Source organism: Kribbella endophytica, from assembly GCF_054781295.1.
On record NZ_BAAGUR010000005.1, the window covers coordinates 114,501 to 169,244 of the forward strand.

Below are 54,744 nucleotides of genomic sequence, written 5' to 3' on the forward strand. Positions count from 1 at the left end.
TGCCTCGGCTAACAGCTCGACCGGGAGCAGCCCGTACGACGCTCCGGCCGCCAGCCCGTTCGCGGCGGAGGCCGGCTCGTCCGACGACGCTTCCTCCAACTCGTACGACGCCTCGGCGAACTCGGCCGACTCGTTCGGCGCGAGCACCTCGTCGGCACGGCCCTTCGCGGCGGACAAGTCGGACTCGGCCGCAAGCCCGTTCGGCGCCGACAAGACTGACTCCCCGGCCAGCTCCTTCGGCGCGGATAAGTCGGAATCCTCGGCGAGCTCCTTCGGCACGGACAAGTCGGACTCCCCCGCCAGCTCCTTCGGCACGGACAAGTCAGACTCCCCGGCGAACCCCTTCGCGGCGGACAAGTCGGCGAGCCCGTTCGCGCCCGACGACTCGGCCGACGCGGCGAACCCGTTCGCCGCGGATGCGAAGAGCAACCCGTTCGCGGTCCCGGCCGGCGACGCGGCGTACCCGGTGGAGTCGTCGTACAAGGCCCCGGGCGACAAGGCCTACCCGATCGACGCGAAGGACGACGCGCCGGAGACGTCGTTCACCGGGCGGAGCCCGTTCGCCGGGCCGGACGCCGGTACGGCGCGGGTCGACGAGACCCGGATCGACACCGCTCTGCGGGTCGACCCGGCGCTGCTCGACGACGCGAAGGACAGCAAGCCGGCCGACGACGAGCCGAAGGACTCGACCAAGATCGACGAGTTCCGGCTCGACGACCTGACGGCCGAGGAGACGCGGATCACCGGCGACAGCCCGTTCGCGCCGAAGGACCGGAAGAACGCCGCCGACAAGGATGAGAAGTGACGCCAGCCGGCGACGACAACTCCACAGAAGACAGCAAGACCCCGGACTCGAAGAGCCCGGGTCCGTCCGCCGAGCAGGTCGCGGCGGTGGAGGCGGCCGCCAAGGAAGCGAAGGCGGCCGCCGCGGAAGCCGAGCGGGCGGCCAAGGACGCCGACCAGTCGGCCGGCACCGCCGAGGACTCGGCCGAGCTCGCGACCGGGGCGGCGCAGAAGGCGGACGTGTCGGCGGACGAAGCTGACGAGTCCGCCGACGAGGCCGAGGAATCGGCCGGTGCGGCGCGCAAGTCGGCCAGTGTCGCGCAGCGATCGGCGCAGGAGGCCGACACCGACGACAACCTCGCCGGTCAGTTGCTGATGGACGAGCGGCACCCCGACGACGGCATGGGCCGTCCGGGCCCGCCGCTCAGACGCTCCAACCCGTTCGTGTTCGGCTTCTTCGCGGCCCTCGGCGTACTCGTCGCCTGGGGCCTGTGGAACGCGCTCGGCCAGGCCAAGTCGGTCCTGATCCTGCTGATCGTCTCGATGTTCATCGCGGTCGGCCTGAACCCGCTGGTCGAGTGGTTCATGCGCCGCGGGCTCAAGCGCGGGCTGTCGGTCGGCGTGGTCTTCATCCTGATGATCCTCGCGGTCTCCGGCGTCGGCTTCGCGATCGTGCCGGTCGTCACCGACCAGATCAACGGCCTGATCAAGAACGCCCCGGACTGGCTCGACCTGCTCAACAACTCGAAAACCCTCGACGAGTTGGACAAGCGCTACCAATTCATCGACAAGGCCAAGGACTACATCCAGGACCCGGCCCTCGCCCAGCGCGCCTTCGGCGGTGTCCTCGGGGTCGGCAAGGTCGTGGCGAACGCCCTGTTCTCCGGCTTCACCGTCCTGATCCTGACCCTGTACTTCCTTGCCTCGCTCCCCACCGTCAAGCGCGCGGCGTACAGCCTGGTCCCGGCCACGCGTCGCAAGCGCGTCTCGATCCTCGGCGACGAGGTGCTCGGCCGGGTCGGCGGCTACGTCAGCGGCCAGTTCCTGGTCGCGCTGTGCGCCGGGTTCTTCATGTTCGTGTTCCTGGAGATCGTCGGTCTCAACCAGTACGCCGTGGCGCTGGCGATCGTCGTGATGTTCACCGCGTTCATCCCGATGGTCGGTGGCCTGATCGGTGTCGTCCTGGTCGCCGCGATCGGCTTCACCGACGGGCTGTGGGTCGGCGTCGCCTGCCTGGCGTACGGGATCATCTACCAGCAGATCGAGAACTACGTCGTCGCGCCGCGGATCATGCGCCGCGCGGTCGACATCCCGGGTGCGGTCACGGTGATCGCGGCGCTGCTCGGTGGCGCGCTGCTCGGTGTGGTCGGCGCGCTGCTGGCGATCCCGACCGCGGCCGCGGTGCTGCTGATCATCCGTGAGGTCTGGGTCCGGAAGGCCGACGCATCCTGAGCTTGCCCACGGCAACGGAACTGGCGGCGTACAGCCTCACCGCCCAGCACCCGATCACCCGTACGTGGGTCGCCGACGACGTCCGTCTCGAACTGCTCGCCGAGCAGCACGCGATGGACGTCGTCCTGGCGACCGATCTCGACATCGCGACGCAGCGGGCCGAGCGGTTCGCGCCGGGGCAGCCGGCGGAGCTGCTGCTCAACCGGTGGACTCCGGTCGGCGACCTGCACGCGATGCTGAGCATGCGGTACGAGGGTGGCGATGCGGCGAAGCCGTTCGTGGATGCCACTCCGCTGTCGCGCGCGGTCCGGGCTGAAGACCTCGAGTCGTTGGCTCGAGCGGCTGAGCAGGCGTACGGCGTACTGGAGCCCAGGTATCTCAGGCTGTGGAGTGCTGCGCCGATTGACGCATTCGAAGGGACGCGTGTCGACCGGCGATTCATGGCGGGTCTGGTCACGGATCTCCGCGACCACTTGAAGGTTCCGGCCGAGCTGAGCTTCGCCAGGGCGACTCATCTCGACAATTACCCGCGGGCCGTCGCGGCGTACGCGGCGGTCGACCAGGCGCACCCCGACCATCCCGACCAGGCTCGCATCGAGACCGCCGAAGACCTGGCCGAGTCGGTCGAAGCCGGCCTGCTGTACGACGTACTGGTCGACGATGAGTGGGCCGGGTACGTCGGCGCGCACGTGAACGACGAGACGCTCGGCCTACCGGCGTACGTCGTGCAGGAGTTCATCCTCGACCCGGCGTACCGCGGCCGCGGCTACGGCCGCTACCTCCCGGCACTGCTCGCGCAGGCGCTCCCGGACGACAAGCCGATCCTGCTCGGCGTCATCCACGCCGGCAACCGCTCCGCACTCGAGGCCGCGAAGTCCTCGGGCCGGACCGACATCGGCGGCTGGTTCCAGCTCCCGCTCTAGGCCGACAGCTTGTTGACCTCGGGACCACGAGGGTCCAGCACGGCGCACGCCCGCGGATAACCCGCCTGGCAGCCGCGCATCGTCATCAACGCCGTGTAGTAGTCGATGTGCCGGAACCCATCGGTCTCGCCGCGCGCGAACGCCTGGTGCCGGATCGCACTCACCCACCGGTAGAACGCGTCGTCCGGGATCGGCACGTACGCCGTCGGCGCGAAGTCGCGCAGGTCCTCGGCGTGCTCGGTGTGCAGCAACGTCCGTACGGCGTGCCGCGGCAGCTCGTGGTCCATCGGCAGATCGGCCAGGTAGATCGCCCGCTCGACGACCCGTGCGGTGTGCTCGTGATCGCGCTGCGAGCTGTGCCGCCAGTGCGTGATCACCGTGTCCGGCTGCTGGTCGCGGATGATCGTGGCGAGCTCCAGCGCGACGTCGTCGGTGTCGGGCAGGAAGCCCTCGCTGTAGCCGAGCACCATGAAGTCGGCGCCGATCGCGGTCGCGAACGCCTCGCCCTCGGCGACCTTCTGCTGCCGGTACTCCGCCGGCGAGAGCCGCGGGTGCCCGCGCTCCCCCGGCGTCAGCGCGACGATCGTCGCGTTCGCGCCCTCGAGCACGAGCTTGGCCAGTGTCGGCCCGGCCGACAGATCCATGTCCCCGATGTGACCGCCGACGGCCAGCACTGATCGGTGCACCGGCAACCTCCCGCTCGCGTCTGGGTAGAAAGTTACCTAGACCCTACGCGAACGGGCAACAAATCACACCCTTCGATTCACCCCAGGAACGGCGTCAGCGCCGCGAGGAAGTCGTCCAGCCGCTCGGCGTGCACCCAGTGCCCGGCCTCGGCGACCACCTCGTACCGGACCTGCGGGAACAGCGCCTCGATGACCGCCCGGTGATCCTGCTGCACGTAGTCCGACTTGCCGCCGTAGATGAACAGCGTCGGGCCGTCGTACGAGCCGGTGATGCCGTCGGGCCAGCCCGAGATCCCGGGCAGCGACGCCTCGATGACCTCGAGGTTCGGCCGCCAGCGAGCGCCCTGGTCGTCGAGGATCAGGTTCTGCAGCAGGAACGCCCGCGTCCCAGGAGTCGGTACGGCGTCCTGCAGTTGGGCGTCGACCTCCGCGCGGCGCTGGATGTTCGACAGGTCGGCGCCGCGCATCGCCTGGGAGTACTGCTCGAACTGCGGCGGGTACGACACCGGCGCCGCGTCGACGACGACCAGCCGCTCGACCACCTCGGGGTGAGTCAGCGCGGTCAGCATCGCGGTCTTGCCGCCCATCGAGTGCCCGACCAGCGCGACCGGGCCGACGCCGAGCGCCTCGATCGTCTCGCGGACGTCCTCGGCCATCTCCGGGTACGTCATGGTCGGCACGTGCTCGGAGGTGCCGTGGTTGCGCAGGTCGAAGGCGAAGACCCGGTGCGACGCGGCCAGCCGGCGGGCGGCGGTCATCCAGTTCCGGCCGGAGCCGAACAGCCCGTGCATCACCACGACCGGCGTACCGCTCTCGCCGTACGACGTGACAGGAAGCTTCATGCGGAGACCTTTCTAGCGGCGGCGTTGCCAGCAGGTGGTGTGCCAGTGGCGGCGCTCGTCGAGGGACTGGGCGCCGCCGATCGCCGCGAGCAGACTCGGGTTCTCCGGCCAGACCACCACGTGCGGGGTGTTCGGCAGGATCATCTGGTCGCAGCCCGGGCAGCGGTAGGCCTTCGTCGACGCCGTACCGCTCACTCGCCGGACGATCCAGTCCCCGTCGCCGCGGCTCTGGCGTTCCTGGGTACCACCGAGCAACGGCCGGTCGCTGACCGGCCGTGTGTGCTTGGAGGGCTTGCGCCGGCGAGGTGACATGTCGCCTCAAGGTTATCCGCCGCCGAAAGCCACCGCTCCACCGGATGCACCCGCCTTGAATCGGACAGACCTGTCTGTATGATTCAGGTATGGCGATATCGGCGAAAGAACGCATCCTCGGTACGGCGGACGAGCTGTTCCGCGCCCACGGCCTGCGCGGGGTCGGCATCGACCGGATCATCGCCGACTCCGGCGTGGCCAAGTCGACGCTGTACGCGCACTTCCCGTCCAAGGACGAGCTCGCCGAGGCGTACCTGCGGCAGACCGACGAGAGCTGGCGTGGCAAGCTGCGCAAGGCCGCACTCGCCGCCGGGCAGGATCCGCGCGAGCAACTGGTCGGGATGTTCGACGCGGTGGCCGAATCCTTTGCCCGGCACGGCTTCTACGGCTGCCCGTTCATCAACGCGGCGGCCGAGAGCGAGCCGGGGAGCCGGGCCTACGCCGCGACCGTCGAGCACAAGCGCACCGTCCGCGAATGGGTGAAGTTCCTCGCCGAGGGAGCCGGAGCAGCCGACCCGAACCAGCTGGCTGTCCAGCTCACGCTGCTGATCGACGGGACGCTGGCCGCCGGCAAGCTCGAGCAGGACCCGGCGATGCCCCAGGCAGCCAAGCTGGCGGCGCGGTCGCTGGTCGACGCCGCCTGCTCGTAATCAGACAGACTTGTCCGTTCCTTGGAGATCTCATGCGCGCAGTAGTACTGGAAGCGTTCGGCACCCCGCTCAGGCTGGCCGAGCTCGACCGGCCGACTCCCGGCCCTGGTCAGGTCCTGGTCCGGGTGAAGGCGAGCGGGGTCAACCCGCTGGACACGAAGATCAGCGAAGGCAAGGCAGCCCACGCGCGGAGCGTCCTGCCGGCCGTTCTGGGGCTGGACGTCGCAGGTGTCGTCGAGGCTGTGGGACCGTCTGGCGCCGGCAGCTTCGCGCCCGGTGACGAAGTGTTCGGCCTGATCGGCGGCGTCGGCGACGTGCCCGGCTCACTCGGCGAGTACGCCGCGGTCGACGCTCGCCTGCTCGCACCCAAGCCGGCCGAGCTGAGCTTCGAGGAGGCGGCGGCACTCCCCCTCGTGTTCGTCACCGCCTGGGAGGCGCTCGTCGACCGGGCCGGCGTACGGGCTGGTCAGAAGGTCCTCGTGCACGGCGGCGCGGGCGGGGTCGGCAGTATCGCGATCCAGCTAGCCAAGGCTCGCGGCGCCGAGGTGTACGCGACCGGATCGGCCCGCAGCCTGGCCACGATCACCGCGCTGGGCGCGACGCCGATCGACTACACCACGACGACCGTCGCGGAGTACGTCGCCGAGCACACCGGTGGAGAAGGTTTCGACATCGTCTTCGACACGGTCGGCGGCACGACGCTCGACGACTCGTTCGCCGCAGCGAAGGTCTACACCGGGCACGTGGTGAGTGCGCTCGGCTGGGGCACCCACGCGTTGGCGCCGCTCTCGTTCCGCGGTGCGACGTACTCGGGCGTCTTCACGCTCAGGCCGCTGCTCACCGGCGAAGGCCGCGAGCACCACGGCGAGATCCTGCGCGAGGCGGCTTCGCTCGCGGAGGCAGGGCTGCTCAGGCCGCGCCTGCACGACCAGGAGTTCACCTTGGAGACAGTCGCCGACGCCCACGCCCTGGTAGCGAGCGGGAGCGCCGGCGGCAAGGTCGTTGTACGGGTCTAACGCCTCCGGGCGACGGAGTACGCCGCGGTGCCGATCAGTTCCATGGAGACCTTGAGGCGTTCCAGGCTGACGTTCTTGGCGATGGTGTCCTCGGGCGAGTGGTACGGCGGTTCGAGAAGGGCGGGAGACGACTCGCCTCGCCAGGAGAAGTTCGCGGCCGCGATGCCGACCTCCTGGAAGGACTGGTGGTCGCTGGCTCCGCGGGTGACCGGGCCGACCAGCTGCGCGTCGTACCCGAGTCGCTGGCCGGAAGCCCGTACGGCGTCCGTCGCGGTGTTGGCGAGCCCGTCGAAGGAGAGCAGCCAGTAGACGATCGCCGGGTCCCAGCTGGTCGCGACCATGTCGTTCTGGAAGACGGCGCGGTAGCGATCGCGCTGGTCCTGCGCGAGCTGCGCCACGTGGTAGCGCGACCCGATCAGGCCCTGCTCCTCCGAGCCCCACAGCGCGAAGCGCAGCGTCGCCTCGGTCGGCAGGTTCGCCAGGACGCGGGCGAGCTCGAGCGTGAGGACCGTGCCGGAGCCGTCGTCGTTGGCGCCCGGGGCGCCGATCACCGTGTCGTAGTGACCGCTGACCATCACGATCGGCGGGTTGCTGCCCTTGCCGCGGCGTTCGCCGATCACGTTGTTGGAGATCAGGCTGCGGTGGGCCGTCGTACCGATGGACAGCGGCAACGAGGTCACCACGGCGAGCGCCTCCCGCAGGAGCCGCTTCTGGACTTGGGCAACGCCGATCACGGGGATCGGCGCGTCCGTCAGCCCGCTCGGCGCGAAGGCGGACGCCCGGCGCGGGAACACCTGATCCGCCGGCAGCAGGATCACCGCGACCGCACCCCTCGACGCCGCCTCGGCGACGAAGGCCGGCCGAGCCGCAGCCATGTCATCAGCCAGTACGACGGCGCCGGCGACGTCCGCCGGCCAGACCGGAGCCGTCGCGGGCCCGACGTCGCGCGCCGGACCCTGGACCGTCACGTTGAGCTTGCCGCCCGGAGCCGCGCCCGCCTGCCAGCAGATGTCGTCCGGCAGCAGGTTCCGCAGGTCGCCGATCTGAGCGGTGAACTTGTCGGCGACCGGGAACGGTTCGAGCCGGGTCCGGTAGCCGAACCTGTCCAGCTGGCCGGCCAGGTAGTCCGCAGCGCGCTTCTCGCTGACCGCGCCGCCGATCCGCGGGCCGATCTGCTCGGACAACACCTTGAGGTGCTGCAGGGCGCGGTCCGAGGAGATCTCCTTGACGATCTGCCGGTCGTACTTGTCCAGCGCGGGCGGCCGGACAGCTCCCGGTCGCGGGTCGTCCACAGCCCAAGCAGGCGTCGACAGGGCGGTGGCGGCGGTTGCGCCGGCGACGGCTCCGAGCAGGCCGCGACGACTCAAACCGGACGTGTCGGTCATGCAGGTCTCCCTCGTACAAGGTCGGCCCCGAGACCAAGAACCTAACCGACTCCGGCCCCGGCCGCCGTACCTCGCGGAGAGTTGCTCACTTCGCGTGCTGAGCGCGGAGCTCGCTGCCCACTTCGTGCATGTGTCCCAGACCCATCCGGTAGGACTCGATCAGCCCCGTACTCAGGTACGGCATGCCGATCTTCTCGCAGTACGAGCGCACGATCGGCTGCGCGAAGCGCAGGTTGGCCCGCGGCATGCTCGGGAAGAGGTGGTGCTCGATCTGGTAGTTCAGGCCGCCCATCATCCAGTCGGTGACCAGGTCGCCGTCGACGTTGCGCGAGGTGAGCACCTGCTTCTCCAGGTGACCCCAGTTGCTGTCGTCGTCCGGCATCTCCATGCCCTTGTGGTTCGGCGCGAAGACACTGCCCAGGTGCAGGCCGAACAGCGCGTGGTGCAGCGCGGCGAACGCGATCGCCTTGCCCGGCGACATGATCAGGAACAGCGCGGTGAAGTACAGCGTCAGGTGCGCGGCCATCAGCATCAGCTCGACGCGGGCGTCGTGACGCTTGCGGCGGCCGACCAGGAACAGCACGCTCGACACCTTGAGGTTGAGGCCCTCGAGGGTGAGCAGCGGGAAGAAGATCTTCGCCTGATGGCGGCTCAGCCAGCCGTGCAGACCGGTGCGGCCCTCGGCCTGCTCCAGCGTCCAGACCAGCACGCCCTCGCCGACGTCCGGGTCCTTGTCGGTGTGGTTCGGGTTGGCGTGGTGGCGGTTGTGCTTGTCGTTCCACCAGCCGTAGCTCATCCCGCAGAGCAGGTTGCCGTGCAGCTGCCCGATCAGGTCGTGCGCCTTGCGGGAGCTGCCGATCTGCTGGTGCCCGGCGTCGTGGCCGAAGAACGCGGCCCGGGTGGTGAAGATCGCGAGCGGGATCGCCAGCAGCAACTGCAGCCACGAGTTGCCCAGCAGGACCACACCGGCCCAGGTGGCCGCGATCAGCGCCATGTTCAGCCCGATCGCGATCACGTAGGACGCCGTACGGCGTTCCAGCAGGCCGGCCTCGCGGACCTGGCGCAGCAGCGGGGCGAAATCGCTGCCCTTCTGCTGTTTGGTCCGGGCATGGGCAAGGGCAAGTGGCTGTGCCATCTGGTGCCTCGTCTCTGAGCGGTGGAGGCCATGGCGTACAGCCACGGCCAGCGTACGTGATCCACCCTGGTGCCCCTTCGCGCTCGGCGCACGCGTGCTACCACCCGGCCGAGCTGGGGGTTAAGCACCTGGTCAGGGTGGGTCTAGCACCACTGAGCCGGACCCGGAACTCGGTCATGATGGTGGGAGTTCGCTCGACCTCACCACGGGAGACACACGATGACGACCATCCAGAGCGCCACCGAGGCGCCGCCGCTGCGGTTCCCGCGGCTGGCGCAGCCCTTCGTCGCGCTCGGGCTGGCGATCCTGGCCGAGATCGGCATCGCGTTCTTCGTGCTCAACGTCGTCGCGGTCCCGCTGATCGCGGTCTGGGTCGGCATCCCGATGCTGCTGGTGTTCGTGCCCTGCACCCGCTGGTTCGCGAACTGCCACCGCACGATCATGTCGAGCTTCCTCGGCGTCCGGATCCCGCGGCCGTACCGCAAGCCGCCGATGCCCGGCATGCTGATGTGGCTGCGCACGACGCTGACCGACCCGGCCACCTGGCGCGACATCGCCTGGCTGCTGGTCAACGCGGTGATCGGGTTCACGCTGACGCTGCTGTCCGCCGTACTGTTCCTCGCTTCGGTGTTCTACCTGATCTACCCGTTCCTGGTCTGGGTGACGCCGCCCGGCGTGTTCGACGAGCCGTTCGGCGGAGCGATCCTGCCCACGCTGACCCCGCTGACCGCTTTCGGGATGGTGCCGATCGGGTTCGTCGCCTTCCTGATCTGGTCGGCGGCCGGTGAGCGGCTGCTGCGGGCCAACGCGTTCCTGGCCAAGTCGCTGCTCGGCCCGACCGAGAACGCCCAACTGGCGATCCGGGTCCGCGAACTGGCCGAGTCCCGCGCCGAGACCGTCGACACCCAGGCCGCCGAGCTGCGCCGGATCGAGCGGGACCTGCACGACGGGGCCCAGGCCCGGCTCGCCGCGCTGAGCATGAACCTCGGGATGGCCGAGGAGATGGTCGCCCGTGACCCCGAGCAGGCCGCGGCGCTGCTCACCGAGGCCCGCGAGTCGGCCAGTACGGCGCTGTCGGAGCTCCGCGACCTGGTCCGCGGCATCCACCCGCCGGTGCTCGCCGACCGGGGACTCGACGGTGCGGTCAAGGCGCTCGCGCTGACCTGCCCGTTCAAGGTCGACGTCATGTTCGACGTACCGGGTCGTCCGCCGGCGCCGGTCGAGTCCGCCGCGTACTTCGCGGTCGCCGAAGCCCTGGCCAACGCGGTCAAGTACTCGGCCGCCACGAACGCCTGGGTCCAGATCACGCACGAGGAAGAGCGGCTGCACATCATCGTCGGGGACGACGGTGTCGGTGGGGCCACGGTCACAGTGGGCGGTGGACTCTACGGAATCCAGCGGCGACTGGCCGCCTTCGACGGTACGTTGACCGTGGTCAGTCCGACCGGCGGGCCGACCACCGTGATCATGGAGTTGCCTTGCGAGTCCTCATCGCTGAAGATCACGCCCTCCTCCGGGACGGCCTGATCCGGCTGCTGGAAGCCCACGACTTCACCGTCGTCGAAGCCGTCGACAACGGCCCCCGGCTGGTCCCGGCGCTCGTCGAGCACCGGCCGGACGTGGCCGTCGTCGACGTCCGGCTTCCCCCGAGCTTCACCGACGAGGGCCTCAAAGCCGCCATCGAGGCCCGCCGCCAGGTCCCCGGCCTGCCGATCCTGGTGCTGTCGCAGTACGTCGAACAGCTCTACGCCCGCGAGCTCCTCACCGGCGGAGGCGGCGCCGTCGGCTACCTCCTCAAGGACCGCGTCTCCAACGTCGCCGAGTTCCTCGACTCCGTCCGCCGCGTCGCCGCCGGCGGCACCGCGATGGACCCCGACGTCATCGGCCAACTGCTGGCCCGCAGCACCCGCGACTCCCCCGTCACCCGCCTGACCCCCCGCGAGTCCGAGGTCCTCGGCCTGATGGCCGAAGGCCGCTCCAACGCCGCCATCGCCGCCGCCCTCTTCGTCACCGAGAAGGCCGTCAGCAAACACACCAACAACATCTTCGCCAAACTCGACCTGCCGCCCTCGGAAGACGACAACCGCCGAGTGATGGCCGTCCTGACGTACCTGGCATCCCGCTAGATTTTTCTTTGACCGGGGATGTCGAGGACCTCGCGCCGGCTTCGTCCCCCGGGTGAGAGCACCACCTGGGTGCTGAACCAGAGGAGACCGTGATGACGAAGTTCCTGCTGATCGTGGACTACAACGGTGGGGCGATCACCACGCCGATGACCGAGTGGGCGCCGGAGGACGTGAAGGCGCACATGGACTACTACGAGAAGCTCAACGCCGAGCTGCGGGAGTCGGGCGAGCTGATCGGTGGGGAGGCGTTGACCGGACCGGACCTGGCCAAGTCGGTGACGTCGGACGGGGTCTCGGCGCCGGTGATCACCGATGGGCCGTTCCTGGAGTCGAAGGAGCTGCTGGCCGGCTTCCAGGTGATCGACGTCGAGTCCGAGGAGCGCGCGATCGAGATCGCCGCGCTGGTCTCGCAGGTGCCTGGTCCTGGCGGCGTGCCGACGCAGCAGCCGATCGGCGTACGGCGGGTGATGCAGGAGTCCGACTTCCAGGAGCTCAACCCGCTGGGCTGAGCTGGTACGCCGGGGGCCTGGCGGCTACGCCGGACGTCGCGCAGGTCTCGCGTCGACGCCGTACGCCGGGAGGCCGCGCAGGTCTCGCGGCTACGCCGTACGCCGGAGGTCGTTGAGGGTCGGGTCCAGCCGGAGCCGGGTCAGGGCTCGGCTGGTCTGGCTCTTGATCGTGCCGACGGAGCAGCCGGCCAGCTCGGCGGTCTGGGCCTCGGTCAGGTCCATCAGGAAGCGCAGCACCACGGCCCGGCGCATCGATCGCGGCAGCCGGGCCAGTGCTGCGACCAGGACGAAGTGGCGTTCGAGCTGCTCGGACCATTCGATCGACGTGGTGAGCACCGACAGCTGGTCGGTCGGGAACTCCAGCTTGCCCTTCTTCACCCGCCACGACGCGCGGCACGTGTTCACCAGCACCTGCCGCACGTACCCGGTGGGGTCGTCGGCCCGGATCGAGTCCCACGCCACCCAGCACTTCAGCAGCGTCGTCTGTACCAGGTCCTCGGCCAGCAGGCGATCCTGCACCAGGAAGTACGCCGTCCGCAGCAGCCCGTCGTACCGACCGGCGACGAACTCGCTGAAGCCCGGATGGGTAGTCACCAAGGTCCTCCCGCCGATCGATCCGCCAGTGCTCACGACGCTAGAACCAGTCGAGGCGACAACCAGACGACTTCAGCCACAGCCGAATTCGTCCAGCACACGCCAGATCGGTGGTATGGCTCCACCGCCGCTCAGCAGCCCGGAATTCGGCGAGGAGACCTGGTGGCTGACCACACCGTCAACAGGCAGTCGGCCGAAACGCCCTCGGCGAGTCGGCCGTCCTAGGCGAGCTGAGCCTGTTGGCGGCGGCCCGACGGAGTTACATTGCCTCTCGGGGAGGGGATTTGCGATGCCTGTTTTCAGTGGGGTCGACCATGTCAGCTTGTCGGTGACGGATCTGGATCGCAGTGAGCGGTTCTACGTCGACGTACTCGGGCTGATGCCGTTGCTGGACTTCGGGTACGCCCGGATGCTGCTCGACAAACCGAGCGGGTTCATGCTCTCGGTCGTGAAGCACGAGAACGGCGCCGGTGGTGGGTTCACCGAGCTGAGTACCGGGCTCGACCACCTCGGCTTCGCCGCCGAGAGTCGCGAGGAACTGTCCGAGTGGGAGCGCCGCTTCGACGAGCACGGCGTGACGTACACGCCGATCCGCGACATGGAGTTCTCCCACCACCTGAACTTCCGCGACCCCGACGGCATCGCGCTCGAGTTCATCGCGCCGTACCCGATCCTCACCTCCTGGCTCCAGGAACTCCGCGACCGCGACGTCTCGCCCGCGGAGATCCAAACCCGCGTCGGCGAGTACCTGGACTCACTGCAGCCCTAGAGGTACGGGAGCTCGACGTACTCGGCCCGGAACTAGCTGCCGGCCGCGGTAGTTGCCGTTGTGCAGCAGGATTTCACCGAGGCGGGCGATCTCGTCCGTCCGCAGGTGCAGGCCCATCGCGCCGAGGGGAAAGCCGAGCGGGCAGCGGAACCACTGCGGGTTGCCGATCGCCAGCGGCTGGAACAAACGCGGCATGAGAAGTCGCGAAGATCAGAGCCGCTCGCGGCGGCGATGATCCGGCCGAGGAGGTACGAGTTGGTCCCGCGATAGGCGTACTTCGTCCCAGGCTGCGCGGTCAGCGTGGTCGACAGGAAGCCCTTCCGCCCGGGCGATCCCGACCGCAACCGACGTAAACGTCTTCGACACCGAGTAGACATCGCGCCGATCGTCACTGCCCCACCGAAACGAAACCGGTTCCTCACCCTCGCGAGCGATGTGAATGCCCTCAAGTCCGAGCCCCCGCTCAGCCACCGCCTGCCGCACCCCAAGCAGCCCGACCTGCACACCCTCAACCCCACGACTCACCATCGAGTGATGCTATGCGCCCCTGGTAGTTCTACAGGCGGCCGGCGTTGGTGATTCGGCTGAGGAACTCCTGGGTGCGGGGTTCTCGGGGGTGGACCAAGACCTGGGAGGGTGGGCCGGATTCGAGGAGGCGGCCTTGGTCCAGGAAGCAGATTTGGTCGGCTACCTCGCGGGCGAAGGTCATTTCGTGAGTGCAGATGAGCATGGTGATGCCGTCGGACTTGAGGGCCTTGAGGAGGTCCAGGACTTCGCCGACGAGCTCGGGGTCCAGGGCTGAAGTCACCTCGTCGAGGAGCATCAGTTTGGGGTTGTTGACCAACGCGCGGGCGATGGCGGCGCGTTGTTGCTGGCCGCCGGAGAGGTTGTCGGGGCGGGCGGACGCCTTGTCGGCGAGGCCTACTCGGTCGAGGATTTCCATCGCCTGGGTGCGGGCTGCGGCTTTGGGGACGCCGTGGACTCGGATGGGGGCGAGGGTGACGTTGTCCAGGACCGACAAGTGGGGGAAGAGGTTGTAGGACTGGAACACGATGCCGATGCCCGAGCGGATGCGGTCGGCGTTGGCTCGGGGGTCGGTGATGTCCTCGCCGTCGAGTTCGATGACGCCGTCGTCGACGGTTTCCAGGAGATTGACGCAGCGCAGCAGGGTCGACTTGCCGGAGCCGGACGCACCGATCAGGACGACGCACTGGCCGGCGTCGACGTCGAGGTCGAAGTCGTCGAGGACCACGTTGGTGCCGTAGGTCTTGCGGACACCGCGCAGCGACAGCAGGGTCATACCGGACCACCTCCCCCGCCGTACCAGCCTTGCCGGCGGGCGACCCAGTCGGTCAGCCGCGTGAGCGGGATGGTCAGCGCGACGAACAGGATCCCGGCCACGACGTACGGCGTGAAGTTGAAGTCCTCCGCGGTCTCGAGCTGCGCGGCACGGATCGCGTCGATGACTCCCAGTACGGCGATCAGACCGGAGTCCTTCTGCAGCGAGACGAAGTCGTTGAGCAGCGGCGGCATGACGCGGCGAACTGCCTGCGGCAGTACGACGAACCGCAGCGTCTGCCGGTGGGACAGCCCGAGCGATCGCGCGGCCGCGCGCTGGGACGGGTGGATCGATTCGATGCCGGCGCGGAAGACCTCGGCAACGTACGACGAGTAGGTCAGCACCAGCGCGGCTCCGCCCCAGATCACCGCTTCGTTCGGCAGCCCGCGCAACTGCAGCGCAGGAACGCCGAAGCCGAGCAGGAAGATCACGAGCAGCAGCGGGAGACCGCGGAAGACATCCGTGTACGCCGCGGCGAAGACCCGCAGGGGAAAGAAGATCGGTCCCCGCAACGTCCGCATGATCGCGAGCGTCAGTCCCAGGATCACGATCAGCACCGCGCAGACCAGCATCACCCGGACGTTCAACCAGAGGCCCTGGGCAACGACCGGCAACGCCTCCCAGCCGCGCTCGACGTTGAAGAAGGTCTCCCGCACCCGCGGCCAGCCCGGCGTCGAACCGATCCCGACCGCGAGCAGCGCCACCAGTACGACGGTGCTGACGCCGGCGATCACGCCTGACCGCACGGTCCGTCGCCGCCGGTACGCCAGCCGCTCCAACTGCAGCGCCGACGGCTGCCAGTCGCTCACAACACTCCCCGCACGACAGGCGCGAGGTCCCGCTCGGCCCGGCGTCGTGCCCCGCCGAGGTCCCAATCAGCCCGGCATGCCCCGCCGAGGTCCCGCTCGGCCCGGCATGCCCCGCCGAGGTCCCGCTCGGCCCGGCATGCCCCGCCGAGGTCCCGCTCGGCCCGGCGTGCCCCGCCGAGGTACCGCTCGGCGCGGCGTGCCCCTCGCCGAGCCGCCCAGTAGACAAGGTGCGTCACGAGAGCTCCGGTGCGCCTTCCGCGGTCAGGTACTGCTGCTGGAGTTTGGCCAGCGTGCCGTCGGCCTTCAGCCCGTCGACGGCCTTCGAGACGCAGGTCGTCAGTGCCGAGCCCTTCTCCAGCACGAACCCGAACTGCTCGGCCTGGCCACCAGCCGGCAGCTGACCGACGATCTTGCCGTTGTCCAGCTGGGCCGCGGTCATGTAGAACCCGGTCGGCAGGTCGACCACGATGCCGTCGATCTGCTTGTTCTTCAGGGCCTGCACGGCCAGGTCGTTCGTGTCGTACACCGCCGGGGTCTGCTTGGGCTTGATGACGTCCCGCAGCGACGTGTAGCTGGTCGTGCCGACCTGGGCGCCGAGCTTGGCGTCGGCCAGCTCGGCCACCGACTTGACGTCGGCGATCTTGCTGCCGGCCGTGGTGATCACGGTCTGCCGGACGTCGTAGTACCCCGACGAGAAGTCGACCGCCTTGCGCCGGTCCTCGGAGATCGAGATCTGGTTGACGTCCAGGTCGAACTTCTTCGGCCCCGGCGCGAACGCCGCGTTGAACTGCACGGTCTGCCACTTCACCTCGGTCTCCGCGAACCCGAGGCTCTTCGCGACCGCGTAGGTCACCGCCGACTCGTACCCCTTGCCGTTGGCCGGATTGTCGTCGACGAACCAAGGCCCGTAGGCAGGCTTGTCCGTACCGACCGTGAACGTACCCGCCGTCTTCAGCGCGAGCTTGTCCTTGCTGCAAGCGTCGGGCCCGGTCGGGCTCGGCGTACCGGAGGTCTCGTCCTCCGGCGCGCACGCCGACACTGCGACAACGACGAGGGTGGCCAGCACCGCCACGGCAGTCCGAAGATTCATGGCAGCAGACTAGAGCCCAGTGCCGACTGGAATCGCGCGATCTCGCCCATTCGGTCCGAGAATGCCGGAAGAATGCCGAGCGAGTGCATGAAGAGGGCCCATTCAGTTCCGGTCAATCAGCCCTTCCGGTACGCCGTCGGAGTTGCTCCGGTGTGGTGGCGGAAGCGGGTCGAGAAGTACAGCGGGTTGGTGAAGCCGACCTCCGCGGCGACCGACGAGACCGGGCGGGTGGTCAGTTCGAGCAGCCGGCGGGCGGCCTCGATCCGGCGGCGTTCGACGAACTGCTGGGGCGCGATGCCGAGCTGGGCGCGGAACAGATGCGCGAAGCGGGACGGCGACAGGTTGGCGGCCCGCGCGAGCCGGGGCACGTCGAGGTCGGCCTTGAGGTCGCGGTCGACCAGCTCTATTGCGCGGAGCAGCCGGTCGTCGATCGGGATCGCCTTCGGGTTCTGGGTGTCGGCCCAGAGCAGCGCCGCCTCCAGCGCGTTGAGCGCGAGCAGTTCGCCCTGGGTCAGCACGCTGGACTGGTGCCGGACGGCCGCGGCCAGGTTGTCGGCGATCCGGGCGGTGGCCTGCTCGCTCGGGTGGAGTCGCAGGATGCCCGGCGCAGCCTCGGGCCAGTCGAGCAGCGGCGTCCAGTCCGGTTTGGGGTGGAAATGCGCGAACAGGAAATGCCAGCGCCGTAGTACCGGCTCGACGCCGTAGTCGTGCAGCGTGCCCGGTTGGACCAGCGTGATGCTGCCGGGCTCGGCGACGACGTCCTCGTACGCCGTACCGAAGCGTCCTCGGCCGCCGAGCGTCTGGATCAGCAGCCAGTCGGTCGTGCCGCGGCGCCGGTACGTCGTGTAGTCCGGGCCCTCGTCGAACTCGCCGGCCAGCAACCGCCGGACGGTCGGCGTGTACGAATCCGGTCTAGCAGGATCTCGAAGGTTCACAGCTCAATAGGCTATCCACTCGCCGGGCCTCCGCGCGCAGACTCGGAGTATGACGAGCACAGTGTCCGAGACCGTCGCCGACGTCTACGCGCGCGAGGGTGTGGTCCAGGTCCCCGGCCTGATCAGCCCCGCCGAGGTCGAGCGGATCAGGACTGTTTTCATGAATCAGGTCGCGGCGGACCACTCGCTGGCGATCGACGACGGCGTACCGGCGGACGACCCGCTGGCGAGGTACCCGCGGTTCGTCCACCCGCACCGCCGGACCGATGTCGAGGCCGGCCGGCTGTCGCTGGAGCTGATGCTCGACAGCCGGATCCTCGATGTGGTGACCGCGCTGATCGGGCCGTCACTCGGGGCTCAGTCGATGTTCTACTTCAAGCCGCCGGGCGCGCGGGGGCAGGCGCTGCACCAGGACAACACGTTCCTGCGTGCCGACCCGGAGACCTGTCTGGCCGCGTGGATCGCGATCGACGACGTGGACGCGGAGAACGGCGGGCTGGCCGTCGTACCGGGCTCGCACCGCACCGAGTTGGTGTGTCCGGAGCCGGCGGATCTGGCTCAGTCGTTCACGAACGTGGAGGTGCCGGTGCCGGACGGGCTGCGGAAGGTGCAGACCAAGATGACCGCCGGGGACGTGCTGTTCTTCCACGGCAGCGTCGTGCACGGGTCACGGCCGAACTCCAGTGCCGACCGCTTCCGGCGTTCGCTGATCTTCCACTACGTGCCGGAGGCAAGCACCGAGATCGCTGCGTTCTACGACCCGCTGGTTCGTCCGGACCGGCGTACTGTCTCCATCCCGGCGGCCATTGGTGGCGGGCCTTGCGGTGACTACGCCGACGCGGAGCCGTGAGCCAGACGCGGTCTGGACGCTATGCCGCAGCCAGTCGCCGTTAGGCCTAGTACGACGACTGCGATGAGCAGCGAGGTCAGGGACCTGGTTGGGGTGAAGTCCGCCTGGTTGGCGTGGGCCTCGGCTGCTGCGCCGGCCAGACAGGTCGCCAGGGTGACGCCGAGCAGACCGGTCGAAAGGGCGAGCCAGCGGAGGTAGAGCTTGCCGACTGAGAACTCCCAGGCCCGTCTGGCGAACCGCAGCTTCGCGCCGGGGCCTGCTGGGCGGCGTAGGCCCCACTGGTCGTAGACATGCTCGGGCACCAGCTCGTTCAGGCGGTGGATGGTGGCCATGCCGCGTTGCAGGGACTCAGCGTCCAGGCCGGTGTCCTGGTAGGTCAGCAGTACGTCGCGGTCGACGACCAGACCGACTGGACGACCGTCGAGCAGGGTCTGCATCACTCGTGGCTGCAGCATTGCCATCACGTACGGCGCTTGCTCGCCGATCACGTCGAAGGATCGGTTGAACTCAGCGCTCTCCAGGGAGAGGTCCGAGCGCGTCAGTCCGCTGCCTGGGCGGACCTCCATGGCTGGTAGCTCCTGCTCGAGTTGCTGGCCGACGAAGACCGCCAGGCGACGACGGCTGGGCACGATGCCGTGCCACTCCAGCCAGCGCACCTCGAAGGCCAGCGCCCGGTTGGCCCGTACGACGTTGCGCACGACCCGGACCCGGCCGATCGGAAGAGGCAGCGGGGCCGCGGGGAGCTGGGGATCCTTGGGCAGTTCGCGATCCACCTGCCAGCCGTTGGCTTGGGCTGTGGCGGCTAGTTGCTGGGTGGTTGCTCGGGGCCACGAGTAGGCGATCAGCAGGATGGCTGCGGTCAGGAGGAGCAGGGACGGTGCCAGGGCGATTGCGGCGAAGGCTGCTCGGTCGCCTGCGTCGTACAGGCTCCAGACGACTCGGGCTCCGCAGGCGAGGACTGCGATCACGGCGATCCAGCGGACGGCTCGGCTGGTGGCGCCGGAGACCATGGTGAGGACGAAGGCGGCCGGTACGACGAGCAGGACGACCAGGACCATCGTCGAGGACCAGCCCGGCCAGTCTGCTCCGACGACGCCTGGCATCAGGATCAGGCCGAGTCCGGTGGCGACGAGGATGAGCGGGAAGGCGACTGTCTGTACGACCTCGCCGGCCTCGGATCGCAGTGAGGGGCTGGACGTGGTCACGCCTCGGAGTCTTGCATGTGGAGGGTCAGTTTCGCGCTGGGTGTCAGTCCTGGCCGAAGAGTCGGATGACCTCGCCGATCCAGTGCTCTGGCGAGACGGCCCAGGCTGCTGCCTCGGTCTCGTCGGCGTGGACGAGCAGGCGGTGCCAGGAGACCAGCCGGTGGACGACGTGGAGGGGCAGGGCCGCCTCGAGCTCGGTGTGGAGTACGTCGAGGGGTGCGAGGTCGGTCCACTCGTGGAGGTAGGCGTCGGTGATCTCGGTGAGGCGAGGATCGTCTGCTGACCAGGTGGTGGGGTCGTCGGGGTCGACCAGTGCGGCGTGGACGCAGGCGAGCGTGACGAAGGGGTGAGCCCAGAGGGCGTCGCCGAAATCGAAGAACCGGAACGGTGCGGTCGCGCTCGCCGCGAACACGTTGTAGGCGTGTAGATCGTTCTGGTCGAGCGCCAGCGGGATGGCACCGGAGAACTTGGAGGCCCAGCCGACCAGGTTGTCAGCTGCCCGGTGAAGCTGCTCGACCTGGGAGCCGATCGCGAGGGGGTGGTCGGTGCTGAGGTTGCTGAACCAGTCGGCGATGGAGTGGACCTTGTCTCCCAGTTGGGCTGGGCCGAGTTGGGTCAGGCCGCTGGCTAGGAGGGCCTGTTCGGCGGGGATGGTGTCGCGTTGCAGGGCGGCGTACTCCACGACCAGGCGGCGCCACAGGAGCAAGGGGTCGACCTCGGTGAGTTGTTCGCCGAGGGTCGCGCCTTGGTCGGCGGTGAGGAACCAGCCGCGGGTGGGTTCGATCGCGAGCGGGGCGATCACGTGCTGCGGGAGTTCCCGGGCCATCGCGTCGACGAGGGCTGCCTCGAAGGACTGGCCGGGGTTGTTCTCCTTGAACCAGTACAGGCCTCGGTCGGTCGGGTAGCACCAGACGGCAGCCCAGAAGCGGATCTTGTACGGGATCGGATCACCGGTGACGGTGATCCCGGCTGCTGCCAGTTGCGTGCGCACCCACGCGTCGGCTGCCGCGAACCAGTCGGCGCCGGTCCAGCGGCGAACCCACTGGCCCTCGGCGTCCTTCTGCAACGACCGGGGCTTGGGTGGCTGACGGGCTTCCATCTCAGGAGAGTAGGACGCCTGTCAGCACAGTCGCATCTGGATTAGTACTCGGAGCGCCGGCGGGCACTTGAGTGCTGTGCGCCGGGGCCGACTTGTCAGTTGGTGTAGTCCCGGAAGCCTCGGGCGGTCTTGCGGCCCAGGTAGCCGGCGGTGACCAGGTGCTCCAGCAGCGGGGCCGGGGCGAAGCCGGGCTCGCGGAACTCCAGGTACAGCGTGCGCTGGATCGCGAGTGACACGTCCAGGCCGACCACGTCCAGGAGCTCGAACGGGCCCATCGGGAGGCGGCAGCCGAGCTTCATGGCGGCGTCGATGTCGTCCACGCCGGCGTAGTGGGCTTCGAGCATGCGCACCGCGTCGTTCAGGTACGGGAAGAGCAGGGCGTTGACGATGAAGCCGGCCCGGTCGCCGCAGCGCACGGGGTGCTTGCCGGCGGCAACGGCTACGGCCGCGACGGTGTCGGCGACGTCGGGCGTCGTGCTGACTGTGCTGACGACCTCGACGAGCTTCATCACCGGGGCCGGGTTGAAGAAGTGCAGGCCGACGACGTCGGCCGGGCGCTTGGTGGCCATGGCGAGGTCGATGACCGGGAGGCTCGACGTGGTGGTCGCGAGGATCGCGCCGGGCTTGCAGATCTCGTCGAAGGTCTCGAACAGGGCCTGCTTGACGCTGAGCTCCTCGACGACGGCCTCGATGACCAGGTCGGCGGTGGCGAGGTCGTCGAGCTTGGCCGTACCGACGATGCGAGTCAGCGCCGCGTCGCGCTCCTCCGACGACAGCTTGCCGCGCTGAACACCCTTCTCCAGCGAGCGTTCCAGGCCGGCGCGGACCCGGTCGACCTTCTCCGTGCCGCGGGCGACGTACAGGACGTCGTACCCGGCCTTGGCGAGGACCTCGATGATGCCGACGGCCATCGTGCCGGAGCCGACCACGCCGATCTGCTGGATCGGGCGGACCGCGGTGTCGTCACCGTTCACCCGGGGAGTCAGGTCGTCGTCCACGACCACCGGCGAGTCCGGCGCCTCGTAGGTGTAGAAGCCGCGGCCGGTCTTGCGACCGAGCAGGCCCGCGGTGACCATCTGCTTGAGGATCGGCGCGGGCGCGTGCAGCCGGTTGCGGCCCTGCTTGTACATCGTGTCGAGGATCTCGTACGCCGTGTCGAGGCCGATCAGGTCGAGCAGCGCGAGCGGGCCCATCGGGTACCCGCAGCCGAGCCGCATCGCCGCGTCGACGTCCTCGCGGGTGGCGTAGCGCGACTCGACCATCGAGACCGCGTGGTTCAGGTACCCGAACAGGAGCGCGTTGGCGATGAAGCCGGCCCGGTCCGCGGCGACGACCGGGACCTTGTCGAGCTTGCGGGCCAGCGCGAGCACGTCCTCGACGACGTCCGGCTCGGTGACGACGGTCTTGATCACCTCGACGAACTCCTGCACGGGGGCAGGGTTGAAGAAGTGCATGCCGACCACGCGGCGCGGGCGCTCGGTGGCCACGGAGATCTCGGTGACCGACAGGGACGAGGTGTTCGTGGCCAGGATCGCGTCCTCGCGCACCACCTTGTCGAGCGCGGAGAAGATCTCGCGCTTCAGCTCGAGCCGCTCGATCACCGCCTCGATCACCAGGTCGCAGTCGGCCAGCGCCTCGATCTCGGTGGCGAACGTCACCCGGTCGAACAGCGCCTGCTGGTCCTCGACCGACAGCTTGCCGCGCTTGACCGCCCGGTCGGTGGAGTGCTGGATGTGCCCGCGGCCGCGCTCGACCGCCTGCTCGTCCCGCTCCACCCCGACCACGGTCAGCCCGTGCCGGGCGAACACTTCCGCGATCCCGGCTCCCATCGTGCCGAGCCCGACCACACCGACTGTCTGCAGTTCACGCGCCATGGCCGCAGTGTGCCAGTCGCCCGCTGGTCTGCCCATGAGGTGAGTCACCTGGGAGGTCAACCTCACACCTCCTCTCGGCTGAACCGGACCGTGCTCAGGACCGGCGTCATGACGGGACCTCGTCGAAGGTCGGGGGCTCGGCGACCCAAGTGTCGAGCAGGTGCTGAGGGCTCGCAGTGGACTGGAGAGCAGTGGCGATGGGCATCGGGCGCAGGTCCTGGTGAGTGAGGTCGGACAGGGGAAGCCAGACGGCGCGGTAACTGCCTGACTCGGAAGTCGGTGGGGAGGTCAGCTCGGCGCCGGTCCCCGCACCGAACGTGCCGCTCAGCGCGGTGGCGACGTAGTAGTGCTGGGTAGTGAGCTGGAAGTTCACGACAGCGGCGAGGCCGTGCAGCTTGACGATCAGTCCCAGCTCCTCGTGCGTTTCACGGACGGCGGCTTCGGCGGAGGTCTCCCCCGGTTCGACGCCGCCACCGGGCAGCGTGTGATAGCGACGGCCGCCCCGGACGCGTTCGATAGCGGCGAGGCCCTGGTCGGAGAGCAGGATGACGCCGGCCCGGATCATGCGGCGGCCCGGTCGGCGAGAATGTGGAACCAGCCACCCGCGCGGGTCTCGCCGCGTTCCAGCTCCTGCACCCGCCAGCCCGCGTCCGCCAGCAAGGCGCGCAGCGGCCCTTCCTCCCACAGCGTGAACTGGCGCGGGAGATCGAGGAAGCGGTTGGACCACTCGACACCGTCGCCTTCGCGGGTGGTGAAGGCGAGCAAGGGCGCGGCCTCAGCGCACTTGGTGAACACCTGTGCCAGCTGGTCAGCGGTGAAGTGCAGGAAGACCGCGTCGGCGAAGACCAGATCGTAGGGTCCGCCGTAGTCGGAGGTCAGCGCGTTCAGCAGGTCGGCCTTGAAACCGTCGGCCCGCATCATCTCGACGAACGCAAGCGTGGCGTCCGTACGACGGACCTGATGCCCCCGCCGCTCCAGCTCGGCGGCGTCGCGGCCGGTGCCGCTGCCGAGCTCGAGCACCATCCCGCCGGAGGGAAGCGCCTTGTCGACCAGGCGGATCAGGTTGTCGTTCGGATCGCGGGGAATCGACGCACGGAAGGTGTCGGCGCGTTGCTCGTACGTCTGCACGGTGACGGCGTTGGCCGCCTGCAACAGGCCGTCGGCGACGACAGACGTCCAGCCGTCCCCGGTGTGCTCGACCACGGCCGGCAGACGAACACCCAAGTCAGCTCCCAGCAACACAACGGTCTCGCCCCGATGAGCGTCGGAGATCTCCTGCAGTTGCCCGGCTGGATCGTCGACCACAGTCAGCGAAACGCCGAAGGCGGCAGCTAGTTCCGAGGCAGCAGGATCCGACGCAGCGGCGTACACAGCAGTGATCCGCTCGCCCGCGAAGACCTGTGGTGGCGTGCCCGGCAAGGGCAGCAGGATTCGGGCTGGGCACATCAGATTCATCGGGCATTCCCCCAGAAAGTCGTCGTACCAACAGATTCCCACCCGGGGCCGGGCGCCACCAGGAACCCAGTGCGCATCCTCCATGCACTCTCCAGGAACTTGGACTACGGTGTCTCCTCGTGCGCCTGGTGATTGCTCGTTGCTCAGTGGACTACTCCGGCCGGCTGACCGCCCATCTCCCGATGGCTCCGCGGCTGCTGATGGTGAAGGCGGACGGTTCCGTGCTGATCCACGCCGACGGCGGGTCGTACAAGCCGCTGAACTGGATGTCTCCCCCGTGCAAGCTGACCGAGGAAGACGGCGTCTGGAGCGTCACCAACAAGGCCGGCGAGGAACTGCGGATCACCTTCGAGGAGGTGCTCAGCGACACGGCGTACGAGCTGGGCCTGGACCCCGGGCTGATCAAGGACGGCGTCGAGGCGCACCTGCAGGAGCTGCTCGCCGAGCACGTGACCACCTTCGGCGAAGGCTGGACGCTGGTACGCCGGGAGTACCCGACGGCGATCGGGCCGGTCGACCTGCTCTGCCGCGACGCCGACGGCAAGCACGTCGCGGTCGAGATCAAGCGCCGCGGCGAGATCGACGGCGTCGAGCAGCTCACCCGGTACGTCGAACTGCTGAACCGCGACCCGCTGCTCGCGCCGGTCCGCGGCGTTTTCGCCGCTCAGCTGATCAAACCGCAGGCCCAGTTCCTGGCCACGGACCGCGGTCTGGACTGCGTCACGGTCGACTACGACGCCCTGCGCGGGATGGAATCCGACGTCCTGCGGCTGTTCTAGTCCAGTCAGAAACTGAAGAAACAGCAGTTCTTGCCCGATTTCGGGCAGATCCTTGGCTTCCGCCTCCCCAGCCCCCAGAGTTGTCGGGTGATGAGTGAGGTGACGCAGCCCAGCGACGAGCTGGTCGACCAGGTCAGCCGGACCACCGGCCTGACCACCGAGGACTCCCGGCGAGTGGTCGCCGACGTGCTCGCGTACTTCACCGAGACCACCGAGGAGTACGTCCGGCGCCGTCACCGCGAGCTGCAGACCTACGGCGCGCGCAACGACGAGATCTTCGCCCGGCTCGGCGACGAGCTGCGGCACTGGCCGGTCCGCTCCCCCGAACTGTCTGCCCGGCAGCTACGACGGATCGTCTACGGCTGACCAACAGCGAAAGGAACCCCTTCCATGTGCGGAATCGTCGGGTACGTCGGCACCAAGCCGGCCGCGCCCATCCTGGTGGACGGCCTGGCCCGGCTGGAGTACCGCGGATACGACTCGGCAGGTGTCGCGGTGGTCGGCTCCAGCGAGCTGAAGATCCACAAGGACGCCGGCCGCGTCCGTGAGCTCGAGGCCTCGCTGCCCAAGCGCTTCGGTGGCAAGGTCGGCATCGGCCACACCCGCTGGGCCACCCACGGCGGCCCGAGCAAGGACAACGCGCACCCGCACGCCAGCGGCAACGAGCGGATCGCGGTCGTGCACAACGGCATCTTCGACAACGCCGGTGTCCTGCGCGCCCAACTGGAGGACGCCGGCGTCAAGCTGCGCTCCGACACCGACACCGAGGTGCTCGCCCACCTGATCGAGCAGGCCGAGGGCGACACGCTCGAGGACAAGGTGCTGGCCGCCCTGCGCCGGATCGAGGGCACCTACGGCATCGCCGTGGTCGACCTGGACTTCCCCGACCGGATCGTGGTCGCCCGCAACGGCAGCCCGCTGATCCTCGGCGTCGGCGACGGCGAGATGCACGTCGCCTCCGACGCGGCCGCGCTGATCCGCTACACCCGCCAGGTCGTCTACCTGGACGACGGCGAGCTGGCCACCGTCCGCGCCGACGGCTACCGCACCTTCACCCAGGACTCGCGGACCACGACCAAGACCGAGAAGACGGTCGAGTGGGACGCCGAGGAGTTCGAGCGCGGCGCGCACGAGCACTTCATGGTCAAGGAGATCCACGAGCAGCCCGAGGCCGTCCAGCGGGTCATCCGCGGCCGGCTCGACGAGCGCTTCCACGCCGTTCACCTGGGCGGTCTGAACATGGACGCCCGGGAGGCCCGCGAGATCAAGCGGGTCAAGATCCTCGGCTGCGGTTCGGCGTACTACGCCGGTCAGCTCGGGGCGCAGTTCATCGAGGAGGTCGCCCGGATCCCCGCCGACGCCGAGCCGGCGTCGGAGTTCCGCTACCGCAACCCAGTGGTCGAGCGGGACACCCTGTACGTCGCGGTCAGCCAGTCCGGCGAGACGCTGGACACCCTGGTCGCCGTCCAGGAGCTCAAGCGCAAGGGCGGCCGCGTGATCGGCCTGGTGAACGCGGTCGGCTCGAGCATCGCCCGTGAGGTCGACGGCGGCGTCTACCTGCACGCCGGTCCGGAGGTGTCGGTCGCCTCGACCAAGGCGCTGACCAACATGGCGGTCGGGTTCGCGATGCTCGGCATCCACCTGGGCCGGATCCGCGACGTCTCCCCCGCCGACGGTCGCCGGCTGATCGACGGCCTGAAGAAGATTCCGCAGCAGATCCAGGCCATCGTCGACACCGAAGAGGAACTGGCCGAGATCGCCGGCCGGCTGGCCAAGCACGAGAGCCTCTTCTTCGTCGGCCGCACCCGGGGCTACCCGGTCGCTCGCGAGGGCGCGCAGAAGCTCAAGGAGATCTCCTACCGGCACGCCGAGGCGTACCAGACCTCCGAGCTCAAGCACGGCCCGCTCGCGCTGATCTCGCCCGACGTACCGACCGTCGCGATCGTGCCGGACGACGAACTGCTGGACCGCAACATCGGCGCCCTGCACGAGATCGCCGCGCGCTCGGGCCCCCTGTACGTCGTGACGCACCCGGGCGTCGTCGTACCCGACGGTGCGGCCGCGGTCATCCGGGTCCCGAAGAACGAGCCGGAGCTCGACCCGATCCTGCTCACCATCCCGCTGCAGCTGCTGGCCTACCACGCGTCGGTCGCGCTCGGCCACGACGTCGACAAGCCGCGCAACCTGGCCAAGTCGGTCACGGTCGAGTAGCCCGTACGACGGTGGGCTGCTCCCCGCGAGCAGCTCACCGCCGGGTAACCTCCTTGCCCATGAAGATCGCCGTCGCAGGCCTGGGGTACGTCGGACTCTCGAACGCTGCCATCCTGGCGCAGCACAACGAGGTCGTCGCCGTAGACATCGCCCAGGAGCGCGTGGACCTGGTCAACCGCCAGGAGAGCCCGTTCGTCGACGAGGACCTGTCGAAGTTCCTGGCCACCGCGCCTCTGAACCTCCGCGCCACCACCGAGGCCGACGAGGTCTACGCCGCGGCGGACTACGTCGTGATCGCGACCCCGACCGACTACGACCCGACGACGCTCAACTTCGACACCTCGTCGGTGGAGTCGGTGATCCGGAAGGTCGTCGAGGTCTCGCCGACCGCCGTACCGGTGGTCAAGTCGACGGTCCCGGTCGGGTTCAGCGAGCGGATGACGGCCCAGTACGGCCGCCAGGTCGTGTTCTCGCCGGAGTTCCTCCGCGAGGGCCACGCGCTGCACGACAACCTCAACCCCGCCCGGATCATCGTCGGCGACGACACCCCGGCGGCCCGGCTGTTCGCGGACCTCCTGCTGGCAGGCTCCGCCCGGCCGGACACCCCGGTCCTCGCGACCCGATCGACCGAGGCCGAGGCGATCAAGCTCTTCTCGAACACCTACCTGGCCATGCGGGTCGCCTTCTTCAACGAGCTGGACACCTTCGCGGCCCAGCACGACCTCAGCACCCGGGCGATCATCGACGGCGTCAGCCTGGAGCCGCGGATCGGCGCCGGCTACAACAACCCGTCGTTCGGGTACGGCGGCTACTGCCTGCCCAAGGACACCCGGCAGATGCTGGCCAGCTACGACAACATCCCCCAGCGGCTGATGAAGGCGATCGTCGAGTCGAACTCGACCCGCAAGGACTTCGTCGCCGAGCAGATCCTGGCCGGCAAGCCCGAGACCGTGGGCATCCACCGCCTGGTGATGAAGGAGGGCTCGGACAACTTCCGGTCCTCCAGCGTGATCGGGATCGTGAACCGGCTCAAGGACGCCGGCGTCAAGGTCGTCATCCACGAGCCGGCGCTGGACGCCGACGCGTTCGAGGGCCTGCGGGTGATCAACGACCTCGACGAGTTCAAGCGCACCGCGAACGTCATCGTGGCCAACCGCCTGACCGGTGAGCTCGCGGACGTCGCGGACCGCGTCTACACCCGCGACGTCTTCCACATGGACGAGTAGAGGTCAGCGCTGCCGGTCGCCCTGGCGATCGGCACCTGCTGGGACCTGCGGCCGTGCCGCGGCGGCGGCGACAGTGTGCCGCGAGTTAGCCGGCGGCATTCCCCCGAGAGCCCGTCGTGAGGCATCCACAGCGCTGCCGAGCTCTCGTGAAGCGCCCAGACTCTTGTACGGGTGCAGCCCGAACTTCTCGACCAGCTGCCGGCAGACCTCCACCCCGCGCACGGAGTTCCCCGCCTCGTCCAACCGCGGTGAGAACGTCACGACCGCCATCCGCTTCTCCGGCACCACCATCATCACGTTGCCCGAGACGCCGCTCTTGGCGGGCAGCCCGACCTGGTCCGAGAACTTGCCGGAGTCGTTGTACATCCCGCTGTGCCCCATCACCGACAACACCCGGCCCGCGGTCTCCTGGGAGAACACCCGCTCACCGCTGTACGGCGCAACGCCACCGTTCGCCAGCGTCGCACCCGCCGCGGCCAGCCCGGCCGCGTCCACCTGCAGCGAGCACACCGCGAAGTAGAACTCGGCCGCCTTCTGCGGTGCGTCCCGGTCCGTCGGGTCCATGCGCAGCATCTCCCGGGCCGCCATCAGGTTGGCCAGTCCCCGGTTGCCGTGGCCGGTGTCCCGCTCGGCCAGGAACGTGCGGTGGTCGAAGCCCGGCGGGCGGCCCATCAGCTTCGCCCAGGTCTGCTCGACCCGAGCGAAGCGCTCGGACACCTCGACGTCCGGCTCGACCAGGGCCAGCGTCGCGATCGCTCCGGCGTTGATCATCGGGTTCTGCGGCTTGCCCGCCGCGTCCAGGGACAGCTTCGGATCGTTGAAGGTCCCGCCGCTCTGCTCCTGGCCGACCCAGGTGTGCACCTCGCCCGCGCCGAACTGCTCCAGCGCCATCGCGTAGCTGAACGGCTTGGAGGTCGACTGGATGCTGAACCCGGCGCCCGTGTCGCCGATCTGGAACCCCTGGCCGTCCGCCGTACAGACTGCGATCGCGAAGCGGTCCGGATCCGCGTTCTTCAGCGTGGGGATGTACTGCGCGACCTGGCCCGAGCGGTCCGGCAGCAGGTCGGCGTAGATCTCCTCGATGCCGCGGGTGAGCTCCTGGAACTCCGTGCGCGGCACCACGAGGTCACCCTGCAGCGCACGCCGCACGACGGGCTCCCGGGCGACCTCCGCGAACTGCTCGCGGTCGAGCCACTCCGGCTGTCCGGGCTCGAACGGGCGGCCCGCGGCCAGCGCGTTCCCGATCGCGCGCTCGACCCGCGGGTCGTCGCCGCGCAGTCCCGACTGCCGCAGCTCCTCGAGCAGCTTCCACTTCCAGACCACGTTGGCGCGGTCGGTGTCGAGCGACCGAAACAGGTTGTCCATGGCACCAGAGCCTGTCCGGGCGGTGTTTCCAGTGCGGATCCCCCGCGTTACAGGGCGATCAACCTGCGTGGAGTAGGTTTTTCGGCAGCCCTGTCCTCGTTCCGGAGGTTCCTGATGCGCTGGAAGTCCACGCTGTCCACAGCCGTCGTACTCGTGTCCCTGGCGGCACCGCTGACCGCGGCGGCCTCCCCCGGTCACAGTGGCGGCAGCTGCTCACGGGACGCGCGCTTCCTCGGGTTCACCGACAGCCTGGACAAGACGACGTACGCCGGGCAGAAGGTTTCCGGCCTGTCCGCGCTCAACGTGACGCGGCCCGGCCACGCGGTCGCACTCGTGGACAACGTGCAGACCAGCCCGGCCCGCGTGTTCGACCTGCGGATCAGCGGCAAGCCCACCGTGTCCGTCGACGGGATGACCATCCTGACGCGGCCCGACGGTACGCCGTACACGGGCGCCGACTTCGACGGCGAAGGCCTCGTCGTCGAGCGCGGCGAGCGGACCATCCTGGCGACGTCGGAGCGCGAGCCCACGATCCGGCGCTTCCGGCTCTCGGACGGCAAGGAGATCGCATCGCTGCCGGTCCCCGCGCGCTTCCAGGTCGCGCCGGCCGGTCAGGCGACCGGCAACACGACCTTCGAGTCGCTCGCCGTGAGTCCCGACGGCTTCTCCCTGTACGCCGGAATGGAAGGCCCGCTCAGTCCCGACGGCGCCGACGCCGCCGGCCGCAACAACAACCGCATCATCCGGTACGCCGGCCTGCCGGGCCACGCCTACAAGCCCGTCGCCCAGCTCGCCTACAAGACCGACCCCGGCCTGAACCTGGTCGAGCTGGCGGTCGTCGGCCGCAACCAACTCGTGTCGATGGAGCGCACGTACGTCCCGGACGTCGGCAACACCATCCGCGTCTTCTCGGTCTCCACCCAGCACGCGCCGGACGTCAGCAAGCGTGAGTCGATCGCCAACGCCCCCGCGAAGGACTTCGTCCAGAAGAAGCTCCTGTTCGACCTGGTCGACTGCCCGCCGTCCGGTGCCGTCGCCAAGCAGCCGCAGCCGAACCCGTTGCTCGACAACGTCGAGGCGCTGGCCCTCGGCGGCTACCTGCCCGGCGGCCGTCGCCAGCTGTTCCTGCTGTCCGACGACAACGACGGACCGACCCAGATCACCCGGCTCTACTCGCTTGCCGTAAATCTGCACTGACCCCTGTGACTGGCGGGGACAGTGGTGAACGGGTGACAATCTGTGGATGCGCGTGATCGTGGTGGGTGCCGGCGTGATCGGGCTGAGTTCGGCGGTCCGACTGGCTGAGGCTGGGTACGACGTCGGGGTGTTCGCGCGGGATCTGCCGCTGGAGACGACGTCGGCGGTGGCCGCGGCGATCTGGTACCCGTTCCTGTCGGCTCCGGCCGAGCGGGTCGCCGGGTGGGCCCGGACGACGTACGGCGAACTGGTGGAGCTGTCGGCCAACGAGCCGTCGGTGCAGCTGCGGCGTGGGCGGGAGTACCTGACCCAGTCGACTCCGGTCCCTGGCTGGGCGGACGTGCTCACCGATTTCGCGCGGATCGGAGCGCCGCCGAAGGGGTTCAAGGACGGCTGGTCGTTCACCACTCCGGTGGTCGAGACGCCGCTCTATCTGCAGTACTTGGTCAAGCGGCTCGAGGCTGCCGGTGGGTCGCTGACCCGGTCCGCCCTGTCAGCCCTGCCGAACACGGCTGACGTCGTCGTGAACTGCGCGGGGCTCGGCTCCCGACTCACGGCCGGCGACCCGACCGTCACGCCGGTCCGCGGGCAGGTGCTGACCGTAGAGCAGTTCGGCCTGACCGAGTGGCTGCTGGCCGACGAGAGCCCGACGGACCTCACGTACGTCGTACCGCGGTCCAACGACATCGTCATCGGTGGCACCAGCCAGCCCGACAGCTGGGACCTGGCCGTCCGGCCGAACACAGCCGAGGCGATCCTTGCCAGGGCAGCCGTACACATCCCGCAGCTCAAGCAGGCCAAGGTGATCAAGCACCGCGTCGGCCTGCGTCCGGCGCGTCCGGCGGTCCGCTGCGAGAGCGTCCGCGTCGGCGACCGGACCGTCGTGCACTGCTACGGCCACGGCGGTTCCGGCGTCACCCTGTCGTGGGGCTGCGCCGACGAGGTCCTCGCGCTAGTCAAGAACGCCTAGCACCTGGCAGAGCAGGTCCAGCGCGCCGGAGTACGCGTGGTCCGGCGGTGTGCCGTAGCCGACGACGAGCGCCTGGCGCGTCGAGGCGCTGTTGAAGTGGTACGCGTTCAGGTTGGCGACGCCGAGTCCCTGGCGGGCGGCCCGGTCGACCACGTCCTGAGCGTCGCCCGGTACGTCGAGCAGAACGTGCAGACCGGCCGAGATACCTGCGACCCGTACGCCTGGCGCGCGGACGCCGAGCAGCTCGACCAGGCGGTCGCGGCGACGGCGGTAGTGCAGTCGGGAGCGGCGTACGTGCCGGTCGTAGTGACCCGACTCGATGTACTCGGCCAGGATCAGCTGGTCGAGCGTGGCGGTCTGCAGGTCCGCAGTGCGCTTCGCGGCGAGCAGCGGCTCCATCAGCTGCTGCGGCACGACCATCCAGGCCAGCCGCAGTCCGGGCGCGAGGCTCTTGCTCGCCGTACCGGTGTAGACGACTCGCTCCGGATCCAGCGTCTGCAGCGCGCCGACGGTCTGCCGGTCGTAGCGGAACTCGCCGTCGTAGTCGTCCTCGATCAAAACTGCGCCGGTTGACCGGGCCCACTCCAGGGCCGCCGTACGCCGCTCTGCCACCAGCGGCACGCCGGTCGGCATCTGGTGGGCCGGAGTGAGCAGGACGGCCTGGCCGGTCAGCTGGTCAGGCAGTACGCCGTACTCGTCGACGGCGACCGGTGCTGCGGTCAGGCCGCGGGTCCTGATCACGTCCCAGTGCAGGCTGTAGCCGTACTCCTCCACGCCGATCGTGGTGGCGCCCTGGTTGCGCAGGGTCTCGCTCAGCAGGTTGAGGGCCTGAACGTAGCCGGAGCAGATCAGGATGCGATCCGGGTCGGCGTGGACGCCGCGGGCCCGGGCCAGGTAGTCGGCGAGCATCCGCCGCAGCTCGGGCCGGCCACGCGGATCGCCGTAGCCGAAGGCGTCGTTGGGAGCAGCCGACAGCGCCTTGCGTGCCGCGGCGAGCCACTCGGTCCGCGGGAACGTGGCGACGTCGGGCGAGCCGGGCAGCAGGTCGTAGCGGAAGCGGCGCCTCATCGGCCGTTCGGTCGGCGCAGGAGGCGGGTCCACGCCGGGACGGCCGGCGACGACGGTGCCGGACCCCTGTCGCGCAGTCAGCCAGCCCTCGGCGACCAACTGGCCGTAGGCGTCCGCAACGGTGTTCCGGGCGATGCCCAGGTCCTTGGCGAGCGTCCGGGACGACGGCAGCCGGGTGCCGGGGACCAGCCGGCCACTGCGGATCGAGGTGTGCAGGGCGGACACCAGATCGGCTCGGCCGCGGCTGCCGGTCAGGTCCAGGTGCAGATCCGCGCCCGCCTCGGAATTGGCCCTTCCATCCGTCATGGAAGTGGACCATACTCCTGGGCCGGTTCGCGGCTAGCGTGGCGGTATGAGTACAACGACGAAGCGACGGGTGAAGGTGGCCTCGCTGGCCCCCGAGTTCTACCAGGCGATGATCGCGCTGGACGCGCAGTCCGCGACCGGCCTGGACCCCCTGCTGGCACACCTGGTCCGGATCCGCGCCTCGCAGCTGAACGGCTGTGCCTACTGCCTGGACATGCACACCCTGGACGCCCGGCACGAGGGCGAGACCGAGCAGCGGCTGCACCTGGTCGCCGCGTGGCGCGAGGCCGGCAAGTTCTTCACCGAGCAGGAGCGCGCCGCGCTGGCACTGACCGAGTCGATCACGCTGATCAGCGTCGACAAGGTGCCCGACGACGTGTACGACGCGGCCGCCGAGCAGTTCGCCGACAAGGAGCTGGCGCAGCTGATCAGCCTGATCATCTGCATCAACGCCTGGAACCGGATCGGCGTCACCAACCGCCTCGAGCCCGGCCACTACTCCCCGAGCTGAGGCGTCGATGAGCCAAGCCGAGACGCTGCGCGCACTGCACCACGGCGACACCCCACTGCTGCTGCCGAACGCCTGGGACCCGGTCAGCGCCCGGATCGTCGCCGAAGCCGGCTACCCGGCGGTGGCGACCAGCAGCGGAGCGGCCGCGCGGGTGCTGGGGTACGACGACGGCCAGCTGACTCCACCGGAGGAGATGTTCGCTGTGGTCGCCCGGATGGTCCGGGTGGTCGACGTACCGGTCACTGCGGACCTGGAGGCCGGGTACGGGCTGAGCCCGCGGGAGTTCGCGGAGCGGCTGCTGGAGACCGGCGCTGCGGGCTGCAACCTGGAGGACTCGACCGGGAGCGGGCTGACGTCGCCGGAGCAGCACGCGGACTACCTGGCCGGCGTACGGGAGGTTGCCGGAGCCGATCTGGTCGTCAACGCACGCATCGACACGTTCCTGCACGGCGGAACGGTCGCCGACGCGATCACTCGCGGCCGGGCCTACCGGCGTGCCGGGGCGGACTGTGTGTACCCGATCTTCGCGCCGGTGGAGTCGATCGCCGAGCTGAAGGAAGGCATCGGCGGGCCGCTCAACGCGCACGCGGCACCGAACGGTCCGACGGCAGCGCAGCTCGTCGCAGCCGGTGCCACTCGGATCTCGTACGGCACCAGCCTGCACACGCACCTGATGGACACCTTCCGCAAGCTGCTGCCTGAGCTCAGCTGAGCAGCCGCAGGGCCTCCTTGCGACAGGTCGCCCAGGCGTCGTGCTTCGGGTCGATCAGCTCGAAGTGCCCGACACCTGGCAGCTCGGTGAGCACGACGTCGCCGCCAGCCTTCCTCGCGGCGGCCAGGTACCGCTGGCTCTGGTCCAGCGGCACCTGGCCGTCGCGGGTGCCGTGGACCAGGGCGACCGGGACCTTCAACGGCAGCTGCTCGTACGGCGAACAAGCGGCGTACCGCTTCTTGTCCTGCGTCGGTGTGGCGCCCATCAGCTGGACGACTGCGTCACCGCCGACCTGAGCGTCGTACGCGTTGATCAGGTCGAGCACTCCGGCCTGGGAGACCGCGCCCTTCAACGCCACGCGTCCTGAGCGGCCGGCAGCCCAGACGGCCAGGTGTCCCCCGGCCGAGTGCCCGACGGCGACCACCTGATCGACAGCGATGCGCGGCTGGTCCGCCAGCGCGTCGATGGCCGCGCCGACGTCGTCGAAGGTCATCGGCCAGCCACCGCCGTTGCCGACCCGCCGGTACTCGATCGCGTAGCCCGCCACGCCGTTCTTGGCCAGGTCCTCGGCCAGCGGCGTGGCCAGCTCCTTGCCGTACCCGCTCATCCAGAACCCGCCGTGGATCACCACCACCGCCGGGACCTTCTCCGAGCCCGGCGGAAGGTAGAGGTCAGCGACCTGCGAGTCGTCGTCGCCGTAGGTGATTTCCAGCGGACCCCCCTCGGAGCTGGTGGACACCGAACCGGAGCAGCCGGTGAGGGCAGCTGCACCGGCCCCCGCCAGAGCGGCTTTGACGAGCAGGCGGCGAGTCATCATGGGGAGTGGTTCGTCCCCAGCGACTCTGCGGATAGGCGCAGGGCGTAGACCAGCGCCCAGTCCTGGTCGTTGGCCAGCGGGTCGGCCACGTGGGCGGGAAGGTTGTTGACCGCGCTGGGGTAGACGAACGCGCAGGTGGCCGAGCCGTCCGGGTGGAAGTTGGCCAGGTTGGCCCGGAGGATCGCCTCGCCTGCTGCCTGCAGTTCGTCGGTCGGCCAAGTCAGGTAGACCGCTGCACTGAGCACGGACCAGTAGTGCGGGAAGACGTCGCCCCACAGCCGCAGCAGGCCGAACCAGTAGCCGTCCCAGTGGCGGATGGGGATGTGCCGCAGGCGCACGTCGGGCTGGTCCGCGGCGAAGGCCGTCAGCCAGGGCAGGCGACGGGTCAGCTCGGTCAGGTCGACCATGCCTTCCTTGTACGCCGCCAGCAGCAGCTCCAGCAGCGGGGCGACCATCGACTGCTCGTAGTTGACCTCGTGCGGCGGCAGGTCGTCGCCGTACTCGATGAAGGCCGCCGCGTGCCGGCGCAGGTGCTCCCGCATGCGCGAGGCCGTCTCCGCAGGCGTCACCGCAGCCAGCGCCCGCAGCAGCGGGCCGAGGTCGAAGGCGAGGAAGTGGTCGCCGCCGAGCGCGTAGTACCGGTCGAGGACGCGTACGGCGCCGTCGACATCGCCCTGGCCGAGCAGGAAGCGGGCGAACCACGGGAAGTTGTACAGCCGGGTCCGGCTCTCGTGCAGGCTGTCGTCCGCGACCGTGCCGTCCGCCGCGACCAGGTGCTCCATGACGAACTGCTGATAACCGGCCAGGGCCTCGTCCAGCTCGGCGCGCGAGCCCCACCCGAGGTCGCGCGCCTCCTGCAGGAGCAGCGCGGTGCCGATCCGCTCCCGCGCGTCGGACCAGTCGCGCCAGCCGCCCGACAGGAGCCGCAGTCCCGTACGGGCGTCGTACGGGACGAAGGAGAAGCGCCGGCTGTCGCTCAGCTCGACCGGGCGCTGGTGGTCGAGGACGAACCGGATCCGGCGCTCGACGATCTCGCGCAGCGGCTCGTGGAAGAGCAGCCCGACGCGGGACCTGACCTTGCCGTCGGTGACCTCGACGTATTCGACGCCAGGCTCCGAGCCGACAACCGACGAAGGCCCGCTGACCCCATCCGCAAGCTCCAGCGACAGCGATGACCCGACCAGCCCAGCCAGCACCGGCGCAGAGACCAGCGGCTGCCAGCTCGCCCGGAAGTCCGCCAGCGAGTCGAACCACTCCAGCTGCCAGGTCCACCGGTACGACTCCCCCGGAGCCAGCACCACAGGCTCCTGCCCGCCCAGAGCATGCGGCGCCCGAGCGTGGTCCGTCACGTGCAGGTAGAGATGCCCACGGCTGTTGCTGCTCGTCTCCGTGTCCCGCGACTCGACCGAGTACGCCCACAGCTCGCCCTCGATCAGCCGCAGCCCCAGACCGGGCCCGCTGCCGTCCATCGGCTGCGCCCAGACCCAGGAGTCCGCACCGCCGGTCCACACGTGAGCGTGGACCGCGCCGCGCAGGCTCTCGCGGCTGGAGCTGTAGAGGTCACGCCACGGAGTACTGACCGCCAGCGAGCCGATCTCGACAGCCCCCGCACTGGTGTTGCGCAGCTCGTAGGTCTCCGTCCACCGCTCCCCGAACCGCCGTCCCACCCGCAGCTCCAACGGGCCGAGGCGGTACAGCAAGTCGATCCCGCTCGAACGCCAGCGAGTGAAGACCGGCGCATCGAAGCGATAGCTCCCGGCCGAGGTGATCACGAACCCCTTGCCCCAGTGGTGCGTCGGGTCGTGCCAGGCCCCGTCCGAGAGCAGCATCGAGTGCCCGCGCACCGGATGCTGCACGGCCGAGACCGCCCCGTCGTCGCCTACTTCGACCTGCCCGGCCCCGACCGCGAAAGTTTCCGGCATTTTCCCAACCTAGCGATGTCGAGAGCCGTCGAGCAGCTTCGTCCCCCTGATGTAAGACCCCGACGACGACAAGGAACCAGAGATGAACCAGCACGAGATCGCCGAGATCCTGGCCAAGCCGTACGCGCAGCAGCTGCTGTTCGGCGATCAGCCGGCCCGGTTCTCCTACGTCGCCCTGAACGGTGAGCCGCGGGTGATCCCGATCGGCTTCCACTTCGACGGCGAGAAGCTGCAGAGCTTCACCATCCCGAAGTCGGCCAAGGTCAAGGCACTGCGCAAGAACCCGCGGGTCGCGCTCACCATCGACAAGGCGGCCTTCCCCCCGAAGGTGCTGCTGATCCGCGGCAGCGTCGAGCTGACGCTCGAGGACGGCGTACCGGAGGAGTACATCGTCTCCGGCAAGAAGGTGATGACGGACGAGCAGCACGTCGACTGGACCGCCGGAGTGAAGGACCTGTACGACGAGATGGTCCGCATCACCCTCACCCCGGACTGGGTCAAGCTGCTCGACTTCGAGACCACGCTCCCCAAGGACGTGGAGGACCTGATCAGGGCCAAGCAGGCCCAGGGCTAGAGACCGTGCGCGCGGCGGATGACGTCGACGACGTCGGACATCATGCCGGTCAGGTCGTAGTCCTTCGGGGTGTAGACGGCGGCGACGCCTGCTGATTTCAGCGCGCGGGCGTCGCCGTCCGGCACGATGCCGCCGACCACGACCGGTACGTCGGACAGGCCGGCCGCGTGCAGCCCGGCGACCACCTGCGGGACGAGTTCCATGTGGGAGCCGGACAGGATCGACAGGCCGACGCAGTGCACGTCCTCGGCGACCGCGGCGGCGACGATCTGCTCGGGTGTCAGCCGGATGCCCTGGTAGATCACCTCGAACCCGACGTCACGAGCCCGTACGGCGACCTGCTCGGCGCCGTTCGAGTGCCCGTCCAGGCCCGGCTTGCCGACCAGGAACCGCAGCCGCCCGCCCAGCTCCTCGGCCGTCGCCGCGACCTTCGTCCGTACGGCGGCGATCTCGGCCCCGGCACCGGAAACCCCGACCGAGCCCGACACTCCGGTCGGCGCCCGGTACTCGCCGAACATCTCCCGCAGTACGCCGGACCACTCGCCCGTCGTCACCCCGGCCCGTACACAGGTCAGCGTCGCAGGCATCAGGTTGTCGGTCCCCTTCGCGGCCTCACGCAACGACGCCAGAGCAGCCTCGACAGCCGAAGCGTCCCGCGCGGAACGCCACTGCTCCAGTGACTTCAACGCAGCCGCCTCGGCGCCCGGGTCAGCCGTCTGGATCGCGGTGTCCAGGTCGGCGGTCAGCGGCGACGGCTCGGTGTTCTCGAACTTGTTGACCCCGACCACGACGTGCTCGCCGGACTCGATCCGCTGCCGCCGTTCGGCGTGGGACGCGACCAGCGCCTGCTTCAGGTACCCGGTCTCGACGGCCGCGACCGCGCCGCCCATCGCCTGGACCCGGTCGATCTCCTCGCGAGCGCCCTCGACCAGCTCGGCGACCTTCGCCTCGATCACGTGCGAGCCGTCGAAGATGTCCTCGTACTCCAGCAGGTCCGACTCGTACGCGAGCACCTGCTGCATTCGCAGCGACCACTGCTGGTCCCACGGCCGCGGCAGGCCGAGCGCCTCGTTCCAGGCCGGCAGCTGGACGGCGCGGGCGCGCGCGTTCTTCGACAGCGTCACGCCGAGCATCTCCAGCACGATCCGCTGCACGTTGTTCTCCGGCTGCGCCTCGGTCAGGCCGAGCGAGTTCACCTGGACGCCGTACCGCAGGCGCCGCGCCTTGGCCGACGTCACGCCGTACCGCTGCTCGGTGATCTCGTCCCACAGCTTCACGAAGGCCCGCATCTTGCAGGTCTCCTCGACGAACCGGACGCCGGCGTTGACGAAGAACGAGATCCGCTGCACCACGTCGCCGAACCGTTCCGGCGGCACCTGGCCGCCGTCGCGGACGCGATCCAGGACGGCGATCGCCGTCGACAGCGCGAAGGCCAGCTCCTGCACCGGCGTCGCGCCGGCCTCCTGCAGGTGGTAGCTGCAGATGTTGATCGGGTTCCATTGCGGAACGTTGGTCACCGTGTACGCGATCAGGTCCGTGGTCAGCCGCAGCGACGCGTCCGGCGGGAACGCGTAGGTCCCGCGGGACAGGTACTCCTTGACGATGTCGTTCTGCGTCGTACCGGTCAGCTCGTCCGGCGTCGCGCCCTGCTCCTGCGCGGCGACCTGGTAGAGCGCGAGCAGCCACATCGCGGTGGCGTTGATCGTCATCGACGTGTTCATCTGCGCGAGCGGGATCTCGTCGAACAGCGCCCGTACGTCGCCCAGGTGCGCGACCGGTACACCGACCTTGCCGACCTCGCCCTTGGCCAGCACGTGGTCCGGGTCGTAGCCGGTCTGCGTGGGCAGGTCGAAGGCGACCGAGAGCCCGGTCTGGCCCTTGGCCAGGTTGCGCCGGAACAGCGCGTTGGACTCGGCCGCCGACGAGTGGCCGGCGTACGTGCGCATCACCCAGGGTCGGTCCTTCGCGGTCATGTACCCGAGAGTAGGACTGTGTGCCCTTGTGAGTCCGCAGCTCGTGACGGGTGTCACCAGCGGCTTAGATCACAGGCACCGAGCTCTGGACAGGGCTCCGCCACGCGGGGTCGTCCCCGCGCGCGAGCGTCGGTCGTCCGCCTACGCGGAGATCGGGAGCGGGGTCCTTTCGACCGCCAGGATCCGGTGCAGCCGGGTGACCGCGAGGATCCGGACCACCGAGGGAACCGGGTGCCGCAGGACGAGGCGTCGCCCGAGCAGCTGGGTCCGGCGGTGGGTGGCGACCAGCAGGCCGAGCCCGGTGGCGTCGACCGCGTCGACCGCCTCCAGATCGACCACCACGTCGCCGTCGGTCCGATCTATCAGGTCGTTGAGAAGTTGACGAACGTCGCCCACCGAGCGGACGTCGAGCAGCCCGGCGAGGCGGACCACATTGTCGTTGACGGAACTTGCGTTTGGGGTCGGTGCGAGCATGTCCGTGCCCTCCGCTCTTCCGGCAGCCCCCGAGTTGGCCGCACTGCAGCGTGTGTTGGTAAAGACTCCCCGGGGACCCGGAAGGTTGCCAAGACCTCAGGACCTTTCCATTCTCGAGAAGATCTGGTGCGAGACACTGTGACTGTGTTCGCCGACCGGTACTTTCTCTTCCCCGTGGTCGCCATCGCCCTGATCGGCGGAGTGGTGCTGCTGTGCCGCTGGGCGTTCTCGCGACCCAAGGGCGGCTCGCTGGTGCGCCGTACTGACTACTCCCCGGCCGAAAAGGACAAGTTCGGACTACTCGTCGACGTCCGGACCACGAAGTCGTACAACGAGGCCCGGGTCGCGGTGTCGAAGCTGAAGGACCTGGGCATCAAGGCGACCGCCGCGCGGACCAAGGACGGCTGGTCGGTCTACGTCTGGCCCGCCGACGAGGCGGCCGCGCGAGGCTTTCTCGACCACTCCTGACCACTCTCGTCCGCCGAATCCTCCCGCCGTGACCACCGGCGGGCACCTTCGCGCGTCAACGTCGCGGTGCAGTCGGCGGGGTACGAGAAGGGTTCTGGGGACATCGGACAAGAACAGGGTGAGCCGAACGGCAGCGCCGCTGCCACGGGCCCCACGCAGGGACCTGACCAGGCCGGTCGAGTGAGGAGCTCGATGACCCCCGACCTCGCGCTGGCGACCGTCGCGTTGCCAGGCCGCCCGGCCGCCGTACGGGCCCAGGTCGTACCCGACGAGGACGCCCGGCTCCTGGAGTCGACCGTGCGCAGTCCCGACCGGTTCACGCTGATCTTCGACAAGTACTTCCCGCAGGTGCACGCGTACGTCGCCCGCCGGCTCGGCCCGGACCTGGCCGACGACCTGTCCTCGGAGACCTTCCTGATCGCGTTCCGGCAGCGGGACCGGTTCGACAGCCGCAGCGGTGTGGTCCGGGCCTGGCTGTACGGCATCGCGACCAACCTGATCCGCCGGCACCGGCGGGACGAGGTCCGGGCCTGGCGGGCGACTGCCAAGCTGCCGCTGCCCCTGCCGTCCGGCGGGCACGAGGAGCGGGTCGCTGCGCAGGTCACCGCCGAGCAGGCTGGCCGCCAACTGGCCGCCGGCCTCGCCAAGGTGTCCAGCAAGGACCGCGAGGTGCTGATGCTGGTCGCGCTCGGCGGACTGAGCTACGACGAGGTCGCGGCCGCACTGGGGATCGCGTACGGCACGGTCTGCTCGCGGTTGTCGCGCGCGAGACGCGTCGTACGGGAGCATCTGGGCAACACCGACCCGACCAAGCTGGAGGAGGACTGAGATGGACGACCTCGACAAGCTCCGCTCGGCCTTCCCCGAGCCGTCCGGTCCGACGCCTGAGGCGACGGCGAAGGCCCGGCGTGAGCTGGAGGCGCTGGTCAGGGCTGAGACGACTCCGCCGAGCAGAGTCAGCCGCTGGTACGCCGCTGCGCGCTCTGGTCGGGTGGGGATCGTGCTGACCGCTGCTGCGGCCACGGTCGCGCTGGTTGCGCTGGCGACGCCTGTGCTGCTCTCCCCCGGCTCTGGCCCGGATGCTGCACCAGTGCCTGGTACGACGTCGGTGCCGCAGCTGCGGACTGCCAGTCAGGTGCTGCTGGACCTGGCGGTCAAGCAGGAGCAGAACGAGAAGGTCTCCGGCAAGTACTTCCGGGTGCGGAGCCTGCAGCTGCGCGGGACGACGACGGTCGGCAAGCCGCCGTACAAGCTGGAGCGGCGGAACATCACCGAGAGCTGGATGCCGATGAAGGTCGGTGTCGAGTCCTGGTTCGGCTGGGTCGACCTGGGGGCTCGGCCGGCGACTCCGGCCGACACGGCGCTGTGGAAGGCGCAGGGGTCGCCGCGGTCGTGGCAGCTGTCGTACGAGGTGGACCCGGTGACGATGGCGCCGGGTGAGCCCGTGGTGAACAAGATGACCTTCGACCAGGTGCCGCCGGGGTACTACCTGAGTGGGATCAAACCGGTCACCGCGCAGCAGATCCAGGCCCTGCCGACCGATCCGGAGAAGCTGCGCGCGGTGCTCTCCGCCAACGCCGATCCGGGGGCGTCCGACAGCGAGATCGACTACCAGGTGTTCAGCGCGGCCGGGCGGTTGCTGTTCGAGATGCCGTCGCCGCCCAAGCTGCGTGGTGCTGCTCTGCGGGTGCTGTCGATGCTGCCGGGCACGAAGTTCGAGGTGAACGTGAAGGACCCGATCGGCAGGACCGGTACGGCGTTCAGCTACGAGTGGGCCGGCCGCGGCGGCAAGCCCGGCGCCGAGCCGACCATGATCAACGACGGCCGCACCCGGTACGTCGTCGACACCACCACCGGCCGCCTGCTCAGCTCCGAGTCCATCGGCCTGAAAGCCGGCGCCAGCGTCGTCCTCGAATCCGGCTGGACCGACGACAGGCCCACCCCGCCCTCCAAAGCCGTTCGCTGACGAGGAGGGGGTAGGAGAGCGCCCGGGCCTCGGGGGCCGAGCCGTTGCCACAGACAACTTCACCACCGACGCTGAACCAGCCGTGCGCAGGGTCCGGCGGCCCGCGGAACGTCGCGATCGATGCTGCTGGCAACAAGGTGGACCAGGGTGTGGTGCGGGCGTACGGGGTGCGCTGACCCCTGGCGGTCCGGAGCTGAGGGGCACCGGGCTGCCGGGCAACGCGCGGAAACGGGAGGCGAAGCGGCGCCGGGTTCGGGAGAATGCAGTGCATGCTGCTCGTACCGGGGGACCCGCTGAATCCGCGGCGCGACGATCCACACTTCGCCGCGCAGGCAGCAGCCGCCCGCGCCCACGGTGTGACGGTCGCGAGGGTGGATCACGATGCACTGGTCCGATCCCCCGAAGACGCTGCCTCGGCGGTGGCCCGAGTGCCCGCAGCCGACGACGCGGTCTACCGCGGCTGGATGCTGTCCTCCTCGCAGTACACCGCCTTCGCCGGCGCGCTTGAAGCTCGCGGCGTCCAACTGCGGACCACACCCGACGAGTACCGCACAGCCCACGAGCTCCCCGGCTGGTACGAAGGCCTCCGCACCGTCACCCCCGCATCCGTCTGGGCCGAAGGCAGCGACCTCACCGAGCTCCTGAAGGCGACCCGCGCCCTAGGAGGCGGCGCCGGCGTCCTGCGCGACTACGTGAAGTCGATGAAGCACTACTGGTCCGAGGCCTGCTACCTGCCCGACCTCACCGACGAGGCCGCGGTCGAGCGGATCGGTGCGCGCTTCCTCGAGCTGCGCGACGACGCGTTCACCGGCGGGTTCGTCGTACGGCGGTTCGAGCACTTCACCGGCTCCGAGGCTCGCACCTGGTGGGTCGGCGGCCGCTGCGTCCTGACGACGCCACACCCGGACACCCCCGACGACCTGCCGACGGGACTCGACCTGATCGAGGTCGAGCCGCTGGTCGCCGAGCTGGCCCTCCCGTTCGTCACCGTCGACCTCACCCGGAACGCCTCAGGCGCCTGGCGGATCGTCGAGCTCGGCGACGGTCAGGTCAGCGACTGGCCGGCCGGTACGGACCCCGCTGACCTCATCGCCGCGTTGTTCTAGACCCGCCGGGCCTTGACGACGATCAGGCGAGATTCCGCGGTGAGCGGCTCGTCGTGCCAACCACCGCGCAGCTCGATCTCCCCGAACCCACTCGCGGACAGAGCAGCCGCCAGCTCCTCGGCGGTCCGGAAGTACAGGACGGTCGTGTAGACCTCCTCGCGCCCGTCCTCGAAGACGTTGTACGCGTCGAACGTCACCCGGCCCTGCTCGACCTCGGTGACCTCCATCCACTCCCGCAGCACCCCGAACGGCGTCGCCCGCTCGGACACCTCCGGCGTCCACTGCTCCCACGCCCGTACGGCGGGATTGCGGCTCTCGAAGCTGATCACCCCACTCGGACGCAGCGCCGCGGCCAGGTGCTTCAGCGTCGCCGGCAGGTCCTCGACGTGCATGATCGAGTTCCCGCTGCTGATCACCAGGTCCGCCTGAACGTCATCGGCGATCGCTGAGGCGTCACCGTCGATCCAGGTCACCGCGTCAGCGCCCGGCTGCTGACGGGCGAACCCGAGCATCGTCGGGCTCGGATCGACACCGATCACCCGACGTCCCGTAGCAACCAGAGCCCGCGTCAGCAGGCCGGTCCCACACCCCAGATCGATGATTGTTCTGGTGTTCAGGGAGTCCGCGAGGGCCCGGTAGTACGCGTGGTCGTCGCCGGGCTCGTTGTCGCCGTCGTACAGCTCCACCAGTTGTTCGTCGCCGTACGGATCGGTCAGCATGCGCCGAACCGTAGAGACCTCCGGATGCCACCTGCAACGGGTTTTCGCGCCGTACGGGACAATGGTCGGTGATGACGCTGACCGAGAAGCTGCCGGACTCCACCGAACCCGACGCCCTGTACGACGCCTTCGCCACCTGGGTGGGCACGCAGGGCATCTCGCTGTACCCGGCGCAGGAGGAAGCCCTGATCGAGGTGATGACCGGGTCGAACGTGATCCTGTCCACCCCGACCGGCTCCGGCAAGAGCCTGGTCGCCACCGGCTCGCACTTCGCCGCCCTCGCGAACGGCAAGCGCACCTTCTACACCGCGCCGATCAAGGCGCTGGTCTCGGAGAAGTTCTTCGCGCTGTGCGACGTGTTCGGCGCGGACAAGGTCGGCATGCTGACCGGCGACGCCTCGGTCAACGCCGGTGCCCCGATCATCTGCTGCACCGCCGAGGTGCTGGCGAACGTCGCGCTGCGCGAAGGCGCCGCGGCGGACGTCGGCCAGGTGGTGATGGACGAGTTCCACTTCTACGCCGAGCCCGACCGCGGCTGGGCCTGGCAGGTGCCGCTGCTCGAGCTGCCGAACGCCCAGTTCATCCTGATGTCGGCCACCCTCGGCGACGTCGAGCGCTTCAAGCTAGACCTCAGCCGTCGTACGGGCCGCCCCACCGCGATCGTCTCGTCGGCCGAGCGCCCGGTCCCGCTGCTCTACAAGTACGTCACCACTCCCCTGCACGAGACGCTCCAGGAGCTGCTGGTCACCCACCAGGCTCCCGTGTACGTCGTGCACTTCACCCAGGCCTCAGCGCTGGAACGCGCGCAGGCGCTGACCAGCATCAACGTCTGCACGAAGGAGGAGAAGGACAAGATCAAGGAGCTGATCGGGCACTTCCGGTTCAGCTCCGGCTTCGGCAAGACGCTGCAGCGGCTCGTCATGCACGGCATCGGCGTGCACCACGCGGGCATGCTGCCGAAGTACCGGCGCCTGGTCGAGCAGCTGGCCCAGGCCGGGCTGCTGAAGGTCATCTGTGGCACCGACACCCTCGGCGTCGGCATCAACGTCCCGATCCGCACCGTCGTACTGACCGCTCTCAGCAAGTACGACGGCCGCCGGCAGCGCATCCTCAAGGCGCGCGAGTTCCACCAGATCGCGGGGCGCGCGGGCCGGGCCGGGTACGACACCTCCGGCACGGTCGTCGTCGAGGCACCCGATCACGTCATCGAGAACGTCAAGAACCTGGCGAAGGCCGGCGACGACCCCAAGAAGCAGCGCCGCGTGCAGCGCAAGAAGCCGCCGGAGGGATTCGTCACCTGGGGCGAGGACACCTTCGACCGGCTGGTCGCGGCCGAGCCCGAGCCGCTGCTGTCGAAGATGCGGGTCAGCCACGCGATGCTGCTGAACGTGATCGCCCGCGACGGCGACGCGTTCGCGAGCATGCGGCACCTGCTGCAGGACAACCACGAGGACGCCAAGGCGCAGGTCCGGCTGATCCGCCGCGCGATCCAGATCTACCGCACGCTGCTCACCGCGGGCGTCGTCGAGCGGCTGGACGAGCCGGACGAGTTCGGCCGGACGCTGCGGCTGACGGTCGACCTGCAGAAGGACTTCTCGCTGAACCAGCCGCTCTCGACGTTCGCGCTGGCGGCGCTGGACCTGCTCGATCCCGAGGATCCCCTGTACGCGCTCGACGTCGTGTCGGTGGTCGAGGCGACGCTGGAGGACCCGCGCGCCGTCCTGATGGCGCAGCTGCACCACGCCAAGGGCGAGGCCGTCCAGTCGATGAAGGCCGACGGCATCGAGTACGAGGAGCGGATGGAGCTGCTCGACGAGCTCAGCTGGCCGAAGCCGCTCGAAGAGTTGCTGCAGGCAACGTTGGAGATCTACCGGCAGACCCACCCGTGGATCGCCGAGGCCGGGCTGTCGCCGAAGTCGGTGGTCCGGGACATGTTCGAGCGGGCGATGACCTTCGGCGAGTTCGTCCAGTACTACGGGCTCGCGCGCTCCGAGGGCATCATGCTGCGCTACCTCAGCGACGCGTACAAGGCGCTGCGTCAGACCGTGCCGCCGGACAAGGTGAACGAGGACCTCACCGACCTGATCGAGTGGCTCGGCGAGGTCGTCCGGCAGACCGACTCCAGCCTGCTCGACGAGTGGGAGGAGCTGACGAACCCGACGACGTCAGAGGTCGTGGCCGCACCGGTCCCGCTCGGCCCGCGCCGGATCACCTTGAACACCAGGGCTTTCCGGGTCCTGGTCCGCAACGCGATGTTCCGCCGCGTCGAGCTGGTCGCCCTGCACCGCTGGGCCGAGCTGGGTCAGCTCGACAACGAGTCCGGCTGGGACGCCGGTCGCTGGGCCGAGGCCGGTACGACGTACTACGCCGAGCACTCGTCACTGGGCACCGGACCGGCCGCGCGCGGCCCGGCGCTGTTCATGGTCGAGGAGCACCCGGGCTACTGGGAGGTCCAGCAGATCATCGACGACCCCGAGGGCAACCACGACTGGCGCATCACCGCCACGGTCGACCTCGGAGCGTCCGACGAAGCCGGCGAGCTGGTCCTCGAACTGGTGTCCTTCAAGCCGTTGTAGGCCACTCCACGTCGACTTCGGTCTCGGCGTCGTAGTCGACGCCGTCGACGTCGAAGCCATAGAGCCGGCGGACCTCGGCGAAGAACCAGGCGGCGTCGGCGACGGTCGCGATGTTGTCCTGGGTGACGGCGTCCCACTGCTCCTTCACCGCGGCCTGGACGGCCGGGTCGAGCTCCCAGCGGTCGAGGCGCAGGCGGCCGTCCTCGTCCAGGTCGGGGGTCCGCTCGCCGGTCAGCTGGTCCCACAGCGCGATCGACTGCTGGATCGGCGTCTGCATCTTCTCGCCGAGCACCTTGTGCAGCAGGCTCACGTACAGGCCGATGCCGGGGATCGCCGAGCTGGCCTGCGTGACGGCGGCGCCGTTGACCGAGGTGAGGGCGCGGACGCCGTCGCGCTCGGACAGCGTCTTGGCCGTCTCCTCCAGGTGCGCCTTGGCCGCGCCGATCGAGCCCTGGCGGTAGATCGGGCCGGTCAGCTCGCTGCCGATGTAGGTCAGTGCGACCGTGCTGAAGCCGTCGTTCAGCAGCTTGCGCTCGGCCAGCGCGTCGACCCAGCGGGTCCAGTCCTCGCCGCCCATCACCTGGACGGTCTCGGCGATCTCCTCGTCGGTCGCAACGTCGAGGCTCGCCTCGGTCAGCAGCGGCTCGCCGTCCTCGAACGCGATGCTCTTGGTCGTGTACGGCGCACCGATCGTCTTCAGCGCCGACTGGTACGTCGTACCGGTGCGCGGGTCGACCCGGCGCGGGGCGGCGACGCTGTAGATCAGGTAGTCGACCGGGCCGAACTCCTTGGCGACGAGGTCGAGCACCTCGTCCTTGGTGGTGTCGGCGAAGGCGTCGGCGTTGACGAAGCGGAACTTGCTGCCCACCTGCTCGGCGTACTGGGCCGTCGCTGCCGTCCGGTACCAGCCGGCGGTCGCCGTACGACGGGCCGGGCCCTTCTCGAAGCTCACGCCCACGCCGTCGATCCCGTACCTGGCGAGCCCGGCGATCGTCGCGGCCAGGCCGTAGCCGGAGCTGGAACCGATCACGAGCGCGACCGGGCGCCGGTCCGGCGTACGGGCCTCGACCTGCGCGGTCAGGTCCCGCACCAGCTGCTCACACCCGGCAGGGTGCGAGTCGAGGAACAGGAACCCACGGCCGACAGGCTTGATCACACGCTCAGTCATGCGCACGACCCTAACTGACCTTGCAGCTAGTTCCAGTACAGCTCTGCGTCGTCGGGCTCGACAGTGACGTCCGCACCCAACCGGCGCAGGTTCCCCGCGAAGTCCGTGTAGCCCCGGTGCACGTGGTGCGCGGCGGAGACCAGCGTCTCCCCCTCAGCGGCCAACCCGGCGATCACCAACGCCGCTCCCGCGCGGATGTCGCTCGCGACGACCGGCGCACCGGACAACCGCGGTACGCCGCGAATCACCGCGTGGTGCCCGTCGGTCTGCACCTGCGCGCCGAGCCGCGTCAGCTCCTGCGCGAACGTGAACCGTCCCTCGAACAGGTTCTCCGTCACCATCGCGGACCCGGTGCTGACCGCGTTCATCGCGATGCAGAACGCCTGCAGATCGGTCGGGAACCCCGGGTACGGCAGTGTGACGACGTCGACCGACTTCGGCCGGTCCGCCATCCGGACGCGGAAGCCCTGCTCCAGCACGTTGATCTCCGCGCCGGCCTTGTGCAGCTTGTCCAGCACCAGCTCGAGGTGCTCGGCGTGCCCGTTCGTGACCGTGACATCACCCTTTGTGATCGCCGCCGCGAACGCCCAGCTCCCGGAGACGATCCGGTCCGGTACGACGACGTGGTCGACCGGCTGCAGCAGCCCGTCCACGCCGGTGACCTCGATCCGCGGCGACCCGGCGCCCTCGATCTGCGCGCCCATCTCGACCAGCATCGCGGCGATGTCCTGGATCTCCGGCTCACGCGCCGCGTTCTCGATCACCGTCGTGCCCTTGGCGAACACCGCGGCCATCATGATCGTCTCGGTCGCGCCGACGCTCGGGAAGTCCAGCCAGACCTCCGCGCCGTGCAGCCCCTGCGGCGCCTCGGCGATCACGAACCCGTGCTCGATGTGCACCTTCGCGCCCATCGACTCCAGGCCGGCCACGTGCATGTTGAGCCCACGCGAACCGATGTTGTCGCCGCCGGGCAGCGCGACCTCGGCCTGACCGCAGCGGCCGAGCAGCGGCCCGAGCACCGAGATCGAGGCGCGCAGCTTGCGCACCAGCTCGTAGTCGCACTGGTGGCCGATCTCGGCCGGGACCGCGATCGTCGCCGTACCGGCGTCGGCGTCGACCTTCACCGAGCAGCCCAGCGTGTCCAGCAGCTGGGCCATGAAGGTGACGTCGAGAATGCCCGGCACCTGCCGCAGCGTCGTCGTCCCTTCGGCCAGCAACGCGGCCGCCATCAACTTCAGCACGCTGTTCTTCGCGCCCTGTACCTCGACCGACCCGTCGAGCCGTGCCTCACCCGAGATCCGAAACCGTTCCACCCGCCGACTGTAGCGTCCTCGTGTTCCGGGCTTGCGTAGAGTGCCGTGACATGGCTGTGAACTTGACGCGGATCTACACCAGGACCGGGGACGCCGGCGAGACCCGCCTGGGCGACATGAGTACGACGACCAAGACCGACCCGCGGCTCGCGGCGTACGGCGAAGTGGACGAGGCGAACTCCACGATCGGGGTCGCGATCGCGGCCGGCCACCTGAACTCGGCGATCGTGGTCCTGCTCACCAGGATCCAGAACGACCTCTTCGACGTCGGCGCCGACCTGTGCAACCCGATCCAGCCGGATCCGGAGTACCCGCCGCTGCGCATCACCCAGGACTACGTCGACCGCCTCGAGTCCTGGTGCGACGACTACAACAGCCGCCTCACCAAGCTCCGCAGCTTCATCCTCCCCGGCGGCACCCCCGGCGCGGCGTACCTGAACGTCGCCCGCACGGTCGTCCGCCGCGCAGAACGAGCCGGCTGGACGGCAGTCGAGGCCCACGGCCCGTCGGTCAACCTCCTGGCGATCACCTACCTCAACCGCCTCTCCGACCTCCTCTTCATCCTCGGCCGAGTAGCAAACTTGTCCTCCGGCGGCGACGTCCTCTGGGTCCCCGGCGGAGACCGCGAAGACCAGTAGCTGCTGCCCGAGCCCGGCCGCCGATCGACGGCCGGGCTACTCGGTCCAGGTGTCGATCCGCAGGACCGCACCCAACCGTCCCAAACTCCCCAGCAACTCCGGCCCGAACCCCGCATGATCCTGTCCGGTCCGCGGGGTCCAGCTGATCAGCACGTCAACCGCCCGATCAGCAGGCAGCTCCCCCACCCGCGTCTCCAACTCCGCAAGCACCCTGGTCAGCTCCTCGAGCTGGCCATCCAGCGGCTCGTCGTCGCCCGCCCGCACGTCGCGAATCCACCGGTCGTCGGCAGCCTGCGTAGCAGCCATCCCCAACCGCCGGGCGATCTCCTCCCCGTCCAAGCCCGCCGCGAACACCCGCACCGACGTCATCGCCCACGCGTCGTCGTCAGCCACCCGGGTGGACCTCCTCGTCGCCGGCCTCTTGCAGGCAGAACCACAGGTTGACCTCGTACATGGTGGTCAGTGTTCAGGACTCTTGGTCTGGTGGCGATTGGGTTTGGGCGCGGTACTCCGACGGCGTCAGGCCTACCAGGGTGCGGAAGCGGCGGGCGAAGTACGTGGGGTCGGGCCAGCCGACGGCGGCGCCTACTCGGGACGCCGGGAGGGTGGAGTCTGTGAGGAGTAGGGCTGCTTGTTCGGCTCTCAGGCGGGCCAGGTAGGCGAGGGGGCTGAGGCCTGTGTGGTGTTTGAAGAGCCGGCTGAGGTACGCCGGGTTGAGGTTGGTGAGGTCCGCCAGGGTGTCGAGGGTCCAGGGGTGGGGCAGGTCGGCCTCGAAGCGGGTGATGGATGCGATGACGGCTGGGTGGATCGGCGGGGTGGCGGGATGGGTGGGGCGGCCGTCGGCGAGGGTGGCGAGGACTGTGACGAGGCGGGCCAGGGCGAGGCCGGGGGTCACGGGGGTGGCCAGGCGGGTGATCTCGGCGATGGCGGCGTCGGCGGCTTCGGTGGTGACCTGGATGCTGGCTACGCCGTGGTGAGTGGTGGTGGGCGTGGTCCACAACAGGTCGCGGAAGAGCGGGATCTGTTGCAGGGCTGAGAGTTCGGTCCGGAGGCCTCGGGGCGAGATGCAACAGTTGGCGACCGTCAGGTCGCGGCACTCAACGAAGGCGTGCCAAGGGCCGGGACGGAGGATCAAGACCTGGCCGTGACTGACGGCGTCCGAGCCTTGGCTGGTCTGGTGTACGCCGGTGCCGCGCCCGACGACGGCGATCTCCAGGAAGTCGTGCGCATGCGGCGCGACGCCTGATGTCAGCACGTGAACCCCGCCCCAGACCGGGCCGCCGTGGAACAGCGTCGCCTCGTGCAGGGTTTCGGGCATGTCAGGATCGTACGACGCCTGGCGCGGATCGGCCTGGTCTCGAAGCAGCCGAAAGCAGCACGCTGGAGGTATGACAGACATTGTTGCGGACTACCGCGCGAACGGATTTGTCCGAGTGCCGCAGGTGCTGACCTCCGACGAGGTCGAGCGCTACCGGACCAGAGCCGCCGGCTACCTCGAGGAGCACCGCGCCGATCGTCTCCAGCAGGACGCGATCTTCAGCCAGCTCGTCAACGTCTGGCAGCACGACGACGTCCTGAAGGAACTCACCCTCCACCCGAAGATCGCCGCCACCGCCGAGCAGCTCGCCGGGTTCCCGCTGAGGATCTGGCACGACCAGATGCTCGTGAAGGAGCCGAACAGCAACGCCGCCACGCATTTCCACCAGGACCGCCCGTACTGGCCGCACGCCAACGACCGCCTCCCGCTGTCGGCGTGGATCGCGCTCGTCGACGTACCGCCCGAGCGCGGCTGTATGACCTTCCTACCCGGCACGCAGACCGTCACCGGCCTCGAGCCGCAGGACCTCAGCAACGAGGAGGACCTCTTCACCCGCGACCCCGAACTCCGCTGGGCGCCGCGCGTGACCGTCCCGCTCAAGGCCGGCGACTGCACGTTCCACAGCGGCTTCACCGGCCACATGGCGCTGCCGAACACCACCGACCAGGCCCGCTTCGCCCACGTCAACATCTACATGGACGCCGACACGATCTTCTCCGGCAAGCCCCACCCGGTCACCGATCCCCTGCAGCTCGAGACCGGCGACAAGCTCGACGGCGACGCCTTCCCCCGACCACTCTGACCCAGGCCACCTGACCAAGACCACCGAGCCGAGACCACTCGGCTCGAAGAACAAACCGTTCACCGCACCACCCAGATCCGCCCATTGAGGTTATTTCTATTCAGTCTTGACTGGAAGCATGACTACCTCCTCCCTGCGCCGACTCGGCGCGAGCATCCTGGTGACGGCCACGGCGGCAGCGGGCTACGCCGCCGTACCGGACCCGGCGGGGACGGCCGCCCCAGCCAGTCAGCACGGAACCCACGCGGTGACCACGTGGGGTGCCGCCGACGACATCGCCGGCGGCACCCTCAACGACGTGACCGTGCGGAACATCCTGCGCACCAGCATCGGCGGCAGTGACCTCCGGATCCGCCTGTCCAACGCCAACGGCGACCAGCCCCTCGTCTTCGACTCCGTGTACGTCGGCAAGCAGCAGGCCGGCGCTGCCGTCGTACCGGGTTCGAGCCGCCGCCTCACGTTCAGCGGCAAGACCACCGTCCGCATCCCACCCGGCGCGATGGCCGTCAGTGATCCCCTGCCGGGCAAGGTCGGAGCCCAGCAGAGCCTCACGGTCAGCGCTCACGTCTCCGGCACCAGCGGGATCATCACCGCCCACAACCGCGCCATGCAGCACAGCTACAAGTCGACGTCCGGCGACCATGCCGCCGACGAGTCGGCGACGCCGTACCAGACCGAGTCGTCGGCCTGGTTCTTCCTCAACGCGGCGATCGTCGACGCACCGCGCCAGGTCCACACCGTCGCCACGCTCGGCGACTCGATCACCTCGTCGGTCGGGTCCACGATCGACGAGAACCGCCGCTGGCCCGACGTTCTCGCCGACCGGTACGCAAGGCTCCCGGAGCACCGCCGGCTCGCGGTCTCCAACGAAGGCATCTCCGGCAACCGCATCCTCGACGGCATCGCCAAGGCCGGCAGCGCCGGCGCGAACGCGCTCTCCCGCCTCGACAAGGACGTCCTCACCAAGCCCGGTGTCGAGACGGTCGTCGTCCTCGAAGGCATCAACGACATCTACGCCGGTGCGACCGCGGACCAGCTGATCGATGCCTACCAGCAGCTGATCAACCGCGTGCACGCCACCGGCCGCTGCATCGTCGGCGGCACGCTGACCCCGGTCGGCGGCTCGTTCGTCTACAGCCCGGAGAAGGAGGCCGAGCGCCAGAAGCTGAACACGTTCATCCGGTCCAGCCACGAGCTCGACGGCTTCGTCGACTTCGACGCCGCGACGCGTGATCCCGCCGAACCGACCAAGCTCAAGGCCGCGTACGACGGTGGCGACGGCCTGCACCCCAACGACGCCGGCAGCTTCGCGATGGGCCAGGCCGCGAACCTCGACACCCTGCGCTGTTCCTGACCCAGCTCAGCCGGGGTGGTGCCAGCGCGGCTCGGCACCACCCTGGCGGGCGAGCAACTCGAGATGCGCCCGAGCCATCCGAACCGTCTGCAGGCAGATCCCGCCGAAGTCCCCCAGCTCGGTACCGATCGCCTGCGCCAGGTCGCGCACGGTCAACGACCCCTGCCGACGCAACAGCGCAGTCGTGAACTCGTGCACGCTGTCCACCCACTCCAGGCTGAGCGAGATCTTCGCGCGCCCCTCGTCCGCGGTCAGGACGTCACCGTGCGACGGCACCAAGGCGTCGAAGTCCAGCTCCAGCAGGCGTCGCAGCCCACCGGCGTACCGCTCGACGTCGGTGTAGAGCGGCGCCAGCCACACGTCGCTGTCCAGGAACTGTTGCCCACGGCCCTGAACGTCGTCGAACGCGAACAACGTCCGCGACCGCTCGTCCAGTACGGCGATGTGCCCGGGACTGTGACCGCTCGTCGTGATCACCTGCAGCGGACGATCCGCGGGCAGCCGGTCCCCGTCGCGCAGCAGTACGTCGATCCGCGGCCGCTCCCCGAGCTGCTCCAGCAACTCCGCGCGCTCCGCATCGCTCAACGCCATCGCCGCAGGATCGGATCCCCACAGCTCGGACACCAGCGTTTCATTCGACTCCAACCAGCCGGCCTCGACCGCAGGCGCCGCAAACCGCGCACCGCTGCGCTCCTTGAGCACCTCGTTCCCACCCATGTGGTCGGGATGCGCATGGCTGTTGACCACCAGCGTCAGGTCGGCCAGCTCCAGCCCGAGCGTCCGAAGCTCCGGCCCCGTCGCAGCCTCCGGCGTCGAGGAGATCCCCGCATCCAGCAGCACCAACTCGTTGCCCGCATCAACCACATGCAGCCACAACGGCAACCCACACACGTGCGGATAGTCCGTCGCCAGCCGATGGATCCCCGGCGCGATCTCGGTAGCCACTGCCTTCACCGTCCTTCGAAGATGCCGGTACGCCGTTCAGCAAACGCCGCACGACCCTCCAGGGCGTCGCGCGTCCCCATCGCCACGGCCTGCAGCTCCCGCTCGTACTGGATCGCCGGTTCGAGTCCCATCGACAACGCAGCCCGCAGGTTGGCCTTCGCAGCCGCAGCGGCGACCGGCGGCCGAGCCGCGATCCGATGCGCCAGCTCGGTAGCCGCAGGCAACAACTCGTCACCCGGCACGACCCGCGACACCAGCCCGACCCGCAACGCCTCGGCAGCATCGACCGGATCCCCGGTCAGCAGCAGCATCGCCACATCGCTGGCCGACAAGCTCGCCGCCAGCAACGCGGTCACCCCGCCACCGCCGATCCACCCCAGCTTGATCTCGGCAGCGGCGAACGTCGCCCGGTCCGAGGCCAGACGGAT

56 protein-coding genes (2 of these 56 running past the window's edge) are annotated in these 54,744 nt (G+C 69.3%); 27 read left to right on the forward strand and 29 right to left on the reverse strand.

Annotated elements, in window-relative coordinates:
- The 3 genes in view from ACYVIO_RS36570 to ACYVIO_RS36580 are tightly spaced (at most 2 nt apart) and all read left to right on the forward strand, a layout consistent with a single transcriptional unit that may run on beyond the window.
- On the forward strand, positions 1 to 805 hold the final stretch of the coding sequence (locus ACYVIO_RS36570; protein ID WP_460655566.1) for a transposase. It extends 1,217 nt beyond the left edge of the window; 805 of the gene's 2,022 nt are visible here — the last part of the coding sequence; the start codon falls outside the window, past its left edge; it ends in the stop codon at positions 803 to 805.
- Positions 802 to 2,235: an AI-2E family transporter gene (locus tag ACYVIO_RS36575; protein ID WP_460655567.1), complete on the forward strand. Its 1,434-nt coding sequence runs from the start codon at positions 802 to 804 to the stop codon at positions 2,233 to 2,235. Before ACYVIO_RS36570 ends, ACYVIO_RS36575 begins: the two co-directional genes overlap by 4 nt.
- 2 nt (positions 2,236 to 2,237) lie before the next feature.
- Complete coding sequence (locus tag ACYVIO_RS36580) at positions 2,238 to 3,158, forward strand: GNAT family N-acetyltransferase (RefSeq protein WP_460655568.1); 921 nt, start codon at positions 2,238 to 2,240, stop codon at positions 3,156 to 3,158.
- On the opposite strand, the gene ACYVIO_RS36585 is transcribed toward ACYVIO_RS36580, so the two are convergent.
- The 3 genes from ACYVIO_RS36585 to ACYVIO_RS36595 all read right to left on the reverse strand — a co-directional run bounded on the left by ACYVIO_RS36585 (position 3,155) and on the right by ACYVIO_RS36595 (position 4,998).
- On the reverse strand, positions 3,155 to 3,844 hold the full coding sequence (locus ACYVIO_RS36585; protein WP_460655569.1) for a PIG-L deacetylase family protein: 690 nt from the start codon (positions 3,842 to 3,844) through the stop codon (positions 3,155 to 3,157). The genes ACYVIO_RS36580 and ACYVIO_RS36585 overlap by 4 nt on opposite strands.
- A 77-nt stretch (positions 3,845 to 3,921) precedes the next feature.
- Entirely contained in the window at positions 3,922 to 4,686 is a 765-nt protein-coding gene (locus ACYVIO_RS36590; protein ID WP_460655570.1) for an alpha/beta fold hydrolase, read from the reverse strand.
- Positions 4,687 to 4,698: 12 nt separating this feature from the next.
- Positions 4,699 to 4,998 (reverse strand): hypothetical protein, encoded by a 300-nt coding sequence (locus ACYVIO_RS36595; RefSeq protein WP_460655571.1) that lies wholly within the window; start codon positions 4,996 to 4,998, stop codon positions 4,699 to 4,701.
- 89 nt (positions 4,999 to 5,087) lie between these two features.
- On the opposite strand from ACYVIO_RS36595, the gene ACYVIO_RS36600 reads away from it, so the two are divergent.
- Together ACYVIO_RS36600 and ACYVIO_RS36605 are read left to right on the forward strand one after the other, a co-directional pair.
- Positions 5,088 to 5,648: a TetR/AcrR family transcriptional regulator gene (locus tag ACYVIO_RS36600; RefSeq protein WP_460655572.1), complete on the forward strand. Its 561-nt coding sequence runs from the start codon at positions 5,088 to 5,090 to the stop codon at positions 5,646 to 5,648.
- A gap of 32 nt (positions 5,649 to 5,680) precedes the next feature.
- Positions 5,681 to 6,664: a zinc-dependent alcohol dehydrogenase family protein gene (locus ACYVIO_RS36605; RefSeq protein ID WP_460655573.1), complete on the forward strand. Its 984-nt coding sequence runs from the start codon at positions 5,681 to 5,683 to the stop codon at positions 6,662 to 6,664.
- Here ACYVIO_RS36605 and ACYVIO_RS36610 read toward each other — a convergent pair.
- Together ACYVIO_RS36610 and ACYVIO_RS36615 are read right to left on the reverse strand one after the other, a co-directional pair.
- Positions 6,661 to 8,049 (reverse strand): M28 family peptidase, encoded by a 1,389-nt coding sequence (locus ACYVIO_RS36610; RefSeq protein WP_460655574.1) that lies wholly within the window; start codon positions 8,047 to 8,049, stop codon positions 6,661 to 6,663. The genes ACYVIO_RS36605 and ACYVIO_RS36610 overlap by 4 nt on opposite strands.
- 85 nt (positions 8,050 to 8,134) lie before the next feature.
- Positions 8,135 to 9,184, reverse strand: coding sequence for a fatty acid desaturase family protein (locus ACYVIO_RS36615; RefSeq protein ID WP_460655575.1), 1,050 nt, complete (start codon positions 9,182 to 9,184; stop codon positions 8,135 to 8,137).
- Positions 9,185 to 9,403: 219 nt separating this feature from the next.
- On the opposite strand from ACYVIO_RS36615, the gene ACYVIO_RS36620 reads away from it, so the two are divergent.
- The 3 genes from ACYVIO_RS36620 (at position 9,404) to ACYVIO_RS36630 (ending at position 11,819) form a co-directional block, all read left to right on the forward strand.
- A complete protein-coding gene (locus ACYVIO_RS36620; protein ID WP_460655576.1) occupies positions 9,404 to 10,711 on the forward strand; it encodes a sensor histidine kinase in 1,308 nt (435 codons plus the stop codon).
- On the forward strand, positions 10,663 to 11,310 hold the full coding sequence (locus ACYVIO_RS36625; RefSeq protein WP_460655577.1) for a response regulator: 648 nt from the start codon (positions 10,663 to 10,665) through the stop codon (positions 11,308 to 11,310). Before ACYVIO_RS36620 ends, ACYVIO_RS36625 begins: the two co-directional genes overlap by 49 nt.
- 92 nt (positions 11,311 to 11,402) lie before the next feature.
- A complete protein-coding gene (locus tag ACYVIO_RS36630; protein WP_460655578.1) occupies positions 11,403 to 11,819 on the forward strand; it encodes a YciI family protein in 417 nt (138 codons plus the stop codon).
- A gap of 90 nt (positions 11,820 to 11,909) precedes the next feature.
- Here ACYVIO_RS36630 and ACYVIO_RS36635 read toward each other — a convergent pair whose 3' ends face one another.
- On the reverse strand, positions 11,910 to 12,413 hold the full coding sequence (locus ACYVIO_RS36635; RefSeq protein ID WP_460655579.1) for a SigE family RNA polymerase sigma factor: 504 nt from the start codon (positions 12,411 to 12,413) through the stop codon (positions 11,910 to 11,912).
- Positions 12,414 to 12,702: 289 nt separating this feature from the next.
- Here ACYVIO_RS36635 and ACYVIO_RS36640 point away from each other — a divergent pair, with 289 nt between their 5' ends.
- Positions 12,703 to 13,182 carry a VOC family protein gene (locus tag ACYVIO_RS36640; protein WP_460655580.1) on the forward strand — a complete coding sequence of 160 codons (480 nt, stop codon included), beginning with the start codon at positions 12,703 to 12,705 and terminating at the stop codon, positions 13,180 to 13,182.
- Here the strand turns inward: ACYVIO_RS36640 and ACYVIO_RS36645 are convergent.
- The 5 genes from ACYVIO_RS36645 to ACYVIO_RS36665 form a co-directional block, all read right to left on the reverse strand.
- Positions 13,168 to 13,377 carry a hypothetical protein gene (locus ACYVIO_RS36645; RefSeq protein ID WP_460655581.1) on the reverse strand — a complete coding sequence of 70 codons (210 nt, stop codon included), beginning with the start codon at positions 13,375 to 13,377 and terminating at the stop codon, positions 13,168 to 13,170. The genes ACYVIO_RS36640 and ACYVIO_RS36645 overlap by 15 nt on opposite strands.
- 361 nt (positions 13,378 to 13,738) lie before the next feature.
- On the reverse strand, positions 13,739 to 14,482 hold the full coding sequence (locus tag ACYVIO_RS36650) for an amino acid ABC transporter ATP-binding protein (RefSeq protein ID WP_460655582.1): 744 nt from the start codon (positions 14,480 to 14,482) through the stop codon (positions 13,739 to 13,741).
- Entirely contained in the window at positions 14,479 to 15,330 is an 852-nt protein-coding gene (locus ACYVIO_RS36655; RefSeq protein WP_460655583.1) for an amino acid ABC transporter permease, read from the reverse strand. The genes ACYVIO_RS36650 and ACYVIO_RS36655 overlap by 4 nt, the downstream gene beginning before the upstream one ends.
- 232 nt (positions 15,331 to 15,562) lie before the next feature.
- Positions 15,563 to 16,420, reverse strand: a complete 858-nt coding sequence (locus tag ACYVIO_RS36660; protein ID WP_460655584.1) for an ABC transporter substrate-binding protein — start codon at positions 16,418 to 16,420, stop codon at positions 15,563 to 15,565.
- Between the two features lie 116 nt (positions 16,421 to 16,536).
- Positions 16,537 to 17,355, reverse strand: a complete 819-nt coding sequence (locus ACYVIO_RS36665; protein ID WP_460655585.1) for a helix-turn-helix domain-containing protein — start codon at positions 17,353 to 17,355, stop codon at positions 16,537 to 16,539.
- Between the two features lie 49 nt (positions 17,356 to 17,404).
- Between ACYVIO_RS36665 and ACYVIO_RS36670 the strand changes: the two genes are divergently transcribed.
- On the forward strand, positions 17,405 to 18,205 hold the full coding sequence (locus ACYVIO_RS36670) for a phytanoyl-CoA dioxygenase family protein (RefSeq protein WP_460655586.1): 801 nt from the start codon (positions 17,405 to 17,407) through the stop codon (positions 18,203 to 18,205).
- On the opposite strand, the gene ACYVIO_RS36675 is transcribed toward ACYVIO_RS36670, so the two are convergent.
- The 5 genes from ACYVIO_RS36675 to ACYVIO_RS36695 form a co-directional block, all read right to left on the reverse strand.
- A complete protein-coding gene (locus ACYVIO_RS36675; RefSeq protein ID WP_460655587.1) occupies positions 18,184 to 19,410 on the reverse strand; it encodes a hypothetical protein in 1,227 nt (408 codons plus the stop codon). The two genes, ACYVIO_RS36670 and ACYVIO_RS36675, sit on opposite strands and share 22 nt — an antisense overlap.
- 43 nt (positions 19,411 to 19,453) lie before the next feature.
- Positions 19,454 to 20,509, reverse strand: coding sequence for a hypothetical protein (locus ACYVIO_RS36680; RefSeq protein ID WP_460655588.1), 1,056 nt, complete (start codon positions 20,507 to 20,509; stop codon positions 19,454 to 19,456).
- A gap of 95 nt (positions 20,510 to 20,604) precedes the next feature.
- Positions 20,605 to 22,383, reverse strand: coding sequence for a 3-hydroxyacyl-CoA dehydrogenase family protein (locus ACYVIO_RS36685; RefSeq protein ID WP_460655589.1), 1,779 nt, complete (start codon positions 22,381 to 22,383; stop codon positions 20,605 to 20,607).
- Between the two features lie 106 nt (positions 22,384 to 22,489).
- The gene (locus ACYVIO_RS36690; protein WP_460655590.1) at positions 22,490 to 22,948 is read right to left on the reverse strand and encodes an NUDIX hydrolase; all 459 of its coding nucleotides are present in this window, start codon (positions 22,946 to 22,948) and stop codon (positions 22,490 to 22,492) included.
- Complete coding sequence (locus ACYVIO_RS36695) at positions 22,945 to 23,838, reverse strand: methyltransferase domain-containing protein (protein ID WP_460655591.1); 894 nt, start codon at positions 23,836 to 23,838, stop codon at positions 22,945 to 22,947. The genes ACYVIO_RS36690 and ACYVIO_RS36695 overlap by 4 nt, the downstream gene beginning before the upstream one ends.
- Before the next feature lie 119 nt (positions 23,839 to 23,957).
- Here ACYVIO_RS36695 and nucS point away from each other — a divergent pair, with 119 nt between their 5' ends.
- From nucS to ACYVIO_RS36715, 4 genes are all read left to right on the forward strand, one after another.
- Positions 23,958 to 24,617 carry an endonuclease NucS gene (nucS, locus tag ACYVIO_RS36700; RefSeq protein WP_460655592.1) on the forward strand — a complete coding sequence of 220 codons (660 nt, stop codon included), beginning with the start codon at positions 23,958 to 23,960 and terminating at the stop codon, positions 24,615 to 24,617.
- 90 nt (positions 24,618 to 24,707) lie between these two features.
- Positions 24,708 to 24,983 (forward strand): hypothetical protein, encoded by a 276-nt coding sequence (locus tag ACYVIO_RS36705; RefSeq protein WP_460655593.1) that lies wholly within the window; start codon positions 24,708 to 24,710, stop codon positions 24,981 to 24,983.
- A gap of 24 nt (positions 24,984 to 25,007) precedes the next feature.
- Positions 25,008 to 26,828 (forward strand): glutamine--fructose-6-phosphate transaminase (isomerizing), encoded by a 1,821-nt coding sequence (gene glmS, locus ACYVIO_RS36710; protein WP_460655594.1) that lies wholly within the window; start codon positions 25,008 to 25,010, stop codon positions 26,826 to 26,828.
- A gap of 59 nt (positions 26,829 to 26,887) precedes the next feature.
- The gene (locus tag ACYVIO_RS36715) at positions 26,888 to 28,054 is read left to right on the forward strand and encodes a nucleotide sugar dehydrogenase (protein ID WP_460655595.1); all 1,167 of its coding nucleotides are present in this window, start codon (positions 26,888 to 26,890) and stop codon (positions 28,052 to 28,054) included.
- Positions 28,055 to 28,057: 3 nt separating this feature from the next.
- Here ACYVIO_RS36715 and glsA read toward each other — a convergent pair whose 3' ends face one another.
- A complete protein-coding gene (glsA, locus tag ACYVIO_RS36720; RefSeq protein ID WP_460655596.1) occupies positions 28,058 to 29,419 on the reverse strand; it encodes a glutaminase A in 1,362 nt (453 codons plus the stop codon).
- A 114-nt stretch (positions 29,420 to 29,533) separates the two neighbouring features.
- Here glsA and ACYVIO_RS36725 point away from each other — a divergent pair, with 114 nt between their 5' ends.
- Together ACYVIO_RS36725 and ACYVIO_RS36730 are read left to right on the forward strand one after the other, a co-directional pair.
- Positions 29,534 to 30,616 carry an esterase-like activity of phytase family protein gene (locus ACYVIO_RS36725; protein ID WP_460655597.1) on the forward strand — a complete coding sequence of 361 codons (1,083 nt, stop codon included), beginning with the start codon at positions 29,534 to 29,536 and terminating at the stop codon, positions 30,614 to 30,616.
- A 46-nt stretch (positions 30,617 to 30,662) separates the two neighbouring features.
- Positions 30,663 to 31,586 carry an FAD-dependent oxidoreductase gene (locus ACYVIO_RS36730; RefSeq protein WP_460655598.1) on the forward strand — a complete coding sequence of 308 codons (924 nt, stop codon included), beginning with the start codon at positions 30,663 to 30,665 and terminating at the stop codon, positions 31,584 to 31,586.
- Here ACYVIO_RS36730 and pdxR read toward each other — a convergent pair.
- Positions 31,569 to 32,960, reverse strand: a complete 1,392-nt coding sequence (gene pdxR / locus ACYVIO_RS36735) for a MocR-like pyridoxine biosynthesis transcription factor PdxR (RefSeq protein WP_460655599.1) — start codon at positions 32,958 to 32,960, stop codon at positions 31,569 to 31,571. The genes ACYVIO_RS36730 and pdxR overlap by 18 nt on opposite strands.
- Positions 32,961 to 33,006: 46 nt before the next feature.
- On the opposite strand from pdxR, the gene ACYVIO_RS36740 reads away from it, so the two are divergent.
- Entirely contained in the window at positions 33,007 to 33,471 is a 465-nt protein-coding gene (locus tag ACYVIO_RS36740; RefSeq protein ID WP_460655600.1) for a carboxymuconolactone decarboxylase family protein, read from the forward strand.
- Between the two features lie 7 nt (positions 33,472 to 33,478).
- Positions 33,479 to 34,183 carry an isocitrate lyase/PEP mutase family protein gene (locus ACYVIO_RS36745; RefSeq protein WP_460655601.1) on the forward strand — a complete coding sequence of 235 codons (705 nt, stop codon included), beginning with the start codon at positions 33,479 to 33,481 and terminating at the stop codon, positions 34,181 to 34,183.
- Here ACYVIO_RS36745 and ACYVIO_RS36750 read toward each other — a convergent pair.
- Positions 34,176 to 35,000: an alpha/beta hydrolase family protein gene (locus ACYVIO_RS36750; protein ID WP_460655602.1), complete on the reverse strand. Its 825-nt coding sequence runs from the start codon at positions 34,998 to 35,000 to the stop codon at positions 34,176 to 34,178. The genes ACYVIO_RS36745 and ACYVIO_RS36750 overlap by 8 nt on opposite strands.
- Positions 34,997 to 36,922, reverse strand: coding sequence for a hypothetical protein (locus ACYVIO_RS36755; RefSeq protein ID WP_460655603.1), 1,926 nt, complete (start codon positions 36,920 to 36,922; stop codon positions 34,997 to 34,999). Before ACYVIO_RS36755 ends, ACYVIO_RS36750 begins: the two co-directional genes overlap by 4 nt.
- Positions 36,923 to 37,004: 82 nt before the next feature.
- On the opposite strand from ACYVIO_RS36755, the gene ACYVIO_RS36760 reads away from it, so the two are divergent.
- Complete coding sequence (locus tag ACYVIO_RS36760) at positions 37,005 to 37,496, forward strand: pyridoxamine 5'-phosphate oxidase family protein (RefSeq protein WP_460655604.1); 492 nt, start codon at positions 37,005 to 37,007, stop codon at positions 37,494 to 37,496.
- Here ACYVIO_RS36760 and ACYVIO_RS36765 read toward each other — a convergent pair.
- Positions 37,493 to 39,469 carry a protein meaA gene (locus ACYVIO_RS36765; RefSeq protein WP_460655605.1) on the reverse strand — a complete coding sequence of 659 codons (1,977 nt, stop codon included), beginning with the start codon at positions 39,467 to 39,469 and terminating at the stop codon, positions 37,493 to 37,495. The genes ACYVIO_RS36760 and ACYVIO_RS36765 overlap by 4 nt on opposite strands.
- A gap of 141 nt (positions 39,470 to 39,610) precedes the next feature.
- Complete coding sequence (locus ACYVIO_RS36770; protein WP_460655606.1) at positions 39,611 to 39,943, reverse strand: STAS domain-containing protein; 333 nt, start codon at positions 39,941 to 39,943, stop codon at positions 39,611 to 39,613.
- A 126-nt stretch (positions 39,944 to 40,069) separates the two neighbouring features.
- On the opposite strand from ACYVIO_RS36770, the gene ACYVIO_RS36775 reads away from it, so the two are divergent.
- From ACYVIO_RS36775 to ACYVIO_RS36790, 4 genes are all read left to right on the forward strand, one after another.
- Positions 40,070 to 40,411 (forward strand): hypothetical protein, encoded by a 342-nt coding sequence (locus ACYVIO_RS36775; RefSeq protein WP_460655607.1) that lies wholly within the window; start codon positions 40,070 to 40,072, stop codon positions 40,409 to 40,411.
- Positions 40,412 to 40,603: 192 nt separating this feature from the next.
- Entirely contained in the window at positions 40,604 to 41,239 is a 636-nt protein-coding gene (locus ACYVIO_RS36780; protein ID WP_460655608.1) for an RNA polymerase sigma factor, read from the forward strand.
- A gap of 1 nt (position 41,240) precedes the next feature.
- Positions 41,241 to 42,377 carry a CU044_5270 family protein gene (locus tag ACYVIO_RS36785; RefSeq protein WP_460655609.1) on the forward strand — a complete coding sequence of 379 codons (1,137 nt, stop codon included), beginning with the start codon at positions 41,241 to 41,243 and terminating at the stop codon, positions 42,375 to 42,377.
- Positions 42,378 to 42,646: 269 nt separating this feature from the next.
- A complete protein-coding gene (locus ACYVIO_RS36790) occupies positions 42,647 to 43,483 on the forward strand; it encodes an ATP-grasp domain-containing protein (protein WP_460655610.1) in 837 nt (278 codons plus the stop codon).
- Here the strand turns inward: ACYVIO_RS36790 and ACYVIO_RS36795 are convergent.
- Complete coding sequence (locus ACYVIO_RS36795; RefSeq protein ID WP_460655611.1) at positions 43,480 to 44,202, reverse strand: class I SAM-dependent methyltransferase; 723 nt, start codon at positions 44,200 to 44,202, stop codon at positions 43,480 to 43,482. The genes ACYVIO_RS36790 and ACYVIO_RS36795 overlap by 4 nt on opposite strands.
- 71 nt (positions 44,203 to 44,273) lie before the next feature.
- Here ACYVIO_RS36795 and ACYVIO_RS36800 point away from each other — a divergent pair, with 71 nt between their 5' ends.
- Positions 44,274 to 46,778, forward strand: a complete 2,505-nt coding sequence (locus ACYVIO_RS36800; RefSeq protein WP_460655612.1) for a DEAD/DEAH box helicase — start codon at positions 44,274 to 44,276, stop codon at positions 46,776 to 46,778.
- Here ACYVIO_RS36800 and ACYVIO_RS36805 read toward each other — a convergent pair.
- Both ACYVIO_RS36805 and murA read right to left on the reverse strand, forming a co-directional pair.
- Entirely contained in the window at positions 46,765 to 47,946 is a 1,182-nt protein-coding gene (locus ACYVIO_RS36805) for a trans-2-enoyl-CoA reductase family protein (protein ID WP_460655613.1), read from the reverse strand. The two genes, ACYVIO_RS36800 and ACYVIO_RS36805, sit on opposite strands and share 14 nt — an antisense overlap.
- A 26-nt stretch (positions 47,947 to 47,972) precedes the next feature.
- Positions 47,973 to 49,259, reverse strand: a complete 1,287-nt coding sequence (gene murA, locus ACYVIO_RS36810) for a UDP-N-acetylglucosamine 1-carboxyvinyltransferase (RefSeq protein WP_460655614.1) — start codon at positions 49,257 to 49,259, stop codon at positions 47,973 to 47,975.
- A gap of 50 nt (positions 49,260 to 49,309) precedes the next feature.
- Between murA and ACYVIO_RS36815 the strand changes: the two genes are divergently transcribed.
- Positions 49,310 to 49,897, forward strand: coding sequence for a cob(I)yrinic acid a,c-diamide adenosyltransferase (locus ACYVIO_RS36815; RefSeq protein WP_460655615.1), 588 nt, complete (start codon positions 49,310 to 49,312; stop codon positions 49,895 to 49,897).
- Positions 49,898 to 49,933: 36 nt separating this feature from the next.
- Here the strand turns inward: ACYVIO_RS36815 and ACYVIO_RS36820 are convergent, their stop codons facing one another.
- Both ACYVIO_RS36820 and ACYVIO_RS36825 read right to left on the reverse strand, forming a co-directional pair.
- Positions 49,934 to 50,290, reverse strand: coding sequence for a hypothetical protein (locus ACYVIO_RS36820; RefSeq protein ID WP_460655616.1), 357 nt, complete (start codon positions 50,288 to 50,290; stop codon positions 49,934 to 49,936).
- A gap of 73 nt (positions 50,291 to 50,363) precedes the next feature.
- A complete protein-coding gene (locus ACYVIO_RS36825; protein ID WP_460655617.1) occupies positions 50,364 to 51,215 on the reverse strand; it encodes an AraC family transcriptional regulator in 852 nt (283 codons plus the stop codon).
- Positions 51,216 to 51,285: 70 nt separating this feature from the next.
- Between ACYVIO_RS36825 and ACYVIO_RS36830 the strand changes: the two genes are divergently transcribed.
- Positions 51,286 to 52,017 (forward strand): phytanoyl-CoA dioxygenase family protein, encoded by a 732-nt coding sequence (locus ACYVIO_RS36830; protein WP_460655618.1) that lies wholly within the window; start codon positions 51,286 to 51,288, stop codon positions 52,015 to 52,017.
- 118 nt (positions 52,018 to 52,135) lie between these two features.
- Positions 52,136 to 53,371, forward strand: a complete 1,236-nt coding sequence (locus tag ACYVIO_RS36835; RefSeq protein WP_460655619.1) for an SGNH/GDSL hydrolase family protein — start codon at positions 52,136 to 52,138, stop codon at positions 53,369 to 53,371.
- Positions 53,372 to 53,377: 6 nt separating this feature from the next.
- Here ACYVIO_RS36835 and ACYVIO_RS36840 read toward each other — a convergent pair whose 3' ends face one another.
- Together ACYVIO_RS36840 and ACYVIO_RS36845 are read right to left on the reverse strand one after the other, a co-directional pair.
- The gene (locus ACYVIO_RS36840) at positions 53,378 to 54,316 is read right to left on the reverse strand and encodes an MBL fold metallo-hydrolase (RefSeq protein WP_460655620.1); all 939 of its coding nucleotides are present in this window, start codon (positions 54,314 to 54,316) and stop codon (positions 53,378 to 53,380) included.
- Between the two features lie 5 nt (positions 54,317 to 54,321).
- Positions 54,322 to 54,744 carry the 3' portion of an enoyl-CoA hydratase/isomerase family protein gene (locus ACYVIO_RS36845; RefSeq protein ID WP_460655621.1) on the reverse strand. It continues 351 nt past the right edge of the window, so only the last 423 of its 774 coding nucleotides appear in the window; the start codon falls outside the window, past its right edge; it ends in the stop codon at positions 54,322 to 54,324.

Bases quoted from the DNA above. Each gene is read 5' to 3' on its own strand.
- ACYVIO_RS36590 (WP_460655570.1), bottom strand. From the start codon at position 4,686: ATGAAGCTTCCTGTCACGTCGTACGGCGAGAGCGGTACGCCGGTCGTG.
- ACYVIO_RS36595 (WP_460655571.1), bottom strand. From the start codon at position 4,998: ATGTCACCTCGCCGGCGCAAGCCCTCCAAGCACACACGGCCGGTCAGC.
- ACYVIO_RS36600 (WP_460655572.1), top strand. From the start codon at position 5,088: ATGGCGATATCGGCGAAAGAACGCATCCTCGGTACGGCGGACGAGCTG.
- ACYVIO_RS36605 (WP_460655573.1), top strand. From the start codon at position 5,681: ATGCGCGCAGTAGTACTGGAAGCGTTCGGCACCCCGCTCAGGCTGGCC.
- ACYVIO_RS36610 (WP_460655574.1), bottom strand. From the start codon at position 8,049: ATGACCGACACGTCCGGTTTGAGTCGTCGCGGCCTGCTCGGAGCCGTC.
- ACYVIO_RS36615 (WP_460655575.1), bottom strand. From the start codon at position 9,184: ATGGCACAGCCACTTGCCCTTGCCCATGCCCGGACCAAACAGCAGAAG.
- ACYVIO_RS36620 (WP_460655576.1), top strand. From the start codon at position 9,404: ATGACGACCATCCAGAGCGCCACCGAGGCGCCGCCGCTGCGGTTCCCG.
- ACYVIO_RS36630 (WP_460655578.1), top strand. From the start codon at position 11,403: ATGACGAAGTTCCTGCTGATCGTGGACTACAACGGTGGGGCGATCACC.
- ACYVIO_RS36640 (WP_460655580.1), top strand. From the start codon at position 12,703: ATGCCTGTTTTCAGTGGGGTCGACCATGTCAGCTTGTCGGTGACGGAT.
- ACYVIO_RS36645 (WP_460655581.1), bottom strand. From the start codon at position 13,377: ATGCCGCGTTTGTTCCAGCCGCTGGCGATCGGCAACCCGCAGTGGTTC.
- ACYVIO_RS36650 (WP_460655582.1), bottom strand. From the start codon at position 14,482: ATGACCCTGCTGTCGCTGCGCGGTGTCCGCAAGACCTACGGCACCAAC.
- ACYVIO_RS36660 (WP_460655584.1), bottom strand. From the start codon at position 16,420: ATGAATCTTCGGACTGCCGTGGCGGTGCTGGCCACCCTCGTCGTTGTC.
- ACYVIO_RS36670 (WP_460655586.1), top strand. From the start codon at position 17,405: ATGACGAGCACAGTGTCCGAGACCGTCGCCGACGTCTACGCGCGCGAG.
- ACYVIO_RS36680 (WP_460655588.1), bottom strand. From the start codon at position 20,509: ATGGAAGCCCGTCAGCCACCCAAGCCCCGGTCGTTGCAGAAGGACGCC.
- ACYVIO_RS36685 (WP_460655589.1), bottom strand. From the start codon at position 22,383: ATGGCGCGTGAACTGCAGACAGTCGGTGTGGTCGGGCTCGGCACGATG.
- ACYVIO_RS36690 (WP_460655590.1), bottom strand. From the start codon at position 22,948: ATGATCCGGGCCGGCGTCATCCTGCTCTCCGACCAGGGCCTCGCCGCT.
- ACYVIO_RS36695 (WP_460655591.1), bottom strand. From the start codon at position 23,838: ATGAATCTGATGTGCCCAGCCCGAATCCTGCTGCCCTTGCCGGGCACG.
- ACYVIO_RS36705 (WP_460655593.1), top strand. From the start codon at position 24,708: ATGAGTGAGGTGACGCAGCCCAGCGACGAGCTGGTCGACCAGGTCAGC.
- glmS (WP_460655594.1), top strand. From the start codon at position 25,008: ATGTGCGGAATCGTCGGGTACGTCGGCACCAAGCCGGCCGCGCCCATC.
- ACYVIO_RS36715 (WP_460655595.1), top strand. From the start codon at position 26,888: ATGAAGATCGCCGTCGCAGGCCTGGGGTACGTCGGACTCTCGAACGCT.
- glsA (WP_460655596.1), bottom strand. From the start codon at position 29,419: ATGGACAACCTGTTTCGGTCGCTCGACACCGACCGCGCCAACGTGGTC.
- ACYVIO_RS36725 (WP_460655597.1), top strand. From the start codon at position 29,534: ATGCGCTGGAAGTCCACGCTGTCCACAGCCGTCGTACTCGTGTCCCTG.
- ACYVIO_RS36730 (WP_460655598.1), top strand. From the start codon at position 30,663: ATGCGCGTGATCGTGGTGGGTGCCGGCGTGATCGGGCTGAGTTCGGCG.
- pdxR (WP_460655599.1), bottom strand. From the start codon at position 32,960: ATGACGGATGGAAGGGCCAATTCCGAGGCGGGCGCGGATCTGCACCTG.
- ACYVIO_RS36740 (WP_460655600.1), top strand. From the start codon at position 33,007: ATGAGTACAACGACGAAGCGACGGGTGAAGGTGGCCTCGCTGGCCCCC.
- ACYVIO_RS36745 (WP_460655601.1), top strand. From the start codon at position 33,479: ATGAGCCAAGCCGAGACGCTGCGCGCACTGCACCACGGCGACACCCCA.
- ACYVIO_RS36750 (WP_460655602.1), bottom strand. From the start codon at position 35,000: ATGATGACTCGCCGCCTGCTCGTCAAAGCCGCTCTGGCGGGGGCCGGT.
- ACYVIO_RS36755 (WP_460655603.1), bottom strand. From the start codon at position 36,922: ATGCCGGAAACTTTCGCGGTCGGGGCCGGGCAGGTCGAAGTAGGCGAC.
- ACYVIO_RS36760 (WP_460655604.1), top strand. From the start codon at position 37,005: ATGAACCAGCACGAGATCGCCGAGATCCTGGCCAAGCCGTACGCGCAG.
- ACYVIO_RS36765 (WP_460655605.1), bottom strand. From the start codon at position 39,469: ATGACCGCGAAGGACCGACCCTGGGTGATGCGCACGTACGCCGGCCAC.
- ACYVIO_RS36770 (WP_460655606.1), bottom strand. From the start codon at position 39,943: ATGCTCGCACCGACCCCAAACGCAAGTTCCGTCAACGACAATGTGGTC.
- ACYVIO_RS36780 (WP_460655608.1), top strand. From the start codon at position 40,604: ATGACCCCCGACCTCGCGCTGGCGACCGTCGCGTTGCCAGGCCGCCCG.
- ACYVIO_RS36785 (WP_460655609.1), top strand. From the start codon at position 41,241: ATGGACGACCTCGACAAGCTCCGCTCGGCCTTCCCCGAGCCGTCCGGT.
- ACYVIO_RS36790 (WP_460655610.1), top strand. From the start codon at position 42,647: ATGCTGCTCGTACCGGGGGACCCGCTGAATCCGCGGCGCGACGATCCA.
- ACYVIO_RS36795 (WP_460655611.1), bottom strand. From the start codon at position 44,202: ATGCTGACCGATCCGTACGGCGACGAACAACTGGTGGAGCTGTACGAC.
- ACYVIO_RS36800 (WP_460655612.1), top strand. From the start codon at position 44,274: ATGACGCTGACCGAGAAGCTGCCGGACTCCACCGAACCCGACGCCCTG.
- ACYVIO_RS36805 (WP_460655613.1), bottom strand. From the start codon at position 47,946: ATGACTGAGCGTGTGATCAAGCCTGTCGGCCGTGGGTTCCTGTTCCTC.
- ACYVIO_RS36815 (WP_460655615.1), top strand. From the start codon at position 49,310: ATGGCTGTGAACTTGACGCGGATCTACACCAGGACCGGGGACGCCGGC.
- ACYVIO_RS36825 (WP_460655617.1), bottom strand. From the start codon at position 51,215: ATGCCCGAAACCCTGCACGAGGCGACGCTGTTCCACGGCGGCCCGGTC.
- ACYVIO_RS36830 (WP_460655618.1), top strand. From the start codon at position 51,286: ATGACAGACATTGTTGCGGACTACCGCGCGAACGGATTTGTCCGAGTG.
- ACYVIO_RS36835 (WP_460655619.1), top strand. From the start codon at position 52,136: ATGACTACCTCCTCCCTGCGCCGACTCGGCGCGAGCATCCTGGTGACG.